Here is a 57,671-nt window from a genome sequence, read left to right as displayed (position 1 = left end):
CGACACCGGGCCGAGGCTGCTGAAGCGTGCCTCGATCTTCTGACCAGCGCTGACGAAGGGGGCGGTGGTCATTGCGCCGGGCAGCACCACCTGTCCAGGCTCCAGGACGACGCCGAAGCCGGCGAGGGTGTTGGCCAGCCAGGCGACCGCGGCCGCCGGATGGCCCAGCACTTCCTTCCCACTGCCCGAGGCGACGCGCTCGCCGTCGACGACCAGGTCCACGAGGACGGCAGCGAGATCGGGGACCTCGGCAAGGGGTGTCCAGGGGCCGCAGACCAGGCCGGCGGAGCTGGCGTTGTCGGCGACCGTGTCGACCAGGGTGATCTCCCAGTCGCGGATCCGGCTGTCGACGATCTCCAGCGCGGGCGCGACCGCGTCGGTGGCGCCCAGGACGTCCTCGACGGTGACGCCCGGTCCGCACAGGGGCTCGGCGAGGCGGAAGCAGATCTCCGGTTCGATGCGCGGCCGGCAGTAGCGCGCCGCGAGCACGCTGCCGCCGTCGCGGTGGACCATGTCGTCCAGCAGGTGACCGAAGTCCGGCTCGTCCACGCCGAGGAGCCGCTGCATTGCCGTCGCGGTCAGCCCGACCTTGTGTCCGACGACGCTCGCTCCGTCGGCCAGGCGCCGGGCGACGTTGCCCTGCTGGACGGCATAGGCGTCTGCCAGCTCCAGGCCGGGCAGCAGGGCCGACAGCGGGTCGATCGGCGCCACGTGATGCTCCGCCTCACGCAGTAGCCGACGGGCTGTCTCACGCTGTGGTGCGGTCAGGGTCATCTCTTGCTCCTCGATGCCATGCGGCCGGCCGCGTCACAGACCAGCTGTGCATGCAGCTCGAACATCGCCACCAGGTCGACGGCGTCGCCGTGGATCTCCCGGTGCACGAACAGACCGTCGGCGCCGGCGACGGCGTAGGTGGTGAGCGTGCGCACGGCGTCCTCGTCGAGATCCGGGAACACAGTCCCGGCCACCTCGGTGATCTTCTGGGTGGCGATGTCACGGACCTGGAGGAACACCGTCCGGCCCCGGGGCTCGGTGGGCCGCCGCTCCAGAGCGAGCATCAGGCCGAGGCGCAGGAAGTCCGGAGCGTCGACCAGTGACTTGGCCACGTTCGTCGCCATGGCGGTCACCCGCTCCAGCGGTGTGCCCGTCTCTTCGCCGGGCAGCTCGACGGCTGCCAGCCAGGTCTCGAAGCTGCGCTCGATGACGGCGGCGATCAGGTCGTCCTTGTCCTTGAAGTGCCAGTAGATCGAGCTCGCAGGCAGCCCGCACTTGGCGCTGACCGCCGCGATGGACGTGCCCTCGTAACCGCGCTCGCCCGCGATCTCCACCGTGGCGTCGAGGATGCGCTGCCGTGACTCCACCCCGTTCGCCCGCTTCTTGCGCGTCATCTGCGGCCTGCTCATCGGATGTGCTCTTCCTGTCGTGCTGGCACTTGACCCCGTTCTCCACCCACCTTACCGTAGCGTTCGTTCCAACTGGAGTAAACACTACAGCAATGTGATCGCAACACACCGCGACAGGGACGACAGCGAGGTGCCCGGTGAGCGAGTTCAGAGCCGCAGACATGACCTACGACGTGGCGGTGATCGGCTACGGCCCCACCGGCGTCACCGCCGCGAACCTGCTGGGGGCGATGGGCCTACGGGTCGTCGTCGTCGAACGCGACGCCGAGATATACACCCGCGCCCGCGCGATCTCCACCGACGAGGAGGTCCTACGGATCTGGCAGCGCACCGGTCTGGCCGACCGACTGAAGCAGGACATGCTGGCCGAGCGGCCCCTGGACTTCGTCGACGCGCGCGGCCGGCCATTCCTCAGCGCGCACCCCACCCCGCGCGGACACGGACACCCGCCGCAGATGTTCATCTACCAACCGGCGCTGGAGCAGGTCCTGCGCGACGGGGTAGCCCGCTACCCGAACGTGGAGGTGCTGCTGCGACACGAGTGTCTGCGGCTGCGCCAGTCCGCAGACGAGGCGGGCGTGGAGCTGACGGTGGTCGGCACCTCCGACGACTCCGTGCACCGCCTTCGCGCCTCGTACGTGATCGCGGCCGACGGCGGCTCCAGCCTCACCCGGGCGCAGCTCAACATCGGCTACGAGGGCCGCACTTACGAGGACCGCTGGGTCGTCATCGACACCGAGATGCTCAAGCCGTGGCCGGACCACGACCGGCTGCGCTTCCGCTGCGACCCCTCGCGGCCTGCCGTGGACTGCCCGACCCCGCTCGGGCACCACCGCTGGGAATTCCCCATCCTCCCCGGCGACGACGAGCAGTACCTGACCACAGATGACGCGATCTACGCGATGGTGTCGCGGTACGGCATCAGCCGGGACCAGATCAAGATCCTGCGGGCCACCGTCTACAACCACCACGTGCGCTTCGCCGCCCGCTTCCGTATGGGCAGGGTCTTCCTCGCCGGCGACGCCGCCCACGCGATGCCGCCGTGGATCGGCCAGGGCATGGCTGCCGGCGTACGCGACGCGGCCAACCTGTGCTGGAAGCTGGCCGCCGTGCTGCGCGGCGAGCTGCCCGAGACTGCGCTGGACAGTTACGAGGCCGAACGCAAGCCGCACGTCAAGGAGATCACCAAACGGGCGGTGTTCGTCGGGCGGATCATCACCGAACGGCGCCTCCCGATAACCCGCATCCGGAACACCGCATTGCGCGGCCTCAACCGCATACCGGGCTTCAGCAACTGGCTCCAGGACTCCCACTGGATACCCATCGCCCACTACGCCGCCGGCCTCCAGGTCCGCCCCCGTACCAAGGCGTCCGGCCACCAGATCCCGCAGCCCTGGGTGACCGGCCCCGATGGTGAACGCGTACGGCTGGACGACGTGCTCGGCGGCCGCTGGCTGCTCCTGCACCGCGGGCACCCTGTGCCCCAACCCGCGTGGGACCGCCTCGGTGTTCCCACGCTCACCGTCACGCCCGTCGGCTCCGAGCCGGCCGAGGGCACGGTCGTCGACCGGGAAGGCGTCCTGCTGCCCTGGATGGCCGAGCACCGCGTGGCCACCCTCGCACTGCGCCCGGACGCCTACGTCTACGCCGCCGCGCTCACCGGCGCCCCACTCCCGCCGCCTCCCGCCGGTTTCGCTCCGGCGTCGCGCGCGACCGCCTCGATCGCTCTGTAAGGACTGTTATGACTACGCACACCGAACTGCCGTCGATGCGGGAGTCCCTGCTCGACGTCGCCGGTAAGAAGATCTTCGTCGCGGAGACCGGGGGCGGCCCGCCCGTACTGCTGCTGCACGGCGGCGGACCCGGCGCCTCCGGAGTCTCCAACTACCAGCGCAATATTGCCGAGTTGGCCAAGGAGTACCGGGTCATCGTCCCCGACCTGCCCGGCTACGGCCGCAGCACCAAGGGCATCGACCTCACCGACCCCTTCGGAAGCCTCGCCGACGCCATCCGCGGCCTGCTCGACGCACTCGGCCTGGACAAGGCCCACATGGTCGGCAACTCCTACGGTGGTGCCTGCGCCCTGCGCCTCGCCCTGGACACCCCCGACCGCGTCGACCGCATGGTCCTGATGGGCCCCGGTGGCATCGGCACCACCCGCGCACTGCCCACCCCGGGCCTCAACAGCCTGCTCAACTACTACTCCGGGGACGGCCCTTCCCGGCCGAAGCTGGAGAAGTTCATCCGCAACTACCTTGTCTTCAACGCCGCCGACGTGCCGGACAGTGTCATCGACGCGCGCTATCGCGACAGCGTCGACCCAGAGGTCGTCGCGGCTCCGCCGCTGAGGCGCCCCAAGTCGCTGCGCGCCTTGTGGAAGATGGACTTCACCCGCGACGCCCGGCTGTCCCGGCTGCCCGTACCGACTCTGGTGCTGTGGGGCGCCGCCGACCAGGTGAACCGGTCCAGCGGCGGCCGGATGCTGGCCGAGCGGATGCCCAACTGCGATCTGTACGAGGTCGCCAACACCGGTCACTGGGTCCAGTTCGAACGCGCCGTACTCTTCAACCGGCTGTGCGCCGACTTCCTGGCAGGCCGCCGATGAATCCCACGGCCTCGGTCTTCGGTGCCGTCCACCTCGGCTACCTCGTCATCGAAACCAACCGATTCGCCGACTGGCGCCGCTTCGGCACCGACGCCATCGGCATGCACCGCGACGACCTCGACGCCGGCCTGATGCGGTTCCGCCTCGACGACCAGGAATGCCGCTTCCTGCTCCGGCGCGGCCCGGCCGAGGACGTCGTCGTCACCGGCTGGCACCTCGACGACCACTCGACCTTCGAGCAGATCGAGGCCCGCATCCGCGCCCACGGCGTACCCCTCGTCGAAGGCACTGCGGAGGAGGCTGCTCTGCGGGGCGTCGAGCGCCTGCTGCGGTTCCCCGGCCCCAAGGGCATCACCCAGGAGATCTACACCACCGCGGTGAAGTCCGCCGAGCCGCTACGGATGCTCGCCTCCGGGTTCATCACCGGCGACTCGGGCATGGGCCACATCGCGATCACGTCCACCAAGCCGGCTCAGCTGCGGGGCTACTTCAACACCGTCTTCGACGCCCGGCTGACCGACTCCATCGACGAGACCATCAGCGGCGTCAAACTCAAGATCCGCTTCCTGCGGGTCAACGAACGCCACCACTCCATCGCCATCGCCGCCGTCCGCGGCCTGCCGATCGACCCGGTCCGCACCCGCGTCCAGCACCTCAACATCCAGGCCGCCACCCTCGACGACATGGCCCGCAGCTACCAGCGGGTGCACGAACTCGGCTTCGACATGGCCCTGTCCGTCGGCCAGCACACCAACGACAAGGAACTCTCCTACTACGCCCGCACCCCCTCGGGCTTCGAGTGGGAGGTCGGCTGGAACCCCATCGTCATCGACGAGACCACCTGGCAGCCCACCACCCACCAGGGCATCAGCATCTGGGGCCACACGCCCGTCGGCCAGACCATCATCGACAAGCTCGACCAGTTCCGCCTCGGGGCCCGCTCCCTCGCCCACCCCGAGACGACCGTCCCCGCCCTCAGCGGCGCCGGCATCGCAGAAGACTGATCGCCCGACCGGCCCCCCGTTATGCTTTCCGCGGTCCTGCAACGGGACCGCCGGCCTCCGGGCCCGGCATGGCTGGTCCCCCCTGTCGAACGGATGACCTGGGGTGGTGCCACCGGGTGCCCGAGAGGCACCGTTAGAGACGCTCATGAGAGGTCCGACTACCGCCCGGCCGAGCGCAATGCCCGGCCCCTTGCGGGCGGCAAGTCTGTGGCGTTCCTGAAGAGTCGTGATGTCCGTCCGGATGGTCATGGATCCAGGACAGGCCGCCGAGGTCCAGGCGCTGGCGGGTGCGGGTGACGGCGACGTAGGCCAGGCGGGCTTCGGCGTCATCGACGGGGTCGGGCGGTGCCGGGATGCCCGTGTGATCGTCGGTGGGGTCGTCCTGGGGGCGGGCGAAGTCGTCGGCGATCAGCACACACGGCCATTCGCGCCCTTTAGCTTTGTGGGCGGTGGAAACGGTGACCTGGGCGTGCGGTTCGGGGGCGAGGTGGGCGACGGCGGTGAGGATGGCGTCGGTGCCGTGGGTGTCGACGAGGTTGCCCAGGGGCTGCAGGTCGCGTCCGGCTGGGTCGTGCGCGGCGTAGTCCTGCAGGTCGCCCCAGCAGGGAAAGAGGATCAATTCGGGGTGGTGAGTGCGGCGGCCTTCTTTCAGGTCGCGGGCGGCGAAGGCCAGGGCTTGCAGGCTGTCGCCTCCCCCAGCGAGGGCAACCCGGTATCCGGCGGCCATGAGAGTCATGACCTGGGCCATGGCACCGACGTTGGTGCGGCACAGCACGGCGTCGGGCTGGGTTACGGGGCCGAGTTCGGTGGGAATGGTGGGGGCGCCGGTGAGCCGGATCGGGGCGTCGGCCAGGTGCAGCCAGCGGTTGGCCTCGTGGGCGAGGTCGGGGCCGAAGCGGAAGGACTGGGACAGGGCCAGTTGGGTGCCGTCGAAGCTGGTCATGATGTCTTTGGCTCCGCGCCACTGGTAGATGGCCTGGGCGGAGTCGCCGACCATGACGAGCTGGGCGTGTTCGCGCTGGGCGAGGAAGATCTGTTCGACGACGGGGTTGGTGTCCTGGGCCTCGTCGAGTAGCAGGAAGCCGGCGTCGATGCGGGGCTGGGTGAGGGCCCAGATCTTTAGGTAGTGGTCGTGGTCGAAGCGGACGGCGCCGTCGTCGGGGTGCTGCAGGTCGGCCCATGCTTTGCGGGCGAACGGCACGATGTGGGCGGCGAGTTGTGCGTGGAGGTCGGGTTCTTCCAGGCCGCGCAGATGGGGCACGTGGTGGGGGGTGATGGCTTCGTCGGGGGTGTGGCAGAAGCGGGTGACGGTGCGCAGGGTGGCGTTGGAGAGGGCTTTTTGGGTGATCTCGCGGTCGCCGATGCGGAGGGCTTTGGTGATGCCGAGGGCTTGGCCGGTCTGCCAGGCCGGGCGGCGGGGGGCGTTCAGGCGGCGGGTGTAGCGGTGGCCGACGGCTGCGTAGGCCAGGGCGTGGGCGGTCTTGCACTGCACGGTGGTCGGGAAGCGGGCGCGCGCGTCCTGGGCGATGGCCCGGTTGTAGGCGATGTAGCAGCCGCGGTGGTCGGTTGTGCGGGCCAGGAAGGTGAGGGTGGTGGTCTTCCCGGTGCCGGCACCGGCCTGCAGGGCGATGTGGTCGCCGGCGCGGAAGGCGTCGGCGGCTGCCGTCTGTTCGTCGGTCGGGTTCATGGGGTGGGCCTCTCGGGGAGCCGGGTGAGTACGTGCCCCACTGAAGCCAGCAGGTAGGCGGGGGTGCTGTGGGCCAGCAGCTCGCGTACCGCCCGGTCGAGGCGGTCGGTCTCCTGGTCGGCGTGCTCCGCCAGGGCCCGGTGCAGGGCCAGTTCCACGAAGCGCTCCGGGGTCTGCTGGGTGCGGCGGGCAGCGGCCTCGAGGACAGCGTGCGTGGCGGGTGGGAATGCGACATTGAGCAGCACTTTGTGGTCTGCGTCCGGGTAATGCGTGGTGATCACGTCGATCGGCAGGCGGGCGCCGAGCCGGTGGCGCAGTCGGCGGGCCGCCCGGTGGGGGGTCTTGGCAGGTACGAGGGCCATCAGACGGGTGGCGTCGTGGTTGGCGGCGAGCGGCAGCACGCGGGCGGCGCGGAGCAGGGCCGCCAGGGACAGGGGCCGGGTGAGCACGATTTCCAGGGCGTGATGCGGCATCGTCACCTCCTGCCGTGCCGGCGGGCCGGGGGGTGGGGCAGGCAGGTGTGGATGTGCGCCGCGTGCAGGAGGGGGTCGAAGGGCTGCCATCCGGTCAGGGCGAGGTCGGCGACGCCGCGGGTGGCGGCATGTGCGGGGCAGTGTTGGGTGCGCCAGCGCAGTTGCTCGCCGCAGGGGAGGTGGCCTAGGTCGTAGACGGCCATCAGAGGGTTGGGCAGGGCGAGTTGGCCTCGCTGGGGGTCGGTGGGCAGCAGTCTCCAGGTCCCGGCAGGGCCGGTGGGGGCAAGGACCGGATTCGTGCAGCGGTGGCGGTGGCGGGTCTGAGCCACGCAGCGCAGGCGCTCGACGGGACACTCGGCAAGGTAACGGCACAGCAGCATCTGCACGATGGGGTGGTCCGGTGCGTCGGTGTCGGCACCGGGTGCGCTGCCGCTGGTGCGCAGGGCGGGGGTGAAGGCGCCGGTGTCGATCAGACGGCGGGTGCGGACGGCGAGTTGGCGGCGGACCGTCTCGAGGCAGGGGTGGGGCCGGCAGGTGGGCGTGCGGCGCGGGCAGAGCACGGCGTGCGGGATGCGGCACCAGGCGCTGCCGTCGCCGTGCGGGTGGGCGATGCCGCCGCTCAGGTGCCAGCGGCACGATTCGGGGACCTGGGCGGCGGTCAGTTCGGCGGGGTGCAGGGCGATGGGCCGCTGGTCGGTGCGCGGGTAGAGGTCGATGCGGTTGCCGCAGCGGCGGCAACGGCTGTGCTGGCCGGCGCGCAGCAGGCGGCTGGGGCTGGTGGCGGTCACCCGCAGGGGGCGGGAGTGTCGGGTGACGCTGGGGCTGCCGTCCCAGTGGCGGCCGGCAGGGGTGGGCGTGAGGCACATGGCAGGGACCGTGCCAGGGGACGCGCAGGCGTGAGCAACGTGTCGGGAAGTATGTCCCCCGGCCAGCCCAACGAGCTCGCACGCATGAACGCTGTCGCGAATGGTTGTTCTACGCCTGATTGCCCGATCGGGTGATTCGTGACTGGTGCACGCCGGGACGGAGCGAGGATTCAGGAACCGGCCGTGCCGGGCGGAGTGTGGTCGTCGCACAGGGCGCCCAGGAAGTGCTCGATGGGCACGTCGAAGGTGTGGGCGAGGGTGTGCCACGTGGTGACACTGCCGGTGGTGTGGCCGTGTTCGAGGTCGATGAGGGTGCGCCGGGCCAGACCGCTGCGGTCGGCGAGTTGGTCGAAGGTCCAGCCGCGTTCGGCCCGCAGGCGCGCGAGCACGACGCGCAGTGCGGTGAGGTCGGGGTCGGGCGGCAAGATCGTCACCTGACCATCCGACGGTGCAGACCCCTGCCCCGTCAGTGCGGGTTTCTGCACTTTCGCCAGGGTGAGAGAAGGGCGAAATCCGAGGTGCGGGAATCTGCACTACGGTGCGTGCGTCTCGGGGGCCTGCCACGGTGAGCCCCGCCATGACGCGGACAGACGGGAGGACGACAGCCCATGAGGCTCGGTGGCGCGCATGCCGCAGTGCGGCGCATCTGGACAGTGGAACTGCGTCCGCAAGCGGGCGGCCCCCTGCTTGTCTGCCCCTCCTGCACCGCCCACACCTCTCCCCTTCAGGCGTCCTCCGCACGATCCGTCGCCCTGGCACATCTGGCCTGCCACGCCCGTGCCGACGTGTTGCCGGCATATCTGCGCAGCTGTCAGTGCCGGGCGCAGGGCTGCGCGTGGCATCCGCGCCGCCGCGGGTGCGCCGGGCCGGTGCTGCTCGCCCTCACCGGCGACCGTGGCGGCCGCACCTGGCGGCTGGCCGACACCTGCGCGGCCTGTGCGGCGGCGACCAGCCATACCGCCGTGGTGCCGGACACCCTGCTCAGCTCCCCCCGGCCGCAGCCAGCGGCTCCTCCACGGTCTGCTGCGCGCACCGGACTGGGTACGGAGTTCGACGAGCGGGTGCGCGTGCGGGAGATGCTCACCTACCTCGGCGCCGCGCTGCCCCGTTTCACCTCACCCGCCGCCCGGCTGCTGGGTCTGCAGTGCGCCCTGCGCGCCGACACCCTCGGGCACGTGCGGCTGCCGGCGGGCCTGCTGCGCGGCATGCGCCTGCGCGGGCACTGGGAGTTGTGGCAGGAACTGGCCCACGCCGGCTGGCTGGAGCCGCCGGATGTGAGGTCGCCGCTCATGCAGGTGCGGCTGCTCGATGCCGCGGTCCTGGACCAGGCACCGGGTCGCTGCGCCCGCCGCCGTGCAGCCCACTGGGCGCTGTGCCCTGCCCCGTTGGCCCTGCCGGCCGCGCCGCCTGCCCTGCGGCTGACCGCCCTGGTACTGGCCGCACACATGTGCGCCGGTGCCGCACACAGCGCCGACATGGACGTTCTCGCCCGCCTGTGCGGGCACTCACCGCAGCAGACCGGAGAGCTTCTCGACCGGCTGGTGACCACCCGCACGCTGGGGGCCTGGCAGCACAACCGGGAGACCGACGAGGTGTCCTGGCAACTACCCCAACCCCGTACACGAGCCCGCCCAGCAGTACCGTCCCGCAGATGCCAGGCGCCACTGCCTTGAGGCCGGCCTCGGGCCGAGAAAGGTCGCCTGAGAGGGAACAACCGGCTCCGCCGGTCCGTACCATCACTACGTCAAGGCACGTTGTTGCAGCGGTGGCATCCGTTCTGCGGCACCGTCGGCACTGGCCGCCAGGAACGCTGCCCGGTCAGGAACGGCCCACAGACGCCACCCTCACGGCCGCACACGAGGAAAGGTCAAGCACCATGTCCGAGAGCACGACCAGCACCACCGAACTGACATCGCAGTACATCGCCCGGGTGACCGACGACCTCGAACACAATCTCAAGGAACAGGAACGCGTCGGTGCGGAAATCACGGCCCTGCAAGAGCAGTTGACCGCCCTGCAGCAGGACCACACCGTGCTGGTGAACATGCAGCAGGCGCTCGGCATCAGCAAAGCACCAGCCGAGTCGGCAGTCACGCCCGAGAGCACCGCAGTGCCCTCCCCCCGGCAGAACCCCAGCGCCGAACCGAGCGGCAGGCGGAGGGCGAGGAAGGCCACCGCCGCGCAGGCAAGCCCGGCGGCCAGGAAGCCAGCCGCCAAGAAGCCCGCGGCCAAGACCGCACCTGCTGCCAAGACAACCCAGCCCACCCTGGTAGAACTCATCCGCCGCCACCTCACCGAGCAGAGCGAACCGCGCTCCGCCGCGGAAATCTCCGCCACGCTCGACCAGGCCCATCCCGAACGCGGCATCAAGACCAAGGTCGTACGCGTCACCCTCGAAGGACTCGTGGCCAAGAGCCAGGCTCAGCGCACCAAGCAGGGCTCCTCCGTCTTCTACACCGCGCCCGACGCGCCGGAGCCGACAGTTGCGCCCCAGGCCGAGGAGAAGCCCGAAGGCACCGACAGCTGAAGCTGTGCCAGGCCCTCCAGCGTGACGCACACTTTTCAAGGCTCTCTGCCACTCGGCTCGTCGAGAACGGCTCAGAACATCCCTGCTCACCTGCGAGAACCCGTGCGCAGGCGCCCAACTGAGCCAGCGAGGCGATCAGGGGGAGGCAATGTTCCAGCAGCTCACGGACTTCCGCACAGACGCCGGCCGCCTACGGCCGAGCCTGACCTTCGGCAGTGAGCAGGAGCAGAGGCTCACCCGGTGGAAGCGCCCCCGGAAAAACCGCCTGCAGGGTCGCGGCGACGCCAGGGCCCACGCGCTCCGCGTGGTGCTCGCCCGATACGGGGAGGAACTCCCCTGAGCCGGCCAGCGGGGACGTACCCGGCCGTCTGCCACGCCCAGTTGTCGACCACTCAGGCGCAGATGCCGGGGCGGGCGGAAGGAACACCGCCCTGTCAGTAGTCGACGTCGAGGTAGTCGATGTCGGTGAAGTCGACCAGCAGGCCGTGCGCGCGCCGTCCGCGGTCCTTGAAGTAGATCTCCTGGAGGCCTTCGGCCACGATGTCCTGGAGCTGTTGCTCGGCGGCTCCGGCGGCATGTGCGTCGAAGAGCCGTGCGGCGTAGGCCGGGGGCAGGCCTTGGGTGATGGGCCGCAGCCGCGGGTCGTCGGTGGTGCCTGGGGCTGCGGTGAATCCGAAGCGTGCCCGGGTGTCGATGACGATGCCGCCGGTCGTGGCGGCCTGTTTTTTTGCCCTCTCGCGCACGCGGGGCTGCCACCGCTTGCGGACCTCGTCGGCGAGCCGGTCCGCGAGGTCGCGGCGGGGCTGCTTGAGCTGTCCGGTGAGGTAGCGCTCGACGGTGCGCTGGGTGACGCCGAGCAGGTCTGCTGCGGCCTTGGTGCCCTTGGTCTGCTTGACCAGGTATTGCATCTGCTTCTGGGCCGACTTCGGCAGGGGGCGGGTGAAGTGTGCGGCGTCGGCCTTGTCGAGGCTGTCGGTGAGGATGCCCATCGGTGCCTACTCCCCCTCGTCCTGGCCGGAGACGGTGCCGGTCTTGATGTGCCGGGCGATGTTCACGTCCGGGCCGTGCTCCTCGAGCAGGCCCTCGGCCCACAGCACGCTCTGGGTGCCCTCGTGTTTGACCATCCCGGGTGAGACGCCGAGCCGGAAGCCTCCGGGCAGCGGCTTGCCGTCCCGGTAGGGCAGGAAGTCGAGCGGGCTGGGGCCGTCGGAGGCGTAGACGGCGCAGTCGGAGAGGATCGCGACCGGATACAGGCCGGCGTGGTGGGCGAGCTTGAGCATCTTGCGGTGCATGTTGGTGCGGGCGCTGGCGATGACGGCGGCGCGGATGTCGGGGCGCCAGGTCGGGCGGGCGAGGGCGGGCCACGCCTCGCCCGGCCGCCAGCCGCCGCTGCGGGCCCGCTCGCGCAGTTTGCCGATACCGCCCTTGACGGTGGCCTTGATGGCGCTGAGCACTGCGGCAAGGACGGGATCGGTGTGCTGGTGGGTGGCCATCGCGGCGAGGAACTGTTCCTCGGGCATGCCCGGGGTGATGCCGAGATCGGCCATGGTGGCGATGTAGGCGTCGCGCAGCCGGGTGTACCAGGCGTCCAGGTAGGGGCCGTGCTCGTAGCGCAGGTAGGCCTCGATAGGGGTGACCGGGTAGCCGAGTTCGACGGCGTAGGCGACGGTGGGGGTCGCGTACCAGGCCGGGCCCTGGGGCGGCTCGCCGTGCGGGGTGAATGGGCTGGGCAGTCGCTCGTCGAGACGGATGTGGGAGAGGTCGACCAGCCAGGAGCCGGGCAGTTTCGCGTCGAAGACCGGGCGGTGGACGTGGACGGGGGCGGACAGGCCGACGGTCAGCCTGTTGGCGGCCGCGGCGAAGGCCATGTTGACGTCGATGCCGACGACGTTGGGCTTCATGCATTCCTCGTCGGTCAGCGGCCTCGCCCACTGGTAGGCCTCTTCGTCCAGCACCTGGTCGGGGGTGCGCTGGTGGAAGCGGGGATACAGGGCGGCGACGGCCGGATGCCCGTCGGGGGCCTCGGGCGGGGCGCACTCCACCGGTTCACTCAGTGAGCCGGGCATCGGGCCGGACACCCACTTGCCGGTGGCGGGGTCCTTCACCGCGCGGGTGGGCGGGCGCAGTGCGGTCATCAGTTCCAGTCCGGTGACGGCGGTGGAGCCGCACGGGGTGAGCACGCGGCTGGCGTAGGTACCCAGCAGGCGGGCGAGTTCGGCCGGCGGCAGCTGGTCGGCCGTGCCCCACGATCGGGTGTCGAGGGCACCCCAGGGGACGACGGCGAACTGCACGCACTGGCGGCGCGCGCCGTCGGCCGTGCGGTAGACCCTCGCCCATGGGCCGAAGCCTCGCTTCGTCAACTTCCACTGTGCTTTGGTGAGTTGCTTGAGTACCGGGTGGTTGTCGGGCAGGCGCAGGCCGCGCCGGTCCTCCAACTCGGCTGGCAGGCCCAGGCGTTGGACGGCGGAGGCGGTCAGCACGATCAGCGGGTCGGCGTCCTTGCCCGAGCGGTGCAGGCGCGCGGCACCCAGCTTCGCCTCGCCCAGTGCCCAGTCGACGAGCGCCGGAAGGTCGGTCAGCGGGTAGTCGAGCACCAGGCCGTCCGCGCAGTAGGCCGCGCCGTCGCCGTCCACGACGGCGAGTGGTCCGTGAGCAAAGCGGGCGTCAGCTGCGGGCGCGGCCACCGTCTTCTGGGGCGCCAGCCGACGTGCCGTCACGGGTAGCCGCATCGGGGTCGCGGGACCTGTTGTGGGCGCGACGGGCGGTGCGGGCGCCTGCAGCTGCGTGATGACGGACGGGCCCGCAGGAGGTCCTGGCATCGAGCCGGACGGCGCCGCAGGGTCGGGGAAGCGGTCAGCGAGGCCGTCAAGGAGACGGATGTAGGCGGCCCGCGCGGGAGGGCGTGGCTCGGTACGGCCCGCCTCCCAGCCGGTCACCGTCTCGCGTCGCACATCCAGCGCCTTCGCGACCTGGTCCTGGCTCAGGCCTGCGGCCTCGCGCAGCCGTTTGCGTTCGGCGGGGGCCGGCAGGGCATCGGGGGCCGCCGCCTGTTCCAGCAGGGCATCGACCGATGCGAAGAGCCCGTTCTGCTCGTCGGACACGAGAGCCACCTCCAGCACCCCACCCTACATGGAACGCACATTGGATCGCACATAGAACGCACGCCAGGCACATTGAACTTGAGGTGGATGTCGGCAGCACGGCAGCCATCGCCGACCGCGGCCTGGGGGGCGGCCTACCAGCGAGCCTTCAACAGCTGGGCATTGCTGTCGGGGACGCCCGCAGGAACGCGCACACCAGAGCGGGAATGCCGTCCGGTGGCGTCAGTTCAGCAACGGCCGCCTGCGTCAACGGCGGGACACACCCGCCATGGCTGAACCGCTCCAGGGACGGGCAGGATGAAAGTAATACAATCTCACCAATGGCTTTCGCCTGGCTGGGCAAGTCCTCTCCCCTACCGGGCAGTTGCGTCTGTGCGGAGTCCGGGCACCCTGCAGTGGCTGCGGCCGTCCGGTGCAGGGCGAGAGAGGACACGCAGGATGAGAGTACGGCGGCTGACACTGCAGCACTTCCGCGGCGTCAGCCAGGGCACGGTGCTGCTGGACGGGAATTCGCTGCTGGTGGGCTCCAACAGCGTCGGCAAGTCCACCGTCTGCGACGCCCTGGAGCTCATCCTGGGGCCGGAGCGCATGTTCCGCCGTCCGGTGATCGACGAGTACGACTTCTACGGCGCCCGCTACCAGCCGGTGGACGGTGAGCTGCCAGAGATCCGGCTGGAGGCCGTACTGACCGACCTGTCACCCGAAGCGGAACGCCACTTCGGCCCCCATCTTCGCCGCTGGTCGCCCGAGTCCAATGACTTCGCCGACCTGGAAGCGGGCCTGCTGGCGGAGGCGGACGCCGGCAAGTGGTGCCTGCCGGTGGTGTTTGTGGGCCGGTTCGACCCGCAGGAAGACGACTTCTTCGGCGGCACCTACTTCGCCCACCCCGAGAGCGTGCCGGACGATCTCACCGAGGAAAGCACCGCCTTGGGCGCGGGCCTTTCCCCCTTCACCCGGGAGGACAAGCGGCACTGCGGTTTTTTGTACCTGCGGCCCAACCGGACCGGGAGCAGGGCACTGACCTTCCAGCGCGGATCATTGTTGGACACCATCGTGCGGCTGGAGGCCGAACGGGCTGGCCCGTTGTGGGAGAAGGCGCTGACCGACCTGGCCGCGGTGATCCTCGCGGGTGAGGACTCGGGCTTCGCGAAGATCCGCAGCGAGGTGACGCAGCGGGTGGACCGCTTCGTCAGCCTGGCCGCCGGGCCCGACCCGGTCGATCTGCAGGTCTCGGAGCAGACGCGGGAGCACCTGCGAGAGGTGCTGAGACTTTTCATCGCCACCCAGCCCGGTACGCACGGGGTACCCTTCAACCGGCTGAGCACGGGCACCCTGAACCTGCTCGTCTTCGCGCTGCTGACCTACATCGCCGAGCTCAAGGGCGACCACTCTGTGATCTTCGCGATGGAGGAGCCGGAGATCGCGCTGCCGCCGCATGCGCAGCGCCGTCTGGTCGACTTCGTCACCCAGCGCATGGGGCAGACGATCGTCACCTCGCACTCGCCCTATGTCATCGAGAAGTTCGACCCCGGCCACATCGTGGTGCTGGGCCGCAACGAGGCGGGCGAGCTGGCCAGTTCGCCGGTCGTGCTGCCGGACGGCTTCAAGGCCAAGCGCTACCGGGACAACCGCCGCCAGTTCGCCGAGGCGGTCCTGGCCCGGGCGGTCCTGGTGGTGGAGGGAGCCACGGAGGCCGACCTCGTTCCCGCGGTCGCCGACGTCCTGGAGCAGGATCCCGGGGTCGATTACCTCCACCCCGACCTCGCCGGTGTCACGGTCTTCAACGCGCAAAACGATGTGTCGGTGCCGCTGTTCGCCCCCGTCTTCAAGAGCCTGGGCAAGCCGGTCTACGGCATCCACGACACCCCTGTGCGTCCCCTGGCGGCCGAGGTCACCGTCAAGGCGGCCGACTTCACCCGCTATCAGGTCATCCCGCACAAGGGGATCGAGGACTTGCTCACCCAGGAGATCCCGGCCGCAGTGCAGCGCCGCTTCCTGTCCGCCGCGGCGGGCCGGGCCGACTATCCGGAGAAGTGCGGGTCGCTGCGCGGCGACATGGACGACGACGCGGTCCGCGCGCTGGCCTGGGAGGTCCTTAAGGCCCGCAAGGGCGACGGCTACGGCGCCGCGCTCGTCTCCGAGTGCCGCGGCCAGGCCGAGCTGCCAGCCTCGATCGCCGATTTCCTGCTGCAGATCGACCGCGACCTGCGCCCACCGGCCAGCTCCGAGGACGCGCCGCCCCCGGGCCCGGTCCCGGAGAGCGACGCCGGTGCGGCCGATGGAGCTTGACGATACCCGCCGGACGATCCTGGCCAGCACCGGACATGTGCTGATCGAGGGCGGCCCCGGCTGCGGCAAGACCACCATCGCCCTGCTCAAGGCCCTCAAGGCCCTGGACGGCCTGGAAGCCGGGCAGCGGGTGCTGTTTTTGAGCTTCTCCCGCGCGGCGGTCCGCCAGATCACCGACCGGATGGGCGGCCTGTTCGGCCCTGCCGCGCGCGCCCAGCTGGAAGTGCGCACCTTTCACGCCTTCTTCCTCGAGCTGGTGCGCAGTCATGGCCGACTGCTCACCGGCCGGCCCTCATCGTTCATCACTCCCGACCGGGAGCGAGAGCTGCGGGCCGACTTCACTGGTGACAAGGACGCCTGGGCGGTGGAGTGCCGCCGGGTGGCCACCAAAGAGGGCCGCTACGTGTTCGACCTGCTGGCCGATACCGCAGCCACCTTGCTGGAGGGCAGCAGCGCGGTGCGCGCCCTGTACAGCAACATCTACCCGCTGATCATCGTCGACGAGTTCCAGGACACCAACATCGACCAATGGCGGGCGGTCAGGGCACTGAGCCAGACCTCCACCGTGATCTGTCTGGCCGACCCCGACCAGCGGATCTTCGGGCACCTGCCCGGTGTCGACGAAGAACGCATCACGCACGCGGTCGCCCACCTGCAGCCGGCTCGCTTCGACCTGTCGAAAGACAACCACCGCAGCCCCGAAGGTGGTCTGCTCGGCTACGCCAACGCCGTTCTGCACAACACGCCCGTGCCCGTCCCGGACAGCGTGCGGACCCTCACCTACATGCAGCGATGGGGAGCCCTTCCGGTGGAGATCCGCACTCACCAGGCGGTGATTGCTCTGCGGGAGCATTTGCGGGCCGAGCTCGGACGCGAGCCTACCCTCGCCGTCCTGGCCACCACCAACAGTCTCGTCGGCCGCATCTCCGAGAAGATCAGCGTCGAGAACGTGACCGTCCGCGGCGTGCTGCCGCCGGTGGAGCACGACCTGCACTGGGACCCCGAGCTGGCGGCCGCGGCCGGGTTCGTCGTCGCCTCCCTCCTGGAGTGGCCCGCCCTGCCCCGCCAAGAGGCGCTCGCCAAGACCCTGCGCACTGTGGCGGACTTCTACCGCACCAAGTTCGCCCGCGGCACCGCCGGCGCCCGCGCCAAGATCCAGACCATCGAGCGGGCCGTGGCCGCCCTGGCCGAGGGCAAGCCCGGGCGATCCAAGACGGCCCAGGTCCTGCTGGCCGCCTACGACACCGGCCTGAAGCTGGCCGGGCAGCCCGTCACCGACTGGCAGGATTCCCGGGCCCGGCTACGGGGCTCTGCCGAGCTCGAGGAACTGTCCAAGCAGGTGCGGATGCTGCGCCTGCTGAACGCCACCGACAGGCTCGCCCTCGCCCTCGCCCAGGCCTGGGACGGATCCGCCGCCTACACCGATGCGGCCGCCGCCGTACGCCGCGCCCTGGCCAGTGACCAGCTGGCCCTTCCCGAGCAGAGCACCGCTACGGTCAGCCTGATGAGCATGCACCGCTCCAAGGGCAAGGAATTCGACGGCGTGGTCATCGCCGAGGGTTCCCACCACAGCCGTCTGCTGGATGTCACCTGGGACGAGGAGCGTATCCGGGCCAACCGGCGCCTGCTGCGGGTGGCGATCACCCGCGCCCGCCACATGGTGGTCTTCGTCCGGCCCGAGGACGCTGTGCCCCTCATCCCCCGCGGCGACGATTCGACGACCGTCTCTCGCGAAGCGTGACGCCCGCGAGGCTCTGTGGATGAGGCGGGCCAGCCCCATCCGCAGACCCCGACCCAACCTTTGGGAACGGCCACCAGCGGCCCTTGCATCCGGAGGGGCCACAGCCAACCCCGCACGGATTTGCTTTTCACCGCCGCCCCCCGCGGCAAGATCACGCCACCGGACGCACACGTTCGTCGGGCTGCCCAGGACCGCTGCAAGCCCTCTCCGATCGTCCGGCGCGGCTACAACTATCAGCACGGCAACAGCGACCGCGGACTGCTCTTCTCCTGCTTCCAGCCCGACCTGGAACAGGGCTTTGAGGCGGTGCAGGGTCGGCTGCAGGGCGAAGCCGTGGCCAAGCACACCCTCACCGTCGGAGGTGGCTACTGCTTCGTCCCACCACCGGGAACCGCGTGGCTGGGCACCTTGACGAAGGCCTACTGGTGGGTGGGGTACAGAGCGGACAGGACAGTCCAGGTTCCAGTACGTGCAGTGCAGCGCCAGTCTGGTTGTGCAGGTGCCCGGGGCTACTGACCTGGGCAGGATGCACCCGTAGCCGTCGATGGACGGGTGGATTGCGCCTGGGAAGGACGATTTGGTGCAGGTGGAAGTACTGATTCCAGGACCGCGGCAAGAGAGTGATCTGCGGTCTCTGCACGGATGGTTACGACGGGAGCCCGCTCTGCGTGGGACAGCAGTCTCTCTGGACGGTGAGGCGCCTGCACCGGGTTCCATGGGCCAGCTAGTCGACGTGGTGCAGTTGGTGACGGGCAACGGCTGGAGTGCGGCATCGTTTGTCCTGTCCGTTCTCGCGTGGCGGCAGACTCGGCCCCGGCCTCCGAGGATCGTGATCCGGCGGGGCGACGTCGAGGTCAGCCTGGCCGAGGGCACGGAGGAGGAGGTGCGGCGGATTACGACTGCGCTGCTGGAGCAACCCGGTGACGCGAACGGATCTTCGTCGTGAGTGCGCTGCCTGATCCGGCTCTGTCCCGGGCGGTGCTGATAGGCGTCAGCAGCTATCTCCAGCTCGAGTCGCTGCCGGCGGTGGCGAACAACCTGCCTGCTCTGGCCGCTGTCTTGACCAGCTCCGCCTCGTGGGATCTGCCCGCCTCGCACTGTGCTTTGGTGGCGGAACCCCAAACGGCGCCCGCAATGCTGGACGCGGTGCAGCAAGCTGCGGAATCAGCCGAGGACACGCTGCTGGTGTATTTCGCCGGGCACGGCCTACTGGATGGCCGTGGTGAACTCTTCTTCGGCCTCCCTGCTGCCGTCGCAGGACGCAGCCATACCGGCGTGACTTACCAGGCGCTGCGCGAAATTCTGATGGATTCGTCGGCGCACCGTTTGGTCATCGTTCTCGACTGCTGCCTGAGCGGCCGCGCGTTGGGCACGATGAGCAGCGGCGAGATCCTGGCCGATCAGGCCGGTATCGAGGGCAGCTACCTGCTGGCGGCGGCGCCCGACAACGGACTGGCTCTCGCTCCGCCAGGGGCTGTGCATACAGCGTTCACGGGTGAGCTTCTGCGCATCCTGCGCCATGGGGTACCCGGTCAGGCACGTGATGTGGATCTGGACTTGGTCTACCGCGAGCTGCGCTCGTCACTCGCAGCGCAAGGACTGCCGCAGCCGCAAAGACGCATCCGGAACACAGCTGGGCGGCTCGTCCTCGCCCGCAACCACGCCTACCAGCCCGCGTCCCGAGCTCCCGCCGACCCGGCGGGTTCCGCGTGGCCCGACCCCGGTCAGTGCCACACTGCTCGGGCCTTCCTGGATGCCCTCGCCGAGGTCAGAGCCGTCAGTGGTTTCACCATCACTGCGCTCAGCCAGCGCACCCAGCCGCCCGTTGCGCCCAGCACGATCAGCGCTCTGCTCAACCGCACGGCCCTGCCCGGCACCTGGAAGAGCACGGGGAGCTATCTCGCCGGCTGCGGCTTGACGGACGAACAGATCGGGGAGTGGAAAACTGTCTGGCAGCGTCTGCGCGCCGCCGAACCGCCGCCATCCCCCGCCCCACGAGCCGCCGCTCCATCTTCTGCGTCCCGCAGGTGGCGGGCACGGCTGAACCGCACCCGGCGCAGGACCTAACGAGGACTCTGGCTGACGGGCGTTACCGGCCCGCGGGGGCGGAGGACGCAGGCGAGGAGGGTTGGTCCGTAGTGCCTTGGGCGTCCGAACTCGGGGAGAACAGGCCCAGCCATGCTCCCACCAGAAGCAGCCCAACCACTACTACACCCGTGGACTTCTTGCCCATCTTGCCCTTCGTGTTCCCTGCGGACCGGTTCACCCAATGCCCGGCCCGGTAATACTGACCCGAACGTCCCGTCACACCCAACACCCCCGAGAAATAGGACCTTTGATGACCCGGCGAGCCTCATCGTCACAGAGTGTTGCAGCCAAAGGGTGAGCTGGACAGGAGATGCACCAGAAATGGCCGATACATGACGTAACACTCTGTGCTGCTGTCGACACAGTGAACGCGTCGGCGCGGTGCCAAAGACATACAGCAATCGCGGGGACACGCGGCAGCTATCCCGCAAGGACCCGCAACGGCCATCCCGTGCAGGGACCGCTTCGGGAAGGACTGCGTCGTCTATGAGCCCACTCCCCCTCAGTCCGGGCCCCGAGCGAGGGGCGGCGCTGATGCGGACGATGGAGCCTGAGGGCATCCGCCGGGTGATCTTGGCCAGCACCGGGCTGTGCTGATCGAGGGCGATCCCGGAACGGCAAGGTCACTCACGGCCTGGATGAAGGCTCTCGAGGCACCGAGTGGCCTGGAAGCCGAGCAACGGATGCTGTTGCTGAGGACGCGGACGGCCAGCAGTCAGATCCACCGCATGTCGAGGGCTTCCAGAGCGTCGAGTTGTTCGCGGGTGAGCTGGGCGGGCTCGCGGCGTCGTTCCCTGATCCAGCGGCCCAGATCGAGCAGCTGACCGTCGACGGTGCACGGGTACCGGCGAGGGACGTTGAGGTGCTGGTGGGAGCGCCAGAAGATGCGGGCGGCGCGCAGGCCGCGGGCGAAGGCCCAGCCGGACGGGCCGTAGGGCCGACGCAGGAGGAGGGCAAGGGGGTGGTGGAGCGGGAGGGCGCCGAGGAGGTTGTGCTGCATGTCGGTAAGACTGCCGAGGTGGTCGATTTGGTGGTCGAGCCAGCGGGTGAGGGGGCTGTCGTCGCTGTCGGGGCTGAGGTCGGGAAAGGTGAGGTGGCCGCCTCGGGCGGCCTTGAGGGCCTTGGCGTAGGTGCGTTTCCACTCGTCTTTCCATCTGGCTGCCCACCAGGGGTAGATGTCGTTGAGGGCCCGGTGGTAGCAGTCTGGGAGAGCGCGTTGGCGGGCTTCCCGGCGCCAGTCGGCGACGTGGCGGCCCAGGGCGATGCCTGCGTGATGTTCGTTGGCGCGGGGTGCGAGATGGCCGTGCTGGGCCGTGTAGTCGCGGGCGATGTCGAGTTTGTATTCGATGCTGCGGGGCGGGTGCTGCCAGGTCATGCCGAGTGCGGTCAGGCGTTTGATGCGGTCGGGCAGGAGCATGCGGTTGGCGCGTAGGGAGCGCTGCTTGCCGAGCCACCAGCCCAGGTAGAAGCGGTCGGAGGTCAGGTGCCGGCTGGCGACGTCGAGGTTGCCGTGTTCGGTGTGGTAGCGCTGAGCCTGTTCGAAGCCCATCTCCCAGACCTGGTTGGGGGCATCGACGTGGTTGAGGCCCAGGACGGCGAGGATCTCGTCGACGCGGATGGGGTGAGCTGCGAGTTCGGGCTCGGTGGGCTCGCCGTCCACAGTGAGGTATTCGACGCGTTCGAAGACGTGCTCGTCGTAGACGCTGAGTTCGATGAGGACTTGATAGATCAGGTGGAAACGGGTGCGCCGGGTGGCCTGACCGATGTCCTCTCCTGGAGCGGTATAGACGGGGATGATGATCGTGGAGATCTTGCCATCTCCGGGGGTCTGGCGCAGGGTGCGGCCGACGGCCTGGACGATGTCGATCGTGCTGGTCTTGGGGTGGGCGAACACGAGGGAGTCGATGGCGGGGATGTCGATGCCTTCTGCACAGCAGCGGCAGTTGGTCAATACGGCACGGCGCGGCCTGGTGTCGGAGGGGTTGGTGGAGAGCGGGGCACTGCGGAAGGCTTCGTAGTTCTGGTAGCGGACGAAGGAGTTCTGTTTGGAGTTGACGGTGTTGACCTGGAGCCTCGACACGTCGTAGCCGGGCATACGGGCAGCGGTCTGCGGGAGTGTTTCGGCGCAGACTTCGGCGGCCGCGATGCAGGGGTGGAAGGTGAGGGTGCGCCTGAGGTCGTAGCGTTCTTGTGCCACCAGGAGGGCGATCTGAGCGGCAGCAGTCCGCAGTGCTTCGCCCGTGTAGGTGGTGACGCCGCCTCGCAGGCTGTGGCGTAGGTCTTTGTCGGTGATCGTGATGACGGCGATGCGGTAGTCGGCGAGCAGGCCTTGCTGGATGGCTTCGGCCATGGAGAGGCGGTAGACGACGGGCCCGTACAGGCTCTGGTCGTCCATGGAGGCGACTTCGATGTCGACTGCGCCTCGTGGATTGTTTTTGTGGTCGAACTTGCGGAACGTGGCGGTCATGTAGAGGCGGTGGCGGGCGGGCAGCGCGTCGTTGTCGTGGACGGTGCCCCAGGCTTTGTCGAGGCGGCCTGCGGTGTGGTGGGCCTCGTCGGCGATGACGACATCCCAGTCCGGCAGGTGGTAATCGGCGTGTGCCTGGACGATTTTGGACAGCGAGTGGTAGGTGCAGAACACGTTGAGCGGGCCGTCGATGTCTGCGGCGACCTCAGCAAGGCTCTCGGGTGTGTTCACCACGGTCAGCGTCTTGGCCAGGGAGCGGCTGAGGGCCTCGTCGGGCGAGCAGACGCCCAGGTAGCGGCCGGGGCGTCCCTCGTTGTGCCAGGTGTTTGCGGTCTGTTCGAGCAGGGCTTGCGAGGGGACCAGGACGAGAGCCCGTCCCTGGGGTGCGGTTTCCTGGACGGCGTGCAGACCTACATGGGTCTTGCCGGTTCCGGTGGCCATGGTGCTGGTGACGCGGGTGGCGCCTTCGGCGAAGCTGGTGACGATGGCGTCCACGGCCATGTCCTGGTGGCCGCGTAGCGGTGTCTTGAGTCCGTTGAGGGTCAGGGTTGCCACGCCGTGTCCTCCCCTGGGTTTCATGGCAGTCCTGGCCCCGAGGGTGGGGAGGTTTTCGAGGTGCGGGGGGCGGGGTCGATCCAGGTTCACTCGAAGGTGTGGCCGGGCCTTGACGGCATGTGCGAAGCGGCACGAATGTCCTGGTGGGGCGTGCTGCGGCGGGGAGGGAGTCTTATGGACTTGACGGGGTTGCTGGGGCCGAGCCGTCCGCTGCCTGTGCAGGTGCGGCCGGTGGGCGGGGAGTCGACCGGATCGTTCGTGCGTCGGTTGGGACGGGCCAACGGTCTGAACCTGGCCTCGTTCCTCGAGCGTGTCGGGCAGGGTGAGGCATCCCAGGATCCGGAGCAGGTGGAGAAGTATCCGCAGTACACCGAGATGAAGATGAACGTGGCGGGCCGCACCTATCTCTCCGTGCTCTCGGGCCTGGAGGTGGGGCTGCTTCAGTGGGCTCTGCCGTCGCTGGCGGATGACCTGCTGCTGCCCGGTAGGGGGCCGGCCATGTGGCAGTGGCCGTGGGAAGCGGAGGGCGGGCATCTGGTGCCGTGGTGCACGTTGTGCGGGCACCGGCGGCAGGTCGGTGAGCGGGTGTGGCTGATGTCGGCGGACGGTTGGCAGCTGTGCGGTCGGCACCTGCGGTGGACGGATGACTCGCGCAGCACCGATCCGGAGGCCGTGTCGGTGGCCGCGCTACCCGAGTGCGTTGCAGCGCATCAAGGCAGGTTGCGTCTGCAGAGCAGGTTCAAGGCGGCCGGCGATGAGCTGTTTGCCGATGCCTGCCAGGTCATGTACCGGTGGTGGAGGTATGCGCCTGACACGCTGGTGTGGGTGCAGCGTGCCTGGGCGGCGGGGCTGGAGGCCCGTTCGGCGCGTGCTGTTCCGCTGGTCGTCTTCCCCGAGGCGGTCAAGCTGGCTTGGCTGATGCTGCGATTTGAGCAGGCCGGGTTGCGTACGCCGCAGGACCGGGGCAGGTGGCTGGTTCGGGTGCAGCATCAAGCGGACCTGTGGGATGTCGACTTCGCCGCGGGCAAGGCTGCGCTGTTGCAGTGGCTGGAACGCCACAGCAGTCCCGCTGCAACAGATGGCGAAGCCACCATGGCAGGACGGCGCTGGCTCCCGCTGGCCGAGCGGCACAACCGGATCGCATCCCGCGCGGGCTCACTTGAGCAGCGCTCGTGCATGCCCGCAGCCTGACGCTTGCTGCAGCTGCCCTGGCGGCAGGTTGCCTTGACCTGGCAGGGTGGATCTGTAGCCAGCCAATGGTGCGATGAACTCGAACCGTTGAGCAGCATGGGGGCGTGTCATTTTGGCATGAGCCGCCGCCGAATCCAGTGGTCAGTAGTACGTCTCGCGTCCCAGACCGGAAACCACGACTTCGACCAGGCCTTCGTACTCAGCGACTGACATATCGGCCAAGGAGGTGAAGGCCACTGGCTGCAAGCGGATGCCGTGCTTACGGAGCTTCTTCTCTGTTTTGCTGCGCCAGTTCCGCCAATGAAGCTTGTCCGGTGTACTCAGCGGAGTGTCCTGGAAGACGACGACCTGAACCCACTCCGGCTCAAGACGGTCACCTTCGAAACGAAGAGCTACCCGTTTGACGTCAGCGAAGCGCGCCAGCCCTCCGCGGAGGACCTTGGGAGCTCCCTGCGCGGCTTCCCGTTCGTCGTCCTTGATCCACCGATCGAGTTCGGCAACGATCTGGGTGTGCACGATGTCTGCCAGCGCCGGCCGCATGACGCGCTTGCCCAGGCGTCTGGCGAAACGGAGGCGGTCGGCCTCGGTGGCAAATCCTTCGACAGGCTTGCGATCGCGCAGGGCGCCCTTCTCGACTGGAAAGACGACACGCAGGTCGACCACCCAGACACCGGTGGGTCTGGGCTGTTTCGTCAGGTACACGAAGTCCCCGTACCGGCCTGCACGGATCATGTTGGCTTCGCCGTTTTTTAGGCTGGGACCGATGTCGAAGACGGGCGCCACCTGGATGAAGGGGTTCCTGGGGGTACCTGCCTCTGCGATGTCGCAGGTTGCCGATGTGATCACCGCGAACGGATAACGCTTCGCCTTGGGCAGGGATATGACTTTCAGATCGGGGACGTCGCCGCCGGCCCGTCTCGCGGCCTCTGCGACCTTCTTGGTGCTGAGGGTGACGGGCGCGGTGGGGCTGCCCGCGTAGAACAGCGGGATGTTGCGGATCAAGTGGCCTTGATGGAACCGATCTAAGGACTGGTCGATGTCCTCAGACCACTCGTCCTTGTCGATCAGTGCTTCCAGATTCACTCTGGCGGCTCCACAACATCATCGGCGTCGATCTCCAGGTCGTCCATCTCGTGCGGATCGACGAAGATCCTGGGTTCCGCTTCCACCTCTGCGGTTTCGACCCGCATGAGGGGAGCCGACGTCTTCACGGGGTCGGGAGCGGAGGCTTGCAGCATGAGGGGGTCGAACCTTCCCTCCCTCAGTCCCTTCTTCCGGGTCTTGTCCTGGGCCAGCCAGTGCTGCAGGCCGCTGATGCCCTTGATCTCGGTCAGGTCCTGGACCAGCGCGTAGAGCTCCCACAGCCGGCCGATGCTGGCCGGTCGCACGTGCTCGACGCTTCCCTTGCGCCAGTTCTGGAAGGTCCGCTTGCTCACCCCTGCGGCCTGCAGGACCTCCTGCTGCGTGAAGCCCAGCAGATCCTGCAGTTCTGCGACCGCCCTGAGGACTACCTGCACCGAACGGGACCTGGTACGGGTGCTGCCCAGCCAGCCCATCCCGGTGGAGCGCAGGGGGGATGGCTGGAGTTCCTGGGAGAGCGCGATCATGACGGCGTCCAGGGGCCAGACCGTACGTGAGTACAGCGGTAGTGAAGGGCCTCCGACGACGCTCAGACGCGCCTCGAATGCGATCAGGGTGTCCCTCAGGACCGGATCGATGATCCGGGAGATCTCCACGTCGGTGCGTCGTGTGACCAGGGCGGACTCGTGTTCTGCCCTCGGATGCCGCAGAGTTTTGCCGCGCGCGAGAGGGGACGTCAAAGGCATCAGTTCTCCCCCCGTAGAACTTCGAGATACCGCTCAGTCAGAGACTGCTGGAACACGGATACAGCCATCAACTGTAGTCCGTCCACTACAGAGAGTACCCGCGCGGGAGTGAAATTACCGCCGTTCGCGTCGGAGATATCAATGTCGAGCAGGTAGCTGAACGAGTTCGACACGGCGCCGTCTTTGAACGCTCCATGTCTGATCACTCCGGTGACACCGCCCTCCCACGCCAGGTCCAGCTGCTGCTGGCTTCCCGCGAGAGCCGGCCCGAGAACGGGATGCAACGCCGCGCCCAGGAGTTCATCGACGACCTTGCCGCGCCAGTGATCGGCGGTCTGCGCCTCAGGGTCGACGAGGCGGTTGATATAGCGCAGGCCGATCCGCTGGACGGCGGGGGGCTTCATCACCTCGTGCATGGCAGTGATCACTGCCTCGAAGGTCTGCCGGAGCGAGTGGCGCCAGGAGCTGTACCTGTTGGCCTGGATGTTGACGACGGTGGGGAAGATGGAGGCGGTCACCGGCGGGTCCTCCTGCCCGATCAGCGTCCACCCTCTGGCTTCATCCGCGAGCATTTCCCCTGGCTCGAGTTTCAGCTTCAGGTTGCGACGGAAGGCGGACTCGAATCGGGTCGCGGCCCATCCGTGGGATGCCACGGCTTCTTTCAGCTCCAGGATCTGCGCAGCACCTAGGGGCTCGAGGCCAGGCGGGAGCAAAAGCTCGAAGACCACCAGTTCGATCGGCGAGCGTTTGAGGTGGCGGACGTTCGGGTCCGGAAGCATCGGCCTTCTGTCTCTGCATCGGATGACAGGTGACGTCATGTTCCCCCCGTGAAAATTCGTGAGCCCGTAGTGGCACTTTAAAGGCACTTACGGCTCGCGGCGAGGGTGGCGTTCAGAGCTTTCATGCTTCTGGGGTGGATCTGGTACATCCGTCGTAGTAATCGTCTGGATGCACAGCGTGTTCACAGGGGCAGCAGAGAGCACTGGTGTGCCGTGCAGCACGTCTCCCTCCGTGGCTTTCCCCGCCCCATCCATCTCCTCCAGCGAGAGGCCACAGCAGCAACACGCCCAGGCCAGACGGCGCGTGCGGCTTCCCCCGACGGTGGATCGGGCCGGATGAAGCCAGGAGGCGTGTGCTCCGGCATCTCTGCAGCACTTACCCACAGTTACCTCGACGGCCGCGCCCTGCCGTGGGTGGACGAGCTGATGCGGCACAAGGAGCAGCCGGCGCAGCGGTCCCACACAGCGTGTGCGGCCCGGCGGGAAGGACGGTCGTCAGCGCCGTCGGCGCCGATAGTCGAAGGCTGCGGCTGCAGGGGATGGCGCGCTCTGCAGGAGGTCCCCTGGATCCCTGCGGCCACCGGAGCGGCGTCGTTCAGAATCCTAATCCTGCGGCTGCCGGGTCACGCGTAGCAAACAGTCCCCCGTGCCGGTTTCGCCCATAGATCAGCAGACCCGGGCTGTGTCCGAGCGAGGGGGCGCTGGCACGGATCTGTCAAGGGCGTGCCCCTCTTTCGGAGGACATCTGTCAGGTGGCCGGCTCCACCCCGTCGGCTGGCGCCCATCTTGGAACGGACGGGAGGGCGCCGTGGATGACGTGCGGGTGTGCCATCTGGATGAGCATGGCCAGTTGGTGTCCACTTCCCCTGCTGGTCTGGTGGGGGTGCGGGTGGAAGAACGGCTTCCGCCGAGTGAGCCGGTGGCCTTTCACGGCCGTCCCGGGAAGTTGTCCCACTGGTGGTGTGCCACGACGGGCGGGCATGTGGTGTGCGGTTCCTTGCGGCGCCGCCGGGTGGCGCTGGAACTGGACTTCGATCCTGAGATCGCCTGGATCGGCGGGGAACCGGTGGAGCTGCATTGGCAGGGCAGGCAGGGCAGACGGCGCTGGCGTCCGGATTTCGTGGTGCGCACGCTCACCGGAGCACGTCAGGTCGTGGTGGTGGAGCCCGAGAAGGGCGGTCCGCAGTGGCAGGAGGACCTTGAGGCCGTAGGCCGGGTCGCGGTGGCGGCCGGCTGGCGGGTGCGGGTGCGGCGCGTGCCGGAGGGAATGCGCCTGGCCAATCTGGAGTGGGCGGCCGACTATCGGCAGGCGGTGCGGGTGCCGGGCGCGGAGCGGGAGGCGGTCGAGGATGCCTTCCGCTGCGAACGCCCCATCGGTGAGGGGGCGCGGGCCAGTGGGGTGCCGTACGCCGCGGCGCTTGATCTGGTGTACCGGCTGGTGTGGCAGCGCCGTCTAGAGATCCATTGGGACCAGCCCCTGATGCCCCGGGCGACGGCGTGGCGTGCCGACGTGGCGGCATGAGCGGGCCGTCTGCGTTCACACCGGGGCAGGTGCGCCTGGGTGACCGGGTGCCGTGGCTGAACAGGACCCACCAGGTAGTGGCGTTTCATGGGGCGAATGTGGTGCTCCTGGACGAGGAGACGTCCAGTCCGGTGGAGGTGCTGTACGCGGCGATGGTCTCCGCGCCGGGTTTCGCCGTCCTGGATGGTGCCGGCTGTCCCGTGGCGTCGGCCCCGATGCCCGCCGTGGACGATCCGCCGTCCAAAGCTCAGCGCAAGGAGGCCAAACGGTGGCATCGGCACATGAAGGAGCTCGACACCGGCCTACTGCCGGGCAGCAGTCAGGCTCGTCCCGGATACGAGCCGGGCGAAACGACGCTGGTTGAGCGTTATGCCTGCAAGTCACGGGAGTTGGCAGCCGCCGGCATTGAGATCAGCGCCAAGACGCTGGAGTCGATGCGGCTGAAGTGGAAACGGGCGGGCGAGAATCCGTTGGTTCTGATCGAGCGGCGCCCCCGCGAGGTCGGGCATCGCACCGACCCGCGGGTAATCGAGATTATGCGGGAAGTGGTGATGTCCCACAGCCGCGGCTCAGGGGTGGACATCCAGACCGTCTGGGAAGAGGTGCTGGATGTCGTCCAGGACCGCTTCAAGACGGAGCTGGAGGATCCGCAGGAGGCCCAGCGGCTGCTGCTGAAGCGGGCCACGTTCTACCGGCGAATGGAGGGCACTGGGCTCGCCGAGTACCTGGCCGCCCCCACGCGGCGGCGCGCGCAGCGGGCGAGCAAACCGCTTCCTCCCTACCGGCCCTCGCATGCGCGGCGGCCGGGCGAGGTGGTGCAGATCGACACCTCCCCGCTGAAGGTGAAGGCCCTCGGGGACGACGGCCAAGTCATCTCTGCCGAGCTGACCTCGGCGATCGATGTGGCGTCCCGGTCCAACTGCGCGGTGATGGTTGTCCCGGTGGTCACCGGGGAGGGCTCGCCGGGCAAGCGGATCGGAGGCCGGGCGACCCGCGCCTACGACCTGGTGCTGCTGCTGGCGCAGTGCTTTGCCCCGCTTGCCTGGCGTCCGCACTGGGATCCACTGGCGCTGGCCGCCAACTCGGCACTGCCGTACGAGGATCTGCGGGACGCGGACGAGCGGTTCGCCCGCGCGGTGGCGGCGCGTCCGGTAATCCACCCCCGCACCGTGATCATCGACCAGGGCAGCCCCTACCTGAGCGAACACTTCAAGTACGTATGCGACATGCTCGACATCACCATCGAGTACGCCCGCAAGGACACCCCGACCGACAAGCCAATCAAGGAACGGTTCTTCCGCACCCTGGGCAGCAGGTTCAGCCAACATGTGGTGGGCTGGACCGGCAAAGGCTTCGCCCACCGCGGGCTGGGGATCGACAAAGGCCCCCTGTATCCCATCAACACGCTGCAGGACCTGGCCGAGCAGTGGGTCGCCCTCGACTACCAACAGAGGCCACACAAGGGCCTGCGCAGCCCGTTCACTCCCGGCCTGATCTTGTCGCCGAACGAGATGTACGCGCAACTGATGCCCATGACGGGCTACCGGCCGCGGCCAATCACCGCAGCCGAGGCACGCGAGCTGCTGATCCCGGCCTGGGTGAAGATCAGCGACAAGGGCATCACGATCGAGAACCGCACCTATCAGAGTTCGGACCGGCGGATGCGGCTGCTGATCGAACAGCGGTCCGGGATCAACGAACACCATGACCGGTTCAAAGCCCGCTACAACCCCTACCACCCCGAAGTGGCCTACCTCTTCGACCACCTGTACTCACAGGAGTGGATTGAGCTGGAGTTCATCTACCGAGAGCTGCTTGAGGACGAATGGACGCAGGACCTGTGGGAGCGGGCCACCGCGGCAGTCGTAGACAACGAGGGCCGCACAGACGACCAGCTGGCAATCGTCAAGGCCGTGCGCGCGCTGCGCCGTTCACTGCGTCACGGCCCCGGCAAGGCGCAAAGGAACGCTCCCAAAATCCCGTTCCAAGGGCTGGAGGTGACCGCGGAGCCGGAGCCGGTAGTGGACCCGTATGCGGGAGTGTCCATCGACATCGAGGCAGTCACCGCCTACCCGGCCCTGCCCATCGCTGGCCGGGAGCTTAACCGGCCACCACTGGCAGACGACGCAGACGCTCAGTGAGAGTCACCTACCCCACCGACTGTGTCCGATGAGGGCACGGTGGCCCCGCACCGTCCCCGAGGAGGACACTGTGGCAACTTCCACGGCCGCACGCGCCGCCGCACGCGCCGAGCGGGAACAACAGGTCCTGGACCATGCGCGGGCCGCGCCGATGGCTCCACGCTGGATCTTCACCCTGCAGGGCTGGAACACCTACGTCCACGAGATGATCAAGCGCCCTGATCTCGCGGACTCCGCTCCGCTCGGCACTCCGGTCACCTCCGACGACGCCCGTCTGCGCTATCACGGGCATCTGCTGCTGGTGCCGAATCCCGCATTCGATGCGGCGTTGTTGAAGGCGCACCGGTTGCTGCTGGTCAACCGCAACCGGCGCGAGGGGCTGATGGACCGGGTGATCGACGGGCCCCCCGGCACAGGCAAGACCTTCCTGCTGCGGGCCATCGGCCGGGAGTTCCAGACCAGCACCGAGGAAGTACACAGCGACCGGATCCCCGTCGTGCACATCATGGCCCCGCAGGAAGCGGACAACCTCGTAAACTGGGTATGGGCGATCGCTGAGTTCCTGGGACTGGCTCCGGCGCCGCTGACCGAGGACGAGGTGCGTCAGCCCAGGCGCACACCCGATCTCTCCCAGCCCGTGTGGCACGTCATGGAGCGGCGCTGGACCCAACTGCTGCTCGTGGACGGCATGCAACGGGTGCACCCGGATCAACTCGTCCCAGTTCTGCACTACTTCGACCGCCTGCGCGAGGAACTCGGCATCACGACCATCTTCTGCGGCACCGGTGCCCGCGAGATCGTTCGGGCGGCCCGTGTGAAGGCGGACGGACTCAGCGAGGCGCACCAGGGCCTGAGCCTGCGGGCACCGGTCATCACCGGTGAAGACGGCAAGGAGCACAAGGTGCTCCCTCAGGCGGATCCCAGCCGACTCCCAGTGACCTGGCTCGACCCCATCCCACTGTGCGAGGGCGACCAGGATGCCTGGCCCAGCATCGTGCGCGGCTTTGAGGAGGCTCTCTGTCTGCATCGGCTCTCCCCCCACGCGCTGGTTCGTAAAGCCCAGTACCTGCACCTCCGCACCGGCGGCTACCTCAGACTGCTGTCCCAGCTCATCTGCCAGGCAGCCGTCACAGCCATCGAAGACGGCATCGAAGACATCACCCCGGAACTGCTGGAAGACATCGACGTCGGCGGCTGACGCACGGATATAAAAAAGGGCACACTTACTGCCCAGTACTGCTGCTTAGCCCCGTAAGGAGCCGTGCCGACACCGCCTTTGATGGCAGCGGCCAGCAGGACAGCAACGCCCTTGTTCTCCTGTCGCGCGCGCTTGCCTTGGCGGAGGTGCCTGCCCGGGTGACGGAACTCGTCAGCCGCTGGCGGGAAGGGTGGCGACTTGCGGCCGCAGGTCTGCCAGGTCCATACAGAACTCTTCCCCATCCCGGACCCAGTCGTCGTCCCACTTGCAGTGCGCGGCCTGGGCGGACAGATCGGCCAGGACGTCGGGCAGGTCACGCAACCCACGCAGCACCTGCGTGCCATTGCGCGGCCCGGCTTTCGACCGGCCTATCAGATCAGCGATCTCCCGGTCAGGGACGACGACGTGGCAGTAGGGAACAGCGCAGCTCACCGCATCGATGTCGTTCACCGTGTTGCGGTTCCATGTCCTGGCTGCGTTGCGGAACAGCTCCACCTTCACGTCGACGGCGATGCGCACCGAGGGGATGCGGTCAGCAAAAGCGACCATGCGAGGCCGCGATGCTTTGGGGCGGGCGGGATCAACTCCGGTGGCGCGCAGCAGGTCCAGCCGGTACTCAGCGCACAGGTCACGAAGGAGATCGTGGTGTTCGTGGATGATTTCGCGGGCCTGGACGCGCACCCGCAGTTCCGGACGGCTGACGGGATCACCGGCCAGTAGATCGGCGAAGAATATTTCCCAGTCGACTCTGCTCTGGCCTGCCTTCTCGACTTCCTCGGGCCGGTAGCCGAGTTGCCGCAGCGTAGGGATGTCGGCATCTTGTGGCCCGGCCAGCAGTTGGTACTCAGTGAACTGGGCGGCCCTGCGCAGGAAGTCGATCATGCCCGGCCGTGAGGCTGTATCGACGGGTCCGGATGGCGTGCGCAGTTGCGGCTGCAGCCGCCTGCCGGCGAACGCCCAGCCGCACCCGATGCCCAGCGGATGGGGTGGTGTGGGTCTGAACGTCGGCCGGCCGAAGCTCAGGTGCATGGCCTCGAGGAACTGATGGCGCAGCAGGATCCTGTAGGAGCACAGAGTCCGGCAATGCGAGATCGACGCCATCGTGCGGGCAAGATCTGCCCGCTGGCGAGGGTGAGTGATCCGGGTTGTCTCGTGATAGTGGGTGGCGGACAGGGGGAAGGCGACACCTGCCTCGCTGGCCTGGCGTACCGCGGCGAGCACCTGCCGGTCGGTCGGCTCGCGCGGTTCGCCGATCGCTGCGCTCGCCAGACGCACCCACACCCACTGATCCAGGTAGACCGAGGGCCTGATCGTCTTCAGGCTGGCTGGTTGTGCAGCGTCGGCCATCCTGCCTCCCAGGACCGTTGGTGGTGTGTGCCCGCGCGGCGATGCGCCTTCCGTACGGGGATGATGGTGGCATCCCCCACTGACATCGGCCGCTGCTTTTGCCGACGGCCCCCGGCCACGAACCGAGTTGGCCACGGCCGTGCAGGCTGAGCGGACAGTCTGGCATCGTGGTTGGTGATGACCCCAACGGGAATGGCCCGGCGTCAGTGCCCGCCGTCGGGGTCGGTGCTGTGACCAGGGAGCGCTATCCACGAGCGTGGCAGCATCTGCGCAAGCTCAGCGCCCAATTCGGCGGTGACGCGGCTGTGGAGCACGCTGGCCCAACGGGCCCGGGGGCGGCGGCAGACGGCGGACGGATATCCGCCTGGACGAGCCGAGAGCCGCGCCCGTCCGGCCACGGACCGCCTGGCCCGGGGAAATGAGGACCGGACCGTGATCCACCACCTGATGCAACAGCCCCTCCCCCGGCCCGAAGGGCTCCAACGCGATCAGCAACAGACCCGTCAAGGACGCCTCACACGTGCCTCAGGGCAGCGGATCGCACCGCGAGGTCGAGTACGGCAAGACAGAGAGGGCCCTCGTGGTGGGTGAACGGATTGCGCACCACGGTGTCGGGTGATGCGGATTCGAGAATTCGGGTGGCTGCCGCCGCATCTGCCTGCGGCAACGCGCCGGCCTGTCGCAGCACCACCGCGAAGAGGTACCTGCGCTGCAGGGCTTGCATATCCGGATAGGCACAAGCAATCGGGTCCCATGGGTCGGCCATGATGGGACTGTCTTCGCAAATCCGCATGGGTTCGCTGCAAGCGCCCTTGAACGCCTCGATGGCATCTGTGTCGGTGCGAAGTCGCCGCAGCAGCGGCTTGGTGAACATCGACAGACGCCCGTCAGAACCATCCAGACGGAATCGAGTGTGCGCGCGGATCGCGAGGGCTGGCAGATCCCCCGGCGGGGCTGCACCGAACGCGATGGCCAGGATGCTGCTCCATTGACGCGGTACGCGAGCTTCGCGATCTGTTGTCCACCACGTTTCAAGGTCGCGGAAGGCGGCGACGGCCAAAGGATCGGAGGGGAAAAGCTGCGTATAGGCAGCTAGCCCGTCACCGTCTCGAATGAAGCCTGACCGAGTACTGATCGTCTCTTCGGTGAGAATGGCCTTGAACAGTTCGTCGGACACGTTCCAGCTGTCTCTGTCCAGCAGGGAGTCAAGATCGTTACTCTCTCGGTGATGCGTCCGGTCGAGTGTGGTTACGACGGCGCGCAGGACCCCTTCGTCGCCTCTGTTCTCTTCTTTGGCCCACGCGAGAAAGCGCTCGTCTTGACGCAGTGCGGCGTCATTGTCCGTCTCGTCGCGGAGCAGCTCGGCGATGGCGGGATAGCGGGAAGCAGCTGTTGCAAGAGCCGACATGACATGGCGCCGTTGCTCACTCGCCGTCCGCTCGCCGGTCCTTCCGTTTAGCCGCTCGAAGACTTGCTCGCCGAAATGAGAGCGCAGCTGCTCCCAGTTCTCAGCGACGAGGTCCACCAGGATACGGTCCACGTCGCCGTAGAGAACGTCGAGCGTGACACTGGGCGCATCCGGGCGCCCGATGGTTTCACTGATGCCGTCCATCAGAGTGAGATCGCCAAGCATGAGCATGCCGATCCATGCCAGTTGGCGTCGCTCTTCAAGTTCAGGGCCGTAGGCGCACAGCTCGTCCCTGATCTCGCCACGCAGCCATTCCATCTCGGCTGTCCAGGTGGCTGAACCTCCCAGGTCGTTGTGAGCCTGCTGGTGGCGCTTGATCACCTGGGTCAGCCCGATGAACGCCGTGCGGCGAATAGCGGTATCCGGCTCGTTCTTCCATTCCCTCATGACGTCGACGAGTTCGGTCACAGAGAGTGCGCTGTGCGCAAGTTCGAACACCAGGACTTCACGCAGCTCTGGACCGATGTACTTGAGGAGGCCGAGCGTCTTGTCGAGGATCCGGCGGGACGAGACGTCAGTTCTGTTGCTGTAAGCCCTGAGGATGGCAACCGGAATGGTGTCCGCGATTCCCGCGATGATGGGCCGTGTGTCATAGATGAGCCGATCAGCGAACTCCTGGACGGCCGGTTGGTCAGGCCAGGCGCTGATGACCGCAGAGACGTGCCACATCAAAGGGTCAGGGCTGACCGCCGTGCACAGGGCTGCCAGTTCGGCTGGATCGTAGGCGGCAAGCACTTCGCGCGCGGCCGTGGCTCCGGCACGGTGTTCTGAAACGGTGCGCTCGAACGTCTTCCAGGCTTCGGCTATCGCCTCGGCGACGACGACGTGCTTCTCGGACCCGTGATCGGCGGTCGACTGGCGCAGCAGGGACACCAGGACGGCGAAACCCTCCTGTGGGCCGAGGACGTCTACGGCTACGCCGGCCATCGGCGCAGCCTGGTCGAAATCGCCACGAAGCCTATGGGTCAGAACAGTACGAACCTGCTCGTCGTCGGCATGCTGCTCGACCAGGACGCGGGCTGCGGCGTAGGGACGGTATCCGTCCAGACTGCGCAACAGCAGAGATTGAGCTTGGGCGGGTGGAAGCGCGTCGACAAGATCGGCTCCCTGGTATGACGCTATACCCGACAGTTCTTTGTCGACATAGGAGTGCAGAGCCTGAGCGAAGTCCGGATCATCGCGCCACTGCTGGGGAATCGTGCCGGCGTTGTACAAGATCAACCCATGTTGTTCTGGAGCCGAAAGCTGCTCGGCCACCCAGGTTTTGAAGCGGTTGTCGTCGGCGAAAACGTGACAGGCCAAGCCCCATGCAAGACGGCGGTCACCGCCGTTGCGTCCGTTCGTCCTCAGGGTCTCCAGCGCGAAATCGGCTGCTTGTGGGTTTGCGGTGGCGGCGAGGTTGACGAGGTCCGCTGTGGGCCACGGGCCCACGTGGACATCTTCCCTGTGCAGCAGGGACAGCAGCCAGTCGCGCTCTTCCCGCCGGTACAAGGTGACGTCACCTGACGGGGTGCCGCGTTGCAGGGCCTGTAGAGCAACCAGCCGAAGCGGTACGGATGGCTGGCGTCGCGCCCAGGCCACCAGCCGTGTGGTTTCGTGTGTGTCCGGCCAGCCGCGGCCGAGGGCGAGGAGGGCAGCGGCCTGAGTGGCTGAGGACGGACCTGTTTCAGTGAACATGATCAGCCGTTCCAGCATGTGCGCCTGCCCACCGAATCGGTGGGCGATGGCTGCTGCCGCGTTGACCTTTACCTGTTCGTCCGTGTGTCGCATGCCCCAAAGCAGGTACTCGGCGGCCATGTCGTCGCCGATGTCCAGATCGCGCAGCGCCCACATAGTCGGCGAAGGGGCGGGACGGAGTGCGGTGAGCCAGCGCTTCATGACCGGCAGCAGGTGCGTTCGTGCGGCATGGCTCGCGAGCATGCCGGTGAGCGCGACGATGAGGTTGGCGCGATGCGGCAGCGAGGGATGGGTCTCTACTCGTTCGACGAGCTGGTTGAGATAGACGCTCTGCGCTTTCGGAGTGAGCTTGGCACCGGCGGCGAGAGCTTGGGCGAGCAGCTCGTATCCATCGATGTCTGCCCATCGTTGCGTGCCGGTGTCGAGGGCCGCAGCGAGCAGGGGTTGGGTGGTATGGGAGCTGATCTGCGCGGTCAGCAGTGCCAGGAGGACATCGCGCCACGCCGGATCCTGCACCGTCCGTTGGACGACTGTTCTCTGTTCTTCGGCGGGGCGGGTGGCCAAGTGCTGGCCTGCCAGATGGTCGAGCACCACGCGGTGCAGGAAGCCGAAGGTGCCGGCGCCGTGCGACACGATCAGTCCGAATTCGTCTTCGGCCATGGTGAGGACAGCATCGGCGACGCGGCGGGCTTCTGGCCGCGGATAGCCGAGGACTTGGTCGTCGGTCATCGCCTCGACGATGAGCGCACGCATCTCCGCCTTGGTGACCGTGCCGGCAGGGTCTTTGACCCGCAGCCGGTAGGCCACGGCAGCGAACAGCGTGGTGGCCTCGGCGGCGGTCAGGACAGCCCCGTGAGCATGTGAAGCACGCTGGCGCATCTGGGGGTGCTTCTCCACGAGCAGTTCAACGAGTCGGGCGTAGATCTTGAACCGCTGGCGTGGGAGGGGTTCGCCTTGCCAGGTCGTGGCGAGCAGGGTGAGAAAGAGGGGGGACCGGGAGAGTTCCGCGAGTTCCGGAATGGTCTCGAGTTGGGCGAGGAACGTCTCGATACCGCCGCTCCACATCGCAGGAGTGGCGGCTGCGTCCAACGACCCTGCGGCCGACCCGAGGACGGCAGCTGCGATCGTCCAGCGCTGCCGGTCGGTCAGGGGTGTGATCTCCGCTTGCGCCCAGGGGCGACTCCAGTTGAGGCGGTCGACCGCGTACGGGCGTGTGGAAAGGATGGCGGAAGCCGTCGTGCGTCCGAGAAACGCCTCGAGGGTTCCCAGGGCACGTTCGGCTGCGCTGACGTCGCTCCACTCGTCGATGCCGTCAATGAGCAGGAGCAGGCGATCGTCCCGCAGGGCACGTTCGACCAGCGGCCAGAGGTGGGCGGCGCTCTGCGACCTCAGCCAGGCCTCGACGGCCGAGAAGAGGGAGTTCTCTGTCGATCCTTCGAGGTGGCGGCACAGGTATCCGAACGGCAGCCAGACGGGCAGGTCGGTGCCGTGTTGCCGCTGCAGCGGGACGGACTGCGGCTGAGCCGAAAGCAAGTCGACTGCGACAAACCGCAAAAGGCTGGACTTTCCCGCTCCCGGGCGGCCGATGAGCAGCCGGTACTTGCCGCTGGCCAGCCACTCATCAGCTGCCATGGTGGCGACTGCGGCAGGCCTTCCCTGGTTGCTATGCCTGAGGAGCTGGTGAGCGGATCTGAAAGACTGACGTGAGTCGCCCAGGCGTGAGGCGACGTAGGTGTCTCCGTCCCCGGAGTCCTGGGACAGCCGTGGGTCTTCGACGGCGGGTTCGGGCTGTTCAGCGTCGAAACGATCCGGCCACGGACGGCTGGGATCGACATCCAGGACGACGAACGCGCCAGCAGCTTCGGCGTCGTCGACTGGGTGGACCCCGCCCTGAGCGGAGAAGACAGCGTGGTAAAGGTCACGCAACTCAGCGCGAAGTTCTCGGCTGTCCTGCTGAGGCAGATTGTGTGCCAGACCTTGGGCTGCCTCGGCACCGCAAAAGCGCTCCACCCAAGGCCGACCGAAAAAGTCATCGACGATGCGCGGCTGGTCCTTCAGAAGGCCGGAGACCTCCTGGACCCCCCACGGAACGAAAGTGATCTTGAGCTCGGCCAGCCGTTCCGTCTGCTCGCGGATCGCCCTGTCCAGCTTGGTGTCCTGCAAGTCGAACGAGGTGGCGAAGTAGAACCTCGCCGTCCTATCCGCCCACTCCCCTGCCAGGAAGTCGTCGACAGCCTCCTCAATCTTGGCCGCCGTCAGCGTCCTGATCCGCCGGGACTGCAAAGTGATGTAGTCCCGCCCGCTGGTTTCACCGTGCGCCAGGTCGAGCGGAAGCCTCGCATAGGCGTCGATCCCTCCTTGAGCTTGGCCCGGCACACCGAAGAGCTTGGCGTACTGAACCGGCCGGACAGTGTGCAGCAACCGCAGGAACAGACGCTCTACGTCGGACCAATCCATGCCGCCAACGGGTAGCACCTGCGCCCTGGTGTCAATGGGCGGCGCCGGCAGCGGGCCGGTGGGGGCAGACCACAAGAGCGCTTCGGTATGGTCTGCGCTGCCCGCCTCACTGGTCGCCATCATCGTCAGGTTCCCCTTGCTGTTCGGCGTCAGCTCCTGTTGCCAGATTAAAGATCCCGCAGACCTGGTGCGTGCCGCTCCGACGATGCTCTGCCTCTTTCTGAGTCGCCCTCGTGGCGGGCCGACCAGCAAGGTCCACCTTGCAGCGGACTGGCACTGTCACCCGTTGGCCTTTGTGCTCACGCCCGGGCAGGCCGCCGACAGCCCTCGGTTCGTCGCTGTGCTAAAGGAGATCAAGGTGCGCGGGCCCGTCGGCCGTCCGCGGACCAGGCCTGATGCGGTGGCCGCCGATAAGGCGTACTCGTCGCGGGCCAACCGTGCCTACTTGCGCAGACGCGGGATCAGGGTGGTGATCCCGGAGAAGGTGGATCAGTCCGCGAACCGCAAGAAGCGTGGCAGCGTCGGCGGGCGACCCGTCTCACACGATGCCGACCGGTACAAGGACCGCAATACGGTGGAGCGCTGCATCAACAAGATCAAGGCATGGCGAGGCCTGGCAACCCGCTACGACAAGACACACGAGAGCTACATGGCGGGGCTTCAACTGCGCGGATCGATCATCTGGATGCGCAGCCTCGCCCCCGCCACGTGATCACGACTCCTAACAGACCCTAGGTGGCACGAAGCTCGGAGCCGATCCCCATGCTGTCGAGGTCGTTCACGAGCCTCCAGTAGACGTCGGTCTCGTAGAAGCCCGCTGCATCGCTGTTCCCCTCAGCAGGGTCGATTTTGTACATCTCGGCGACGTCGTAAGCCATCGTGTACCCGGCCTCAGTGTCGGACCACTGGACCCTTACCACCATGTCCGCTGTGCCGACGTCGTAATTGTCGTTCCCGTGGTTCTTAGCGATGTACTCGAACGGGTACGTGAACGTATAGCTGTCGTCCTTCTTGAGCGACCGCAAGTAGTCATGCTCGTTCTCGAAGCCATAGTTGTTCAACTCACTCCACATGAAAGGAGCTTAGTGCACCGCAGCTTTGCCAGAGTTGACACCGTGGGCCAGTGGGCAGAGCGCTCGTAGACCGCATGCCAGGCGCCCGAACTCCTCATCGTCCCGCGGCATCTCCCGCCACTGGCTGCCGGTCCTCCAGAACCGCCCCACACCACGCCCTCGAACTGCTCACACAGCCGCTGCGGATACGGGGCGCACTGTCCGGCCGGAAGAAGCGACTCGATCAACTCCCCCTTACTGTCGCTCAGCTGGCGTCGCGTCGCGCGAAGGGTTCCATCAGCCAAGCACAGGTCCGATAGCCGAATCAGCCCACAAAGGCTGCAACTCCAGACAGGCCCTAGGACCGGCCCGGCGCACACGGCAGAGACGCTCGGCCTGCCAAGTCGAAGCTCACGCTGTGGACCATCGAGTCTGGCCCCGGGCAAACGACGCGGGCTTGCTACGGCTCTGGCCAGCGCCAGACGGACGTGGTGTCACGTCAAGGGCCCTCGCCGAGCTCAGTAACTCCTGTGCGACGACAGGCGGCGCGGCCAGGGTGACGACGCTTTGGGCCCAGTCTGCGGTGGTCCTATAGGCGGCGATCGCGGCGATCTCCCACATCGACAGGGGTTCCACCATGCGGTGTCCGAGCTCGTCGGGCCCGAGGGGAGGAAGTCGCATACTGATCTCTACGGTCGCTGCGCGGCTCCTGGTGCCGGACGGGTTGGGAGGCCTCAAGCGAGCGTTCTGATCATAGTAGGCATCGTCCGGGCTGGTCTCGCGGGCATGGCCCTTGCGCTGCCGCCACGTCTGCCAGGCCTGCGCCAGGCGCGCGGTGGACGTCTCGCGCTGCTGCAGCGTCACGGCAGCCTGCTCGATCGTGGCTGTGTCGATGAGAGTCTGCTGTTCCTCACACCGGCGTTCCGCGTAGGCCGCGGCACGTGCCAGCGCGGGACGTGCCCAGTCGTACAGCCAGGGGTGCGCTTGCAGGCCGTCGGTGGTCTCCGCCAGTTGGAACTGCAGGTAGCGCCAGTGGTTCCAGTTGAAGTTGGATCCACGGAAGTCCGGCACATAGTCCGGTCTCCGGCGGTTTTCTTCTTCTTCGGTCTCTTCCTCAAGGCCCTCGCAAAGAAATACGAGCGCGACGATGGCGTCCTCCAGACCGCTGTCCGCCGCGGCGGCCTCCACTCGGCAGCATCTGCACATGCGCGCCGCGGTGAACGCACCGAAGTGGACACGGTGTGTCTCTCCTGAGCCAGCGCTCGGCGCGGCGCGGCATGAAGGATCGCTGTGCATGAAGGGGTCGGTGATCCAGGTGACCGCGTCCATCGGCTGTCCGTAAAAACGGTCAACTGGCATGCCGTAGCAGCCCATCAGACCGACCGGGATGAGCTCCGCTGTCTCAGTCCTCACCTGTCCCACAGTAGGTATGCAGGCCGTGCGCGATGCGGGAATGGCGAGAGTGCCCCACTATCGGGGCACCCACCCGCAAGGAGTCACTCAGTCGGCGTGCTGTTTGAGAGAATCCTGCGCCCGAAGGCAACGGCGCGAGAGGATGCACTGGGTCTGTGGGCCGTGCCCAGTGGGGTGCACGGTTGCGGACCGGCCGCACCACGGCGCGTGGGTGTGGCTGGAGCGGCGGTGGACGCCGTGAGCGTGGGGGTGAGCGGGGGCCATGGCAACCTGGTTTGAGCGTATGGCGGCGATTCCCGGTGTGCGGTTCGCCGGGAGCCCTGGTGTCGTCCGCGAAGCGCTCGACGCGGCACGTGTCCGTCCGGAGGTGTCGTACGGCTCGCTGATGTGGCCGTCTGCTGAGGGCAGTACGTCGGCAACGCCAGCCAGCCGGCATGTGCCGGTGGACGTGAGCGGGACGGACCTGGTTACCCGAGTCTGGGAGGCGCTGGAGCTTCCCGGTGAAGCGATGGACTACCACTTCGTCCTCCAAGGTGCGGTGGACCGCTTGTGGAGCGGCAGGCGCTCCTACCCTGACGGGCTTGAGCTGCTTGAGGTGTTCGCGCTGCTGGACTTGGAGTTGATGGAGGCTGCCCCTCAGGCGGTCTCCTTTGACACCGGCCCTGTCCCGGCTTCGTTCGTGCATGTGACGTCCGTTCCTCGGCTGGTGATGCTGCTGGAACGCGAAGGCGCCCTGACCGACGCTCTCGAGGTGGCGCGGCGGCTGACCCGTTTCGACCAGGGTGAGGATGCGGTGGCCCGCCTTTCGGAGAAGCTCGGCGCGCTGGTGGCCGAGGCGGCGGTTGGCGGGGCAGCGTGAGCGCTGGGCTGGAGCAGCTGATCCCCTCGGCGTCCTACCTGGAAGAGGCCTTCCTGCGCTGGGTGCTCACCCCCGCCGCGCAGTGGGGCATCGTGGCGCATGTGCACAGCCAGCATCCGGTGACCGTCAACGAGCGCACCTACCGGCTGGACTATCTGATCGCCGGCGGATCGCTGCAGCTGGCTGTGGAGTTGGACGGGTTCACCTTCCACAGTGACCGTGCCGCCTTCACCTACGACCGGCTGCGGCAGAACGACCTGGCGGCCACGGGGCTGACGGTGTTGCGGTTTTCCTACGATGCGGTGCGCCTGGACACCGCACGCTGTGTTGCCCAGCTTCAGGCGATGCTGCGCCAGGATGCCGTGCTCTCGCCCCTGGTCATCGCCGCCCCGCGCGTCGAGGTCCCGGAGATGGCGGGCGATCCCCTGCGGGCGGCCGATCCTCCTCGGGGCATCCGGTCAGCGGACGATGAGGCTTACTTTGCCGGTGTTCGCGCTCAGGTGGCCCGGGAGCCGTTGCGTACCTGCCAGGACGAGGCCCTGGCGGCGCTGGCCAACTACTACGCCTCCGGTGGCCGGCATGCGGCCACGGTGATGGCGGTCGGGGCCGGCAAGACCGCGCTGGGGGTGGCGGCTGCGTTGTCGTTCACCAAGCGGCGAGCCCTGGTGGTGACGCCGGGCTCGGTCATCCGCGGCACCTTCGCCAAAGCACTCGACCCTGGAGTGCCGGGCAACGTCTTGTACGGGCTGGCGGGCGGGCCCCTGCTGCCGGGGGCGAAGCCGCCGGCCACGCTGGTGCTGGATGCGGAGGACGGACAGATCAGCGGGGTGAGCCGGCAACGGTTGCTGGCCGCGGACGTGCTGGTCACCAACTTCCACGCGCTGGGCACCGGAGAGAGGGAGGGGGATCTGCTGGCCAAGTTGGAGCCGGGCGACGTCGACTTCATCGTGGTCGACGAGGCCCATATCGCGGCCAGCGCGTCCTACCAGCGGCTGTTCGCTCACTTCCACGGTGCACGCACGCTGTTGATGTCGGCGTGCTTCCAGCGTTTGGACGGCAAGCCGATCGACGCCGATGTCGTCTACCGCTACCGGCTGGTCGACTCTGTCGCGGACGGCTCGGCGAAGAACCTGCGTGTGCACCGGTTCGCCCCGGATGCGGCGACGACGGTGTACGAGGCGGTGTGGCCGGACGGGCGACGTGAGCAGATCACCGGCCGTGATGCGCTGTTGGCGGCGTTGGGCAACGAGCGGAGGATGGCCCGCATCACCGCGCAGTCCGATGCCTCGATCCGGCAGGTGATGATGGTGACCCGGGCTTGTCTGGACGCCCAGGCCAAGCTGCTGGCCCCGGTCAAACCCCGGGCGCTGTTCGCGGCGATGGGTGAGGCCCACGCTCAGCAGATCGCCCGGATCGCCGAAGAATATGGCATTCCCTGCGCCACGCTGCACCACAGCATGTCGGCGTCGTCGATCAAGGCCACCCGGCGGCGCTTCGAGTCGGACTCGGGTGATCTTCAGGGCATCGTGCAACTGCGGATGCTGGGCCAGGGCTACGACTTCCCGCCCATCACCGTGGTCGTGCCGGTGCGCCCCTATGGCAGTTTCGGCGAGTTCTACCAGTTCATCGGACGTGGTGTGCGGGTGCTGCGGCATCCCGGTCTGGCCGCCGATCAGCAGTACCTGGATGTGGTCTGCCATGCCGAACTCGGCCTTGAGGACCATCTGGAGGCCATGTGCGAGGACAACGACATGGATCCCGCGCTGCTCCTGGACGTTCCTTTGATCGACACCTCCACGCTGGAGGCGAGCTTCGTAGATGGTCGGGGCCCGGGGGAAGGGGAATCAGACAGTGCGCTCCCGGGCGGAGTTGACGCGTTCGTGCTGTACGAGCAGGGACGTGTCGAGCAGCGGGTCGTGCATGACCTGGACCGGGTGGAGGCCCGGCGCTCGGAGCGGGAGATGCAGCTGATGGCGCAGCGCTACGCCGTCTACGCGCAGAACACCGCGACCCCGATGCCGTTTGAGCAGTTCGTCGACTACATGCGGAGGCTGACCGGTGGCCAGTGACCAGCCGCGCTGGTGGCACCCCGCTATCGATGCCTGCCCCGAAGATGCACTTGGCCTGGAGGCAGCCAGCGGGCAGCAGCAGAGGTTCGCTCAGCTCGACACGCTCGCCGCCCGGCTGCTGACTGCAGCGCTCAGGGGCCGGCCCGCGGCCGCGGTGGTCCGCGGCATCGGGCCGCAGGCCGCGGACAGCGTCGCGGTGGTGGGGCTCAGCGCCCAGGAAAAGACATGGTGTGCCGAGACGTTCGGCGTCCCGGAGCAGCAGCGGCGCGGTGCCTGGTATCTGCCGCAGAAGCTGTCGCTGAAAGCCGGGGCGGTGAACCTGCCCCACCTGGTGCGCGAACGCCCTGCCCATGCTCTGACGCTGGCAGCGGACGACTCGGCCGGCGTGAATCTGGTGGACGGTGCGGCCGACGCGGTGCTGCTGTGGTCCGTGCTGGTCCCGTTGTTCGAGACACTGATCGAACCGATCCGGGTGAGGGCAGCCGGGCCGACGAAAACGATCGACGACCAGCGGCAGGTGTGGTCCGGCATCGAGGCACGCTACCGGCTGCTGGGCATCGCCGGCGATGTTCTGGAGGACTTTCGCTTCGGCGGCGGATGGCACCGGCTGGACCGGCAGGGCCAGCAGCGCGCCCGCCTGCGCCTCCTGGACGCTTTGGGGGGCGTTGATCCGCTGCAGCTCGTCACCCGTCATCGCATCCTGCAGCTGCAGGCGCTGATGGCCGGTTTCGCCAAGAAATCCAAGACCGGTACCGCCCTCGCGCGCCGGGTGGTGACGCGTGCGCTGCAGCCGGTTGTCTCCGGCTACTTCGCCGGCGACTGGCTGGCCGCGCTGGACTACCTGCAGGCGCCGCCGCACCCGGACGAGGAGGTCATCACCGCGCTGCCCGAGCCGCGCCTGTATGTGGGAATGTCCGCCCAGGCGGCCGGCATGGCGGCCGAGGCGGGCATCCCGGAGGACCAGATTCATGCGATGCTCGCGGCCTTCCTCGGCGGCCCGACCTCCCTCTCCCCCGTGGAGGAACGCGTGGCGGCCCTGCGCGAGTGGTGGACGGCCTTCGACCAGGCGCACGCCGTCCAGCGCCCCGGCATGCGGTCACTGTGGGGTCTCGTCGATGACGGCATCATGGGCCTCGGGCCGGACGAGCACATCTTCACCCAGCAGCTGTACAAACAGGTGCTGCCCGCCTCGGTCAACGAGCAGGTGGACCGGCTGTGGCAGTCGGTGACCTTGCAGAGGCACGCCAGGAGCATCGTCAGCAACCCACACCCACACCAGCTGATGGCCCAAACCCTCGGCCCGGCCCTGGAGTTCTGGCACGGCCTCGCGCTCACCGCCTGGTTCGTGTGCGAAGGCCCCTACTCCCGCGCCCCTCTGTCCGGTGTGGCCGACTACTACAGCCGCCCCCTGACCGCGCTGCGAGATGCCGGCTGCCCCGTCCCGACGGGGCTGTTTGAGGAACTGCGCACTGCTGAAAGGCATTTGGGGCCAGAGGAGCCAATCGTCAGGGACCGCAAGGAGCTCCCGGTGGACACGACCGTCGGCTCGTTCAGCCTGACCATGAGCTACAGCAGCGGCAGCCGTCGGGAAGGCTTCGAGAGGGTGCGCGACATCGTCACCCGCCATCGCCGCGCCTGGGCCGACCAGTATCTCGGCACCTACCTTGAGCAGCGCTGGCGCACCGCACTGGAGGACGTCGCCCGCGACCATCACCGGCACGTGGCCGCGAAGGGCCGGCCGCCCACACTGATCCAGTTCGCCCAGTTCGCCACCGCCGCGGCCAACCAGTGGACCGGAGGCGACCTCGGCGGCCTGTACACCGCGATCGGAGAGCCCGCGCCCGCACAGCAGGAGCGCCCGGCCCGTCTCCTGCCGAGCGACTGCTACGACTTCGCCCGCCGCGTCTACACCGCACTCGGCGGCATCGCCGTCGACGACGACCTGCGCAGGAACCAGCCCGAAGAAGCCCAACGGCAATGGCAACTCAACGGCCTAGCCATCGAGAGCCTGCGCTACATGCAGCTCCACGAAGCCCTCGGACAACCCCCCACGTTCAAACAGTTCGGTTCCAGACGGCTGGCCCTGGCCTGGCCCGGAAACGAAGCCGAAGGCTGGTCTGTCTTCCAGCGCACCCTGGCCTCTCTCACCGACGCCAGTCCTCCCCCTAGTGAACCGGCCGCAGGGACAGCGGAGGCCAGCCCCGGCCTGCTGGACAACGCCCAGCGCATGCTGGCCAAAGGGGCCAACGCCCCGCTGCGCACCGAATCCGTAGCGGTGCGCCTCATCACCACCGGCGTCCCAGTCGATGTCTCTGCCGTCCTCCTCGCCAGCAACGGCAAGGTGCGCAGCGACCACGACCTCGTCTTCTACAACCACCCGCACCACGACGGAGTCCGCACCAGCAGCGACACGGTCACTGCAGATCTGCCCCATCTTCCCGAGGACGTCCACACCGTAGCCGTCATCGCCAGCATCGACCTCGAGGCCCAGCCCACCGCTTCCTTCGACCAGCACACCACCTGGCACGCCGAGATCACCCAACCCACTGGCGGAGGCATCGCCTTCACGCCCGTGCCGTTCGCCTCGGGCGAGACCGTCACCATCGCGATGGAGATCTATCGGCATGGTTCGAGTTGGAAGGCGCGTGCTGTCGGTCAGGGCTACGACACCGGGCTCGCCGGTCTGGCTGCGGACTACGGCATCAACGTCGAAGCCTGACGGCAATGTCAGTGCCTGCCGCTAGGGTCGATTCTGTGACCAGTGACCACGAGCCAAACCCGCCGACCGGCAAGAAGGCACGGCGGAAGCTGTCCGTCGCTCGTCTCCTGCACACGCGGGTGCGATCGTGACCGAAAGCCACATCGTGCGATGGGTAGTGCTGGAACTGCTTTGATCGCAGGAACCGTCCTTCATCCCGTGCCCCCTGGTTGCCGGAGTGCGGGAAGCTTCAAGAGGTGGCGAACGGTAGGGAAGGGATGGACATGTCGCGTGGGCTCAGAGTCACGGTAGTGGTTGCCGCTGTAGCCGTGATCGCCTCAACTCCCGCTTTTTGGCTCCTCGATGGGCCGAACGCGGGGCAATTGGTGGGGGCTTCGGTGCAGGGCGCCACCGGGGTGTGCGCCTTGGTGTGGGCCTGGCTCCAGCCCACCGCACAGGCACGGGACACCGTCACACGGACAGGACGGGCTGAAGCGTACGGCGGAGGAGAGGCCCACACCGGCATTCGCCGTCGTCAGGGAGGCAGCGGAACGGGGAGTGTGGAACAGAGCGGGGATGCGATCGCCCGCGGGCCGAGCAGCAGGGCCGGCACCGGCATCGACTACACCGGCTAAGGCTGCCATGGCAGCGGGGTGGATGGTGAGAGGGTCGATGAAACGGTTTCGGGTGAGACGCCCGCTCGGTGGCCAGGACGGCACCGAGCAAACGGCGCCGCCCGTCGGCGTCAACGAGAGCGGTGATGCCGTCGCTACGGATGGCGGCGATGCGCTAAGCGGCTACCGCGGCCCGGGCCCCCAGACGGATGACGGAGCCGTGCAGGTAGAACGGTCAGGCGATGCGATCGCCTCGGCCGCCCATGCGGTGGCCATCAGCGGTCATGTCAGCCAAGTGACGGTCTCCGCTCCCCCACCGCGCCAGCCGTTGCACTGGCCCGTCCGGTTGGGCTCGGTGCCGGTGCTTGCATCTGCGTTCCAGGACCGGTCTGCGGTGCGCGATCGGATCGATCAGGCCAGGGTTGGACGTACCACGGTGGTGCTGGCCCAGGTCCTGTCCGGCGGCGGAGGTGTGGGCAAGACGCAACTCGCTGCCGCCTACGCCCACCAGGCCCTGGAGGACGGCATCGACCTGGTGGTGTGGGTCGACGCCAGTGACATCGAGCAGGTCATCGCACGTTACGCGCACGCCGCACAGGTCGTGGAAGCGGCGGCCGAGCACCTTCTGGGCAAGAGTGCTGAGTCCGACGCCAGCCTGTTCCTTCAGTGGCTGGCGACCACCCGACGCCCGTGGCTGCTCATTCTTGACGACCTCACCGATCCAGAAGCCATGCACAAGTGGTGGCCGCCCTCCTCCGCTTTCGGCTGCGGACGCGTCGTGGCGACTACCCGCCGCCACGACGCGGTGCTGTCCGGCGGCGGCCGAGCAGTGGTGGACATCGACACCTACAGCACAGAAGAGGCCGAGGCCTATCTGCACGAGCGGCTCGACTCGGCAGATGCGGCCCACCTCATGGATTCGCAGGCCGGTGAACTGGCCGCGGCACTGGGCTACTTGCCGCTGGCCCTCTCGCACGCAGCCGCCTACATGGTCAACGAAGACGTCCCGTGTACGGAGTATCTGCATCGCTTCAACGGCAGCACGGCACGCCTGGACGACCTACTGCCACGCACGGCAGATACCGAGGGCTACGGGCGGCAGGTCGCCGCAGCTCTCCTGCTCTCCTTGGATGTCGCCCAAGCGAGCGAGCCCGTCGGCCTGGCCGTTCCGGTCATGCGTTTGGCCGCCGTTCTGGACCCAGCAGGACACCCCCGTTCGCTGTGGGCCAGCGACGCAGTCACCCACTACCTCAACAGCCACCGTGCCGCGCTTCCCTACGGAGTTCATGCCGCCGTTGATCCCGACCAGGTGCGGGCAGCCCTGCGACTTCTGCACCGATACGGCCTGCTCTCCGATCACGCTCAGGCCGGTTCCCGCGCGGTGCGGCTGCACGCCCTGACCGCACGAGCCGTACGCGAGTGCACTCCCGACGCCACGACCCCAGCGGTCGTGAAAACCGCAGTCGACTCATTGAGGGAACTGTGCGACAACGTCCCCTGGTACGACCGTGAGACGACAGCCGTGCTGCGCACAAACATCGACAGCGTCGATGCATGCGCCGGAGACCTGCTGTGGAGAGTCGAAGGCCACTACCTCCTGCACTGGACTCTGCGCAGTCTGATCAGTGTCGGCCTCGCCACCGCGGCAGTCCCCTACGGCCAGCGGCTGACCGGCATCAGCGAACAACTGTTGGGCCGCACGCACCCCATGACTCTCGGCGCTCGACGCGATCTCGCATGGGCCTCCTTCCTCGCCCGCCGTCACAAGGACGCCTTCACGCTTCTACAGGAAGACCTCCCCCACCAGGACGCTCGACTAGCCCGTGAACTACAAGAACCCCCTCCGGTTGCCAATGGGCGTGTCCATGCCGATGCGCTATTGGAGGACACCGCTGCTGTCCGCACGCGCCTGTTGGGTCCCGAGGACCCCTCGACCCTGGAATGCCAAGTCAACCTCGCCGTCCTGTACTGGTCACGAGGCGACAAGTCGAGGGCCACTGCTCTGCTGGAGCAATCCCTCGTCGGCTGCCAGACAACCTTTGGGGCCCACCATCCGTACACCACCTCGGTGAACGACCGGCTGTCCCTTTGGCAAGCGCAGCACAAGCGGCGCTGGTGGAGCCGCACGCGCAGCCAGCCCCATCTGATCTGACCAGCGAGGACTGGCAACCAGCGACGTGACAGGCCCGGGTGAGCAGGACCAGATCGTCGACGTCCCAACCCATGCCTCCTCGATGTTCGGTCGCCGTAAGGCAACCGCCCCCACTCAACGCGCAACTGGGCCCCAAAGCCTGGCCCACGGCTGCTTCGGCAACCGCCCATCCCCATACGGGTTCTCAAGACCATCAGGGAATCTCAGACGGATCGAGGGACCGCACCTCAGAGCCTGCAACATCCCAGGCCACACATACACGCTCCGTTAGATACGCAGCTCACCAGACATCATCCAAGAGACAAGATCAATCTCAGACTCAGACAGGGATCTGAGCTGAGAGAACAGGGGAGGATCTCACGCACCTCTGACAAGACGAGAACCCACACTGGGCGGTGGTGAGTTCGGCGGGATGCAGGGCGATGGGCCGCCCGTCCGTACGTGGGTAGAGGTCGATGCGGTTGCCGCATTGGCGGCAGCGGCGGCTCTGGCCGGCGCGCAGCAGGCGGCTGGGGCTGGTGGCGGCCACCCGCAGGGGACGGCGCACCGGTGCAGTGCGGGGGCTGCCGTCCCAGTGGCAGCCGGTGGGGGCGGTGTTGGGGCGCATGGCGAGGACCGTGCCAGGCGAAGCGTGCCGGGGACGGAGCAGGCGGGCGGGCAGTCCCCCGGCCGGCTCAGTGGTATCGAACGTTGACGCGGTTCTGCGAGTGTGCGTTCTATGCGTGCTCGCCGGTTCGGGTGATTTGTGCCGCGCTGCAGCCTGGCGCGGGCCGGAGTCAGGCGCCCTTGGATCCGGGCGGGGTGTGGTCTTCGCAGAGCGAGCCGAGCAGCTGCTCGATGGGGACGTCGAAGGCGTGCGCGAGGGCATGCCAGGTGGTGACGGTGCCAGCGGCTCGGCCGTGTTCGAGGTCGATCAGCGTGCGCCGGGCCAGGCCGCTGCGGTCGGCGAGTTCGTCGAAGGTCCACCCGCGCTCGTTCCTCAACCGTGCCAGCGTCACACGCAGGGCGTCGCGGTCCGGGTCGGGGGGCAAGATCGTCACCCCACCATCCGACGGTGCAGACACCTGCCCTGTCAGTGCGGATTTCTGCACTATCAGCGCAGGTGAGCGCACCGGGCACCCGCTTCTGCGCAAGTGCAGGAATCTGCACTACGGTGCGGGCGGCTCCCGTGCGCGTCCCGGGAGACCACCGCACGACGCCGACGCAGACCAAAGCGGAGGGACAACGAGCCGATGCGGCTTGCCAGCACACACGCCAAGGTGCAGCGCATCTGGACAGTGCACCTGCGCCCGCAAACGGACGGACCGGCCCTTGCCTGCCCCCGCTGCGCGCACAGCCCCGTCCTGCAGGCCGTCTCCGCTCGCTCGGCCGCCCTCACTCACCTGGCCCGCCATGCCCGCGCCGACGCGTTGCCCGGGCACCTGCGCACCTGTCAGTGCCGGGCGCTGGGCTGCCACTGGCACCCCCGCCACCGCGGCTGTGCGGGGCCCGTTCTGCTCGCCCTGACCTGCGACCGCGGCGGCCGTACCTGGCGACTGGCCGATGCCTGCGCCGCCTGCGCGGCGGCGATGAGCCGCACCGCCGTCGTGCCGCCCACCCTGCTCCGCGCCGACCGCGCCCAGACGCACTCCAGTACATCGCGCTCTGCGCGCATCGCACCGCCATTCGGCCCGGCAGAACAGCAACGCGTACGCGAAATGCTCACCTACCTCGCCACAGCACTGCCGCGTTTCTCCTCCCCCGCGGCCCGGCTGCTCGCCCTGCAGTGCGCACTGCGCGCTGACCGCCAGGGGCAGATCCGCATGCCCCACGGCTTCCTGCGCGGCATGCGGCTGCACGGCCGCGCAGAGCTCTGGCTGGAGCTGGAACACGCCGGCTGGCTGCACCGCTTCAGACGCAGATGCTCTCCCATCCAGGCGCAGTTGCTCGATGCCCCCGTCCTCCACCAGGATCCCGGACGCACCGCGCGCGTCCGCGCCGCCCAATGGGCGCTGCGCCCCGCCCCGCTGATCCTCTCGCCCGCCCTGCCCTCCGCTCTGCGACTGGCCGCACTGGCACTGGCCGCCCACAGCACCGCTGGGGTGGGCGGGGGCGAGCTCGATGCTCTCGCCCGCCAGTGTGGGCAGCCGCCTCAGCAGTTGGAGGACCTCCTCGACCAGCTGGTCCGCGCCCGTGTCGTGACCCTCTGGCGCCAGCATCACGACGGCGACGAGGTGCGGTGGGAGCTGCCCGGGCACTCCTGATCGGCGCAGAAGCCGGCCAGCGGACCGAAGTCGGCTTCTTGACCGGCGAGTTCAGCAGCCGAGCCGCCGCACAGGATGCCGACCGGGCAGCGCCCGGCGTCCCTCCGTTGTCGCCGACTTGTTCACCCTTTCAGGTGTATCCGGCTGGCGGGAAAGTCCTCGCAGCGCGGAGCGGAGCAGCATGGGCATGCCGGGCTGCGGCAGCAGTCATCACCGAAAGAGGCAGGGGCGGGTGCACAGGTGGCGGGAACTTGGCTATCCGGCCCCCGCCAACCGCTGCCGGTGAGGGGGCAGCCGACGGCGGGCGGTTTCGTGGGCCGACCGGTACACGGTCAGGGACTGGGCTCAAAGGGGCTGACGGCCGGCCAGGTATGCGGGACCTTGCGGCGGCACGGCAAGGGGTGGGCGGCGTGAACACGGCGGAGGACCCCGGCGGCCTGACGGAAGGCGAGGCCGTGCCGAAGGCGGGGCAGGGTGTCGTGGCTCTGTACCGCGAGCCGTACGGGCCGGTGCGCCTGTGCAGCGCGGCCGGGCTTCGGGGCGTGGCACTGGAGGAGTTCGGGCCGGTGAGCGAACCGGTGCCCTACCGGGGCCGCAAGGGCATCATCACCTACTGGCCGGTGGCGACCCGAGAGCAGACCGTGGTGTGCGGCAGCCTGCGGCAGTGGCGGCTGGCGATAGAGCTGGACTTCGAGCCATCCTGGGCGGCGTTCAGTGCCGGCCCGGTGGAACTGCGGTGGCGGGCGGGAGGCCGCCTTCGCCGCTGGCGCCCCGACTTCGTGGCGCGCACGGCCGAGGGCGAGCGTGAGGTGCTGGTGCTGAAGCCGCCCCGACAGGAGAGCCTGCCCGCGGTGAGACTCGAGGTGCTTCAGGAGGTGGCGCAGGCGGCCGGGTGGCGGGTGCGGCAGGTGCGTGAGCCGTCGGGGCTGCGCGTACGCAATCTGGGGTGGCTGGCCGGCTACCGGTTTCCCGCGGGCGACGAGGAGGACCGGGGGCGGGCGCTGCTGGAGGCGTTCAGGCAGCCGGCGGGCCTGCGGGCGGGGGTGGCGGCGAGCGGGCTGGACGAGCTGACGGGGCTGGACCTCGTCTACCGGATGCTGTGGCAGCGACGGCTGCTGTTCGACCGCGCACAGCCGCTGCTGCCCGATGCCATGGCCTGGACGGCCTGATGGCGCGGAGGGGGGCGCATGGCGGGATCGGGTGAGGCCCGGCTTGCGGGGTCGCTGTCCATCGGGGCACGGGTGCGCTGGCAGGAGCGCGAGTGGGAGGTGGTGGCGTGGCAAGGGTCGCAGGTCACGCTGCTGCCGCAGGACGGCGACCAGGCACCGCAGGCGGTGTCGTACCGGTGGCTGGTGGGCGCGGAGGACTTCACGGTTCTCAGCGGCGGCGGGGCACCGGCCGCGGACAGCACGGCTCTTGACGGGTGGGGGCGGCAGGAGGGCCGGGAGGAAGAAGCCGCGCTGTGGCAGGCGCGCATGGTGGAGATCGACACCGGTCTGGCGCCAGGCGAAAGCGAGCATGCGCGGGGATTCGGGCCGGACACGACTCTGGCCCAGCGGTGCGCCGCGATGTCGGCGCGGCTGGCCGCCGACGGCGTCCGCTGCTCCGCCCACACCCTCGCCGACAAGCGGCGCAAGTGGAAGGCGGCCGGGGAGAATCCGGTTGTGCTGCTGCCCGCCGCGCGGGACAAACGGGCGGGGGGCTTCACCGACCCGCGGTGTCTGACCGCCATGCAGGACGTGGTGGCCCGGCGCGCGCACGAGTCGGACGTGACCATCGAGCTGATCCGCGAGGAGGTCGAGGACCTCCTGCACTCGCGCTACGACGAGGAGCTCGGCGACCCGGCTGCCGTGGCGGCTCTCCTGCCCTCCCGTTCCACTTTCTACCTTCGCATGAAGGAGTCCGGCCTGGCCGACATCCTGGACCGGCCGACACGGGCCCGGGCCGCCCTGGCCTCCACCCCGCCCCTGCCCCACGGCGGGCGCGAGGCCGTGCTGCGGCCGGGACAGGTGACCCAGGTCGACACAACGCCGCTGCGGATCCTGGCCCGCGGCGACGCCGGCCGGCCCACCTCCACGGAGATGACCTCGCTGATCGACGTGGCCAGTCACAGCATGTGCGCGCTGATGATCACGCCAAGCCGGCCCCGGGACGCCGAGAGCGGACAGGCAGGCCGGGCGACCCGGGCGATCGACCTGACCCTGATGCTGGCCCAGGCTCTCGCCCCCTGGCCCGTCATGCCCGGTTGGGACCCGCTGAGCGCGGCCGCCGCCTCCAGCCTGCCGTTCGGGGCGCTGCGCGCGGCAGACGAACGGTTCACCGAGGCCACCGCCGCCCGCCCGGTCATCCGCCCCGAACTGATCATCTACGACCAGGGCAGCCCTTACGTGAGCGAGCATTTCACCGAGGTCTGCGACCGGCTGCGCATCGCCCGCCGCCCGGCGCGCAAGAGGACCGGGCCCGACAAGTCGCTCGTCGAGCACTCCTTCACCACGCTCGCGCACCGCTTCAGCCAGTACGTGCGGCACGGCTGGCAGGGCCGCAGCCACAAAAAGCGCGGCCGCGGCATCGAGCGGATGCCGCTGTACACGATCGCCGAACTCCAGCAGATGGCCCAGGAATGGGTGGCCCTGGAGTACCAGCAGACCCCCGACACGGGACTGCGTGACCCGTTCCGGCCGGGCGTCGTGCTGTCCCCCAACGACATGTACGCCGTCCAGGTGGCCCGCAGCGGCTACCGGGCCGTGCCGCTCTCCCCCGCCCAGAACCGCCTCTTCCTGCTGCGGCGGTGGGTCGTCCCCGGCAAGAGCGGCTTCATGATCAACTATCGGACCTATCAGCCCGTCGCGCAGGACGCCGCCCACTACCGGGAGATCCTCCTGCGCGGCGGCTCGAAGCTGCCCGGCGCAGAGGACAAGTGGGAATGCCGCTACAACCCCTACCGTCCCGAGCGGGTATGGCTCTACGACCACACCGCGGGCACCTGGGTGACGTGCGACTTCCGGCTGCGGCACCTGCTCACCGATCCGTGGACCGCGGACATGTGGCAGGAGCACGCCGAGCAGCACCGCGCGGCCGGTGGCAGCGAGCAGGACGAGGAAGCAATCGCCCTGTCCCTGGCCCAGCGTGACCGGCGCCGCCGCAGCCGCAGGCCGCCACCCAAACGCACCGGGGCCGAACCGCTGTTCCAGGGCCTGGAGTTGGAGACCGAACAGCCCTCCCACGACCCCTACGCGAGTCTGAAGGAGTTCGACCTGTCGACGCTGCGGCCCTACCCGGCGCTGCCCATCTCCCCTCTGGCTCCCCCGTCCGCAGCCGCCCCGCCGGCGCTGCCCTCCGGCACTAGCGGCGCGGAACCGCCCTCGGACAGCGAGCAGGCTCCGCATCCGCTGGCAGCACTCTTCCCCGACGACGGCGACAGCCCGCCGGATGCCTCCGCTGCCGGAACATCGGCAGCTGCCGAAGAGGTCGTCGAGGCGGAACTCCTCGACCCCCTCGATCCGGACGGTGATGACGGTGACGAGGACGAGGGCGACGTATGGGAGATGTAGACGACCAAGAACAGGAGCCGTGACAGCGCAGCCCAGGCCGAACCCGCAAGCGGACAGGTTTTTGCGGTCCGGAGCCGGTGTGCCGGTGCAGTGCAGGACCGTGACGAGAGAGAAGCGTGATGAAGGCATCCATCGAACTGCGCGACAAACGCGAAGCCCGTCTGCGTCAGCAGCTGAAGGACACCCCGATGCGTCCTCTGCCGCTGTTCCAACTCACGGGCTGGACCTACTTCGTCGACGAGGAAGTGGAGCCGCCCGCACTGCCGGCGGGCAGCAGTCCGGCCGAGGACAGGAAGACGGACGAACAGGCCATCGCCTACCACCGGCATCTGCGGATGGTGCCCACCGACGCGATGACCCACATGCAGGAAATGGTCGTCGAGGCAGTCCACGCCAACAGCGGGCGCCGTGACGGGCTGATGGATCATGTCATCGACGGCCCCGCGGGCACCGGCAAGACCTGCCTGCTGCGGGCGATTGGACGCACCGCCCAGAGGGAGATCGAAGCCGCCATGGGCGGCAGACGCCAGAACACGATCCCGGTCGTGCACATCACCACCCCCGCAGACCCTGAGCCCAGGGTGAACTGGCTCTGGGAGATCGGCTCCTACCTGGGTCTCAACCCCGAACCGAAGAGCCTCGTGGAAGTCCTGGAGATGCGCAGGCACCAGGACGTGACCCTGCCGGTCAACTACGTCCTGGAGACCGCGCAGACCCGTCTGCTGCTCATCGACGACATCAACCGTGCCTCGCCGCAGCACCTGGCGAACGTGCTGCCCTACTTCGACTACCTGCGCGACAAGCTGGGCATCTCCATCGTCTTCTGCGGCACCGGAGCCAGCCACCGCCTGCACCAGGCCCGCATCCTGGCCGGAGAGCTGACCCGGGTCAGCGAGGAGAACCAGGTACGGCTCGAACAGGCGGGGCGGCCGGCCGAACCCGTCTCGCCCTCCCCCACCGCCCTGCTGCCGGTGACCTGGCTGCACCCCCTGCCCCTGGACACCGAGGACGACGAGACCTTCCGGCGCGTCCTGGCGAGCTTCGAGGCCGACCTGAGCCTGTTCCGGCTGGAGGAGAACGCCCTGAGCAAACACGCCGTCACACTGCACCAGCTCACCGGCGGCTACTTCAAGGCCCTCACCTACGTCATCTCCACCGCCGCCGTCCTCGCGATCCGCAGCGGCAGCGAGAACATCACCGAGAAAGAGATCAAAGCCGCGACAGCCCAACTCGGCCCCTGAAACAAACCGCAGGCCCGCGGCGCCGGCCCGGCCGGCACTCCTGCCCGTGGCTGCCGGGCGCCAGAGGCCCCCGCTACGCGCCGTCCGCCCCGGCGGGGCCCGCTGTCCAGTTGGGCCGGACATCTGACGTGACCGGCACACCCGCATGTCCAGGACAGGAACCCGGTCGGGTACCCCCTCCCGACAGCCCCGGGCCGTCCGTGGGCTCCGTCCCGACCCGCTACGGCGACACTGCCTTCCGCTCCCGGCTCGAAGCAGTCTGGGCCCCTGAACGGCAACAACTGTCTCTTCACGATGCCCGACCTGGGCGAGCCCCTCACCGACGCGGAACGCGCACTCATGGACAGGCCCGAGGACGACCTACTGTGATCACCTGCTCAGGTGAGGAGTGAGGCCGCACCGGTGGGTGGCGCCATCGGCGGAACGAACGTGACGCGCGGGTGCCGGGGCTGGCTCCGGGTCGCCGGCACAAGGTGTTCGTCCTGTGCGCCAACAGACCGATGAACGGCGAGAAGAGTTCGCCGAAGCACCCAGCAGTTGAAAGACATGGTGATGCCGTAGCGCGACGGCGGGCTGGTCGGGGAGGCTGTACGCCGTGGCCGATGACAGCGACACCGAGGACTGGCCGGGCTTCACGCCCAAAGAGATGGACCTGCCGACCGAACTGGTGGAGAGGATCAGACTGGTCTGCTCCCTTCTGCACCTGCCGGTGGCCGAACGCCACAGCATGCCGGGTGTGGCGCTGGGGCGTGAAGAGGTGTGGAAGCCGGGAGAGCCGGCCGACCATGTCACCGTCAGCTGGAATGTCAGCGACAAGCTGTTCGACATCGCGGAGACACAGGGCAGCGACGGCAGGGCGGAGCACCTGTGTGGCGCCATCGACGCTCTGGAACGCGGATTGGTCGACGCCCTGCGCCGGGGAGGCCTGCGGGTAGAACGCGACACCGGCGCTCAGGACTGGAAGGTCCTGGGCATCACTGCCCCTTCCCCGCTGAACTGACCCCAGCACCACTGCTCACGGGTGCGGCTGGTACGCGGTCTTTACCCGCAGAGCGTATGCACTCACCATCGGTGATCAGGGTCTGGTCGGTCAAGCTGCCGACTGCGTGGGGGACAACGCGTGCAGGGGGTCGGAATGGGCGTCTTGTGGAAGCTGGAGCCAGCGACCGAGGCGAAGCACCGGTTGTACAAGCAGTACCTGGACGCCTGGTGGCCGATCTTTCTGCAGACTTCCGCCCGCACCGGATACTCCCGTCCTCGCGTCACACTGCTGGACGCCTTCGCCGGCCCTGGCCGCTACCTGGGCGGAGAAGAGGGCTCGCCCATCTTCATCCTGAGAAAGCTGCTGAATCACAGTGCGGTCGACC

Annotated in this window: 42 protein-coding genes and 1 pseudogene (2 of these 43 cut by a window edge); 25 read left to right on the top strand and 18 right to left on the bottom strand. The window is 68.3% G+C overall.

Features of this window, described 5'->3' with window-relative positions; all coding sequences use genetic code 11:
* Together K4B79_RS42335 and K4B79_RS42330 are read right to left on the bottom strand one after the other, a co-directional pair.
* A protein-coding gene (locus K4B79_RS42335; protein WP_232032771.1) for a 2-keto-4-pentenoate hydratase crosses the window boundary here: on the bottom strand, positions 1-774 show its 5' portion. 15 nt of this gene lie to the left of the window's left edge; 774 of the gene's 789 nt are visible here — the first part of the coding sequence; its start codon is at positions 772-774; its stop codon lies off the left edge, out of view.
* The gene (locus K4B79_RS42330) at positions 771-1,403 is read right to left on the bottom strand and encodes a TetR/AcrR family transcriptional regulator (RefSeq protein WP_232032770.1); all 633 of its coding nucleotides are present in this window, start codon (positions 1,401-1,403) and stop codon (positions 771-773) included. The genes K4B79_RS42335 and K4B79_RS42330 overlap by 4 nt, the downstream gene beginning before the upstream one ends.
* A gap of 161 nt (positions 1,404-1,564) precedes the next feature.
* Between K4B79_RS42330 and K4B79_RS42325 the strand changes: the two genes are divergently transcribed.
* Genes K4B79_RS42325 through K4B79_RS42315 form a run of 3 tightly spaced genes read left to right on the top strand, consistent with a single transcriptional unit; the run spans position 1,565 to position 5,012 of the window.
* Positions 1,565-3,136 carry a bifunctional 3-(3-hydroxy-phenyl)propionate/3-hydroxycinnamic acid hydroxylase gene (locus K4B79_RS42325; protein ID WP_232032820.1) on the top strand — a complete coding sequence of 524 codons (1,572 nt, stop codon included), beginning with the start codon at positions 1,565-1,567 and terminating at the stop codon, positions 3,134-3,136.
* A gap of 8 nt (positions 3,137-3,144) precedes the next feature.
* Complete coding sequence (locus K4B79_RS42320; RefSeq protein WP_232032769.1) at positions 3,145-4,008, top strand: alpha/beta fold hydrolase; 864 nt, start codon at positions 3,145-3,147, stop codon at positions 4,006-4,008.
* Entirely contained in the window at positions 4,005-5,012 is a 1,008-nt protein-coding gene (locus tag K4B79_RS42315; RefSeq protein WP_232032768.1) for a VOC family protein, read from the top strand. Before K4B79_RS42320 ends, K4B79_RS42315 begins: the two co-directional genes overlap by 4 nt.
* 133 nt (positions 5,013-5,145) lie before the next feature.
* Here the strand turns inward: K4B79_RS42315 and K4B79_RS42310 are convergent, their stop codons facing one another.
* The 4 genes from K4B79_RS42310 to K4B79_RS42295 all read right to left on the bottom strand — a co-directional run bounded on the left by K4B79_RS42310 (position 5,146) and on the right by K4B79_RS42295 (position 8,472).
* On the bottom strand, positions 5,146-6,699 hold the full coding sequence (locus tag K4B79_RS42310; RefSeq protein ID WP_232032767.1) for a UvrD-helicase domain-containing protein: 1,554 nt from the start codon (positions 6,697-6,699) through the stop codon (positions 5,146-5,148).
* On the bottom strand, positions 6,696-7,172 hold the full coding sequence (locus tag K4B79_RS42305) for a hypothetical protein (RefSeq protein ID WP_232032766.1): 477 nt from the start codon (positions 7,170-7,172) through the stop codon (positions 6,696-6,698). Before K4B79_RS42305 ends, K4B79_RS42310 begins: the two co-directional genes overlap by 4 nt.
* A 2-nt stretch (positions 7,173-7,174) precedes the next feature.
* The gene (locus K4B79_RS42300) at positions 7,175-8,038 is read right to left on the bottom strand and encodes a DUF6083 domain-containing protein (RefSeq protein ID WP_232032765.1); all 864 of its coding nucleotides are present in this window, start codon (positions 8,036-8,038) and stop codon (positions 7,175-7,177) included.
* Positions 8,039-8,208: 170 nt separating this feature from the next.
* Positions 8,209-8,472 carry a helix-turn-helix transcriptional regulator gene (locus K4B79_RS42295; protein ID WP_062032354.1) on the bottom strand — a complete coding sequence of 88 codons (264 nt, stop codon included), beginning with the start codon at positions 8,470-8,472 and terminating at the stop codon, positions 8,209-8,211.
* Between the two features lie 435 nt (positions 8,473-8,907).
* Here K4B79_RS42295 and K4B79_RS42290 point away from each other — a divergent pair, with 435 nt between their 5' ends.
* Together K4B79_RS42290 and K4B79_RS42285 are read left to right on the top strand one after the other, a co-directional pair.
* Positions 8,908-9,711 carry a hypothetical protein gene (locus K4B79_RS42290; protein ID WP_232032764.1) on the top strand — a complete coding sequence of 268 codons (804 nt, stop codon included), beginning with the start codon at positions 8,908-8,910 and terminating at the stop codon, positions 9,709-9,711.
* 203 nt (positions 9,712-9,914) lie between these two features.
* Positions 9,915-10,565 (top strand): hypothetical protein, encoded by a 651-nt coding sequence (locus K4B79_RS42285; RefSeq protein WP_232032763.1) that lies wholly within the window; start codon positions 9,915-9,917, stop codon positions 10,563-10,565.
* Between the two features lie 434 nt (positions 10,566-10,999).
* On the opposite strand, the gene tpg is transcribed toward K4B79_RS42285, so the two are convergent.
* Together tpg and tap are read right to left on the bottom strand one after the other, a co-directional pair.
* Entirely contained in the window at positions 11,000-11,554 is a 555-nt protein-coding gene (tpg, locus tag K4B79_RS42280; protein ID WP_067258266.1) for a telomere-protecting terminal protein Tpg, read from the bottom strand.
* A gap of 6 nt (positions 11,555-11,560) precedes the next feature.
* Positions 11,561-13,666 carry a telomere-associated protein Tap gene (gene tap, locus K4B79_RS42275; RefSeq protein WP_232032762.1) on the bottom strand — a complete coding sequence of 702 codons (2,106 nt, stop codon included), beginning with the start codon at positions 13,664-13,666 and terminating at the stop codon, positions 11,561-11,563.
* A 438-nt stretch (positions 13,667-14,104) separates the two neighbouring features.
* Here tap and K4B79_RS42270 point away from each other — a divergent pair, with 438 nt between their 5' ends.
* Genes K4B79_RS42270 through K4B79_RS42250 form a run of 5 tightly spaced genes read left to right on the top strand, consistent with a single transcriptional unit; the run spans position 14,105 to position 19,763 of the window.
* Positions 14,105-15,955, top strand: a complete 1,851-nt coding sequence (locus K4B79_RS42270; protein ID WP_232032761.1) for an ATP-dependent nuclease — start codon at positions 14,105-14,107, stop codon at positions 15,953-15,955.
* Entirely contained in the window at positions 15,945-17,696 is a 1,752-nt protein-coding gene (locus K4B79_RS42265; RefSeq protein ID WP_232032760.1) for a UvrD-helicase domain-containing protein, read from the top strand. Before K4B79_RS42270 ends, K4B79_RS42265 begins: the two co-directional genes overlap by 11 nt.
* A 15-nt stretch (positions 17,697-17,711) precedes the next feature.
* Entirely contained in the window at positions 17,712-18,212 is a 501-nt protein-coding gene (locus tag K4B79_RS42260) for a Dyp-type peroxidase domain-containing protein (protein ID WP_232032759.1), read from the top strand.
* A 28-nt stretch (positions 18,213-18,240) separates the two neighbouring features.
* A complete protein-coding gene (locus K4B79_RS42255; RefSeq protein ID WP_232032758.1) occupies positions 18,241-18,642 on the top strand; it encodes an effector-associated constant component EACC1 in 402 nt (133 codons plus the stop codon).
* Positions 18,639-19,763, top strand: a complete 1,125-nt coding sequence (locus tag K4B79_RS42250) for a caspase family protein (protein WP_232032757.1) — start codon at positions 18,639-18,641, stop codon at positions 19,761-19,763. Before K4B79_RS42255 ends, K4B79_RS42250 begins: the two co-directional genes overlap by 4 nt.
* Positions 19,764-20,499: 736 nt before the next feature.
* Here K4B79_RS42250 and K4B79_RS42245 read toward each other — a convergent pair.
* Complete coding sequence (locus K4B79_RS42245; RefSeq protein ID WP_232032756.1) at positions 20,500-22,806, bottom strand: DEAD/DEAH box helicase; 2,307 nt, start codon at positions 22,804-22,806, stop codon at positions 20,500-20,502.
* Positions 22,807-22,980: 174 nt separating this feature from the next.
* Here K4B79_RS42245 and K4B79_RS42240 point away from each other — a divergent pair, with 174 nt between their 5' ends.
* On the top strand, positions 22,981-23,997 hold the full coding sequence (locus K4B79_RS42240) for a TniQ family protein (RefSeq protein ID WP_232032755.1): 1,017 nt from the start codon (positions 22,981-22,983) through the stop codon (positions 23,995-23,997).
* Positions 23,998-24,138: 141 nt separating this feature from the next.
* On the opposite strand, the gene K4B79_RS42235 is transcribed toward K4B79_RS42240, so the two are convergent.
* Genes K4B79_RS42235 through K4B79_RS42225 form a run of 3 tightly spaced genes read right to left on the bottom strand, consistent with a single transcriptional unit; the run spans position 24,139 to position 26,602 of the window.
* The gene (locus K4B79_RS42235) at positions 24,139-25,080 is read right to left on the bottom strand and encodes a hypothetical protein (protein ID WP_232032754.1); all 942 of its coding nucleotides are present in this window, start codon (positions 25,078-25,080) and stop codon (positions 24,139-24,141) included.
* A complete protein-coding gene (locus tag K4B79_RS42230; protein WP_232032753.1) occupies positions 25,077-25,823 on the bottom strand; it encodes an antitoxin Xre-like helix-turn-helix domain-containing protein in 747 nt (248 codons plus the stop codon). The genes K4B79_RS42235 and K4B79_RS42230 overlap by 4 nt, the downstream gene beginning before the upstream one ends.
* Positions 25,823-26,602 (bottom strand): TIGR04255 family protein, encoded by a 780-nt coding sequence (locus K4B79_RS42225; protein WP_232032752.1) that lies wholly within the window; start codon positions 26,600-26,602, stop codon positions 25,823-25,825. The genes K4B79_RS42230 and K4B79_RS42225 overlap by 1 nt, the downstream gene beginning before the upstream one ends.
* 808 nt (positions 26,603-27,410) lie before the next feature.
* On the opposite strand from K4B79_RS42225, the gene K4B79_RS42220 reads away from it, so the two are divergent.
* The 3 genes from K4B79_RS42220 to K4B79_RS42210 all read left to right on the top strand — a co-directional run bounded on the left by K4B79_RS42220 (position 27,411) and on the right by K4B79_RS42210 (position 31,463).
* Entirely contained in the window at positions 27,411-28,124 is a 714-nt protein-coding gene (locus K4B79_RS42220; RefSeq protein WP_232032751.1) for a TnsA-like heteromeric transposase endonuclease subunit, read from the top strand.
* A gap of 29 nt (positions 28,125-28,153) precedes the next feature.
* The gene (locus tag K4B79_RS42215; RefSeq protein ID WP_232032750.1) at positions 28,154-30,265 is read left to right on the top strand and encodes a transposase; all 2,112 of its coding nucleotides are present in this window, start codon (positions 28,154-28,156) and stop codon (positions 30,263-30,265) included.
* A gap of 70 nt (positions 30,266-30,335) precedes the next feature.
* The gene (locus K4B79_RS42210; RefSeq protein WP_232032749.1) at positions 30,336-31,463 is read left to right on the top strand and encodes an ATP-binding protein; all 1,128 of its coding nucleotides are present in this window, start codon (positions 30,336-30,338) and stop codon (positions 31,461-31,463) included.
* Positions 31,464-31,634: 171 nt separating this feature from the next.
* On the opposite strand, the gene K4B79_RS42205 is transcribed toward K4B79_RS42210, so the two are convergent.
* Both K4B79_RS42205 and K4B79_RS42200 read right to left on the bottom strand, forming a co-directional pair.
* Complete coding sequence (locus tag K4B79_RS42205; RefSeq protein WP_232032748.1) at positions 31,635-32,810, bottom strand: hypothetical protein; 1,176 nt, start codon at positions 32,808-32,810, stop codon at positions 31,635-31,637.
* 514 nt (positions 32,811-33,324) lie between these two features.
* Positions 33,325-38,412: an NACHT domain-containing protein gene (locus K4B79_RS42200; protein WP_232032747.1), complete on the bottom strand. Its 5,088-nt coding sequence runs from the start codon at positions 38,410-38,412 to the stop codon at positions 33,325-33,327.
* A 220-nt stretch (positions 38,413-38,632) separates the two neighbouring features.
* On the opposite strand from K4B79_RS42200, the pseudogene K4B79_RS42195 reads away from it, so the two are divergent.
* Positions 38,633-39,124, top strand: a pseudogene (locus K4B79_RS42195) (IS5 family transposase); the annotation flags it as partial.
* Between the two features lie 19 nt (positions 39,125-39,143).
* On the opposite strand, the gene K4B79_RS42190 reads toward K4B79_RS42195, so the two are convergent.
* Both K4B79_RS42190 and K4B79_RS42185 read right to left on the bottom strand, forming a co-directional pair.
* Positions 39,144-39,485 (bottom strand): hypothetical protein, encoded by a 342-nt coding sequence (locus K4B79_RS42190; protein ID WP_232032746.1) that lies wholly within the window; start codon positions 39,483-39,485, stop codon positions 39,144-39,146.
* A gap of 390 nt (positions 39,486-39,875) precedes the next feature.
* Entirely contained in the window at positions 39,876-40,877 is a 1,002-nt protein-coding gene (locus K4B79_RS42185) for a hypothetical protein (RefSeq protein WP_232032745.1), read from the bottom strand.
* Between the two features lie 262 nt (positions 40,878-41,139).
* Between K4B79_RS42185 and K4B79_RS42180 the strand changes: the two genes are divergently transcribed.
* The 4 genes from K4B79_RS42180 to K4B79_RS42160 all read left to right on the top strand — a co-directional run bounded on the left by K4B79_RS42180 (position 41,140) and on the right by K4B79_RS42160 (position 49,269).
* Positions 41,140-41,736 (top strand): hypothetical protein, encoded by a 597-nt coding sequence (locus K4B79_RS42180; protein ID WP_232032744.1) that lies wholly within the window; start codon positions 41,140-41,142, stop codon positions 41,734-41,736.
* Positions 41,733-43,805 (top strand): DEAD/DEAH box helicase family protein, encoded by a 2,073-nt coding sequence (locus K4B79_RS42175; RefSeq protein WP_232032743.1) that lies wholly within the window; start codon positions 41,733-41,735, stop codon positions 43,803-43,805. The genes K4B79_RS42180 and K4B79_RS42175 overlap by 4 nt, the downstream gene beginning before the upstream one ends.
* Positions 43,795-46,524, top strand: a complete 2,730-nt coding sequence (locus tag K4B79_RS42170; protein WP_232032742.1) for a TerD family protein — start codon at positions 43,795-43,797, stop codon at positions 46,522-46,524. Before K4B79_RS42175 ends, K4B79_RS42170 begins: the two co-directional genes overlap by 11 nt.
* A 651-nt stretch (positions 46,525-47,175) precedes the next feature.
* Positions 47,176-49,269: a tetratricopeptide repeat protein gene (locus K4B79_RS42160; protein WP_232032741.1), complete on the top strand. Its 2,094-nt coding sequence runs from the start codon at positions 47,176-47,178 to the stop codon at positions 49,267-49,269.
* 319 nt (positions 49,270-49,588) lie between these two features.
* Here K4B79_RS42160 and K4B79_RS42155 read toward each other — a convergent pair whose 3' ends face one another.
* Positions 49,589-49,876 (bottom strand): DUF6083 domain-containing protein, encoded by a 288-nt coding sequence (locus K4B79_RS42155; RefSeq protein ID WP_232032740.1) that lies wholly within the window; start codon positions 49,874-49,876, stop codon positions 49,589-49,591.
* Between the two features lie 169 nt (positions 49,877-50,045).
* Positions 50,046-50,309: a helix-turn-helix transcriptional regulator gene (locus tag K4B79_RS42150; protein WP_232032739.1), complete on the bottom strand. Its 264-nt coding sequence runs from the start codon at positions 50,307-50,309 to the stop codon at positions 50,046-50,048.
* 192 nt (positions 50,310-50,501) lie between these two features.
* On the opposite strand from K4B79_RS42150, the gene K4B79_RS42145 reads away from it, so the two are divergent.
* The 6 genes from K4B79_RS42145 to K4B79_RS42120 form a co-directional block, all read left to right on the top strand.
* Positions 50,502-51,512 carry a hypothetical protein gene (locus K4B79_RS42145; protein WP_232032738.1) on the top strand — a complete coding sequence of 337 codons (1,011 nt, stop codon included), beginning with the start codon at positions 50,502-50,504 and terminating at the stop codon, positions 51,510-51,512.
* Between the two features lie 410 nt (positions 51,513-51,922).
* The gene (locus tag K4B79_RS42140; RefSeq protein ID WP_232032737.1) at positions 51,923-52,681 is read left to right on the top strand and encodes a TnsA-like heteromeric transposase endonuclease subunit; all 759 of its coding nucleotides are present in this window, start codon (positions 51,923-51,925) and stop codon (positions 52,679-52,681) included.
* Positions 52,682-52,699: 18 nt separating this feature from the next.
* The gene (locus tag K4B79_RS42135) at positions 52,700-55,063 is read left to right on the top strand and encodes a transposase family protein (protein ID WP_232032736.1); all 2,364 of its coding nucleotides are present in this window, start codon (positions 52,700-52,702) and stop codon (positions 55,061-55,063) included.
* A 119-nt stretch (positions 55,064-55,182) separates the two neighbouring features.
* Positions 55,183-56,304, top strand: a complete 1,122-nt coding sequence (locus tag K4B79_RS42130; RefSeq protein WP_232032735.1) for an ATP-binding protein — start codon at positions 55,183-55,185, stop codon at positions 56,302-56,304.
* Between the two features lie 595 nt (positions 56,305-56,899).
* Complete coding sequence (locus K4B79_RS42125; protein WP_232032734.1) at positions 56,900-57,304, top strand: hypothetical protein; 405 nt, start codon at positions 56,900-56,902, stop codon at positions 57,302-57,304.
* 135 nt (positions 57,305-57,439) lie between these two features.
* Positions 57,440-57,671: the 5' end (the start) of a three-Cys-motif partner protein TcmP gene (locus tag K4B79_RS42120; RefSeq protein ID WP_232032733.1), read on the top strand. Its footprint extends 896 nt past the window's final position; the window shows 232 of its 1,128 coding nt (coding positions 1-232); it begins with the start codon at positions 57,440-57,442; its stop codon lies beyond the right edge, outside the window.

Origin of the sequence: Streptomyces lincolnensis (genome assembly GCF_021173675.1) — a bacterium.
Classification (GTDB): domain Bacteria; phylum Actinomycetota; class Actinomycetes; order Streptomycetales; family Streptomycetaceae; genus Streptomyces; species Streptomyces lincolnensis_B.
Note: the sequence above shows the minus strand (reverse complement) of the source record. Positions and strands in the feature narration are given on the sequence as shown.

Excerpts from the sequence above, each read along its gene's own strand:
- K4B79_RS42230 (WP_232032753.1), bottom strand. The coding sequence starts at position 25,823 with ATGCCTTTGACGTCCCCTCTCGCGCGCGGCAAAACTCTGCGGCATCCG.
- K4B79_RS42135 (WP_232032736.1), top strand. The coding sequence starts at position 52,700 with ATGGCGGGATCGGGTGAGGCCCGGCTTGCGGGGTCGCTGTCCATCGGG.
- K4B79_RS42270 (WP_232032761.1), top strand. The coding sequence starts at position 14,105 with ATGAGAGTACGGCGGCTGACACTGCAGCACTTCCGCGGCGTCAGCCAG.
- K4B79_RS42180 (WP_232032744.1), top strand. The coding sequence starts at position 41,140 with ATGGCAACCTGGTTTGAGCGTATGGCGGCGATTCCCGGTGTGCGGTTC.
- K4B79_RS42320 (WP_232032769.1), top strand. The coding sequence starts at position 3,145 with ATGACTACGCACACCGAACTGCCGTCGATGCGGGAGTCCCTGCTCGAC.
- K4B79_RS42145 (WP_232032738.1), top strand. The coding sequence starts at position 50,502 with ATGCGGCTTGCCAGCACACACGCCAAGGTGCAGCGCATCTGGACAGTG.
- K4B79_RS42300 (WP_232032765.1), bottom strand. The coding sequence starts at position 8,038 with ATGTGCCTCACGCCCACCCCTGCCGGCCGCCACTGGGACGGCAGCCCC.
- K4B79_RS42200 (WP_232032747.1), bottom strand. The coding sequence starts at position 38,412 with ATGGATTGGTCCGACGTAGAGCGTCTGTTCCTGCGGTTGCTGCACACT.
- K4B79_RS42330 (WP_232032770.1), bottom strand. The coding sequence starts at position 1,403 with ATGAGCAGGCCGCAGATGACGCGCAAGAAGCGGGCGAACGGGGTGGAG.
- K4B79_RS42225 (WP_232032752.1), bottom strand. The coding sequence starts at position 26,602 with ATGCTTCCGGACCCGAACGTCCGCCACCTCAAACGCTCGCCGATCGAA.
- K4B79_RS42285 (WP_232032763.1), top strand. The coding sequence starts at position 9,915 with ATGTCCGAGAGCACGACCAGCACCACCGAACTGACATCGCAGTACATC.
- K4B79_RS42265 (WP_232032760.1), top strand. The coding sequence starts at position 15,945 with ATGGAGCTTGACGATACCCGCCGGACGATCCTGGCCAGCACCGGACAT.
- K4B79_RS42155 (WP_232032740.1), bottom strand. The coding sequence starts at position 49,876 with ATGCGCCCCAACACCGCCCCCACCGGCTGCCACTGGGACGGCAGCCCC.
- K4B79_RS42305 (WP_232032766.1), bottom strand. The coding sequence starts at position 7,172 with ATGCCGCATCACGCCCTGGAAATCGTGCTCACCCGGCCCCTGTCCCTG.
- K4B79_RS42240 (WP_232032755.1), top strand. The coding sequence starts at position 22,981 with ATGGACTTGACGGGGTTGCTGGGGCCGAGCCGTCCGCTGCCTGTGCAG.
- K4B79_RS42205 (WP_232032748.1), bottom strand. The coding sequence starts at position 32,810 with ATGGCCGACGCTGCACAACCAGCCAGCCTGAAGACGATCAGGCCCTCG.
- K4B79_RS42255 (WP_232032758.1), top strand. The coding sequence starts at position 18,241 with ATGGACGGGTGGATTGCGCCTGGGAAGGACGATTTGGTGCAGGTGGAA.
- K4B79_RS42310 (WP_232032767.1), bottom strand. The coding sequence starts at position 6,699 with ATGAACCCGACCGACGAACAGACGGCAGCCGCCGACGCCTTCCGCGCC.
- K4B79_RS42315 (WP_232032768.1), top strand. The coding sequence starts at position 4,005 with ATGAATCCCACGGCCTCGGTCTTCGGTGCCGTCCACCTCGGCTACCTC.
- K4B79_RS42190 (WP_232032746.1), bottom strand. The coding sequence starts at position 39,485 with ATGTGGAGTGAGTTGAACAACTATGGCTTCGAGAACGAGCATGACTAC.
- K4B79_RS42325 (WP_232032820.1), top strand. The coding sequence starts at position 1,565 with ATGACCTACGACGTGGCGGTGATCGGCTACGGCCCCACCGGCGTCACC.
- tpg (WP_067258266.1), bottom strand. The coding sequence starts at position 11,554 with ATGGGCATCCTCACCGACAGCCTCGACAAGGCCGACGCCGCACACTTC.
- K4B79_RS42130 (WP_232032735.1), top strand. The coding sequence starts at position 55,183 with ATGAAGGCATCCATCGAACTGCGCGACAAACGCGAAGCCCGTCTGCGT.
- K4B79_RS42160 (WP_232032741.1), top strand. The coding sequence starts at position 47,176 with ATGAAACGGTTTCGGGTGAGACGCCCGCTCGGTGGCCAGGACGGCACC.